This is a genomic window from Pseudomonas sp. 13159349, assembly GCF_013305685.1.
GTDB classification, from domain to species: Bacteria; Pseudomonadota; Gammaproteobacteria; order Pseudomonadales; family Pseudomonadaceae; genus Aquipseudomonas; species Aquipseudomonas asiatica.
The window spans coordinates 4340510-4398180 of the sequence record NZ_CP045553.1; the positions used below are offsets into that span (position 1 = coordinate 4340510).

The 57671-nt window shown below is 63.6% G+C and carries 48 protein-coding genes (2 of these 48 running past the window's edge); 20 read left to right on the plus strand and 28 right to left on the minus strand.

The window, feature by feature from the left end:
• Positions 1 to 744, plus strand: the 3' portion of a protein-coding gene (locus tag GEV38_RS20045) for a sodium:solute symporter (RefSeq protein WP_173895927.1). 636 nt of this gene lie to the left of the window's left edge; 744 of the gene's 1380 nt are visible here — the last part of the coding sequence; its start codon lies off the left edge, out of view; it ends in the stop codon at positions 742 to 744.
• Between the two features lie 189 nt (positions 745 to 933).
• On the opposite strand, the gene GEV38_RS27800 is transcribed toward GEV38_RS20045, so the two are convergent.
• Positions 934 to 1062, minus strand: a complete 129-nt coding sequence (locus GEV38_RS27800; protein WP_009683677.1) for a PA1414 family protein — start codon at positions 1060 to 1062, stop codon at positions 934 to 936.
• A gap of 124 nt (positions 1063 to 1186) precedes the next feature.
• A complete protein-coding gene (locus GEV38_RS20050; RefSeq protein ID WP_015271294.1) occupies positions 1187 to 2080 on the minus strand; it encodes a LysR family transcriptional regulator in 894 nt (297 codons plus the stop codon).
• 106 nt (positions 2081 to 2186) lie between these two features.
• On the opposite strand from GEV38_RS20050, the gene GEV38_RS20055 reads away from it, so the two are divergent.
• Positions 2187 to 3359: an MFS transporter gene (locus tag GEV38_RS20055; protein WP_054573794.1), complete on the plus strand. Its 1173-nt coding sequence runs from the start codon at positions 2187 to 2189 to the stop codon at positions 3357 to 3359.
• 127 nt (positions 3360 to 3486) lie between these two features.
• On the opposite strand, the gene GEV38_RS20060 is transcribed toward GEV38_RS20055, so the two are convergent.
• Together GEV38_RS20060 and GEV38_RS20065 are read right to left on the minus strand one after the other, a co-directional pair.
• Entirely contained in the window at positions 3487 to 4413 is a 927-nt protein-coding gene (locus tag GEV38_RS20060; protein ID WP_015271296.1) for a DMT family transporter, read from the minus strand.
• A 107-nt stretch (positions 4414 to 4520) separates the two neighbouring features.
• Positions 4521 to 4916, minus strand: coding sequence for a hypothetical protein (locus GEV38_RS20065; protein WP_013973698.1), 396 nt, complete (start codon positions 4914 to 4916; stop codon positions 4521 to 4523).
• A gap of 249 nt (positions 4917 to 5165) precedes the next feature.
• On the opposite strand from GEV38_RS20065, the gene GEV38_RS20070 reads away from it, so the two are divergent.
• Positions 5166 to 5438: a hypothetical protein gene (locus GEV38_RS20070; RefSeq protein ID WP_013973700.1), complete on the plus strand. Its 273-nt coding sequence runs from the start codon at positions 5166 to 5168 to the stop codon at positions 5436 to 5438.
• A 125-nt stretch (positions 5439 to 5563) separates the two neighbouring features.
• Here GEV38_RS20070 and GEV38_RS20075 read toward each other — a convergent pair whose 3' ends face one another.
• Positions 5564 to 6925, minus strand: coding sequence for a DEAD/DEAH box helicase (locus GEV38_RS20075; protein WP_039612590.1), 1362 nt, complete (start codon positions 6923 to 6925; stop codon positions 5564 to 5566).
• A 104-nt stretch (positions 6926 to 7029) separates the two neighbouring features.
• Here GEV38_RS20075 and GEV38_RS20080 point away from each other — a divergent pair, with 104 nt between their 5' ends.
• Entirely contained in the window at positions 7030 to 8331 is a 1302-nt protein-coding gene (locus GEV38_RS20080) for a mechanosensitive ion channel family protein (protein WP_015271298.1), read from the plus strand.
• Between the two features lie 144 nt (positions 8332 to 8475).
• Here the strand turns inward: GEV38_RS20080 and GEV38_RS20085 are convergent, their stop codons facing one another.
• From GEV38_RS20085 to GEV38_RS20100, 4 genes are all read right to left on the minus strand, one after another.
• On the minus strand, positions 8476 to 9852 hold the full coding sequence (locus GEV38_RS20085) for a cytosine permease (RefSeq protein ID WP_043935828.1): 1377 nt from the start codon (positions 9850 to 9852) through the stop codon (positions 8476 to 8478).
• Positions 9853 to 9924: 72 nt separating this feature from the next.
• Positions 9925 to 10806 (minus strand): carboxylate/amino acid/amine transporter, encoded by an 882-nt coding sequence (locus GEV38_RS20090; RefSeq protein WP_015271300.1) that lies wholly within the window; start codon positions 10804 to 10806, stop codon positions 9925 to 9927.
• 285 nt (positions 10807 to 11091) lie between these two features.
• A complete protein-coding gene (locus tag GEV38_RS20095; protein WP_013973705.1) occupies positions 11092 to 11691 on the minus strand; it encodes an FMN-dependent NADH-azoreductase in 600 nt (199 codons plus the stop codon).
• Positions 11692 to 11801: 110 nt separating this feature from the next.
• Positions 11802 to 12116, minus strand: a complete 315-nt coding sequence (locus GEV38_RS20100; protein WP_012051530.1) for a hypothetical protein — start codon at positions 12114 to 12116, stop codon at positions 11802 to 11804.
• 48 nt (positions 12117 to 12164) lie between these two features.
• Between GEV38_RS20100 and GEV38_RS20105 the strand changes: the two genes are divergently transcribed.
• From GEV38_RS20105 to GEV38_RS20120, 4 genes are all read left to right on the plus strand, one after another.
• Positions 12165 to 13088 (plus strand): LysR family transcriptional regulator, encoded by a 924-nt coding sequence (locus GEV38_RS20105; protein WP_012273620.1) that lies wholly within the window; start codon positions 12165 to 12167, stop codon positions 13086 to 13088.
• A 13-nt stretch (positions 13089 to 13101) separates the two neighbouring features.
• A complete protein-coding gene (locus GEV38_RS20110) occupies positions 13102 to 13914 on the plus strand; it encodes an alpha/beta fold hydrolase (protein ID WP_013973707.1) in 813 nt (270 codons plus the stop codon).
• Complete coding sequence (locus GEV38_RS20115; RefSeq protein WP_015271301.1) at positions 13908 to 14465, plus strand: peptidylprolyl isomerase A; 558 nt, start codon at positions 13908 to 13910, stop codon at positions 14463 to 14465. Before GEV38_RS20110 ends, GEV38_RS20115 begins: the two co-directional genes overlap by 7 nt.
• 63 nt (positions 14466 to 14528) lie before the next feature.
• Entirely contained in the window at positions 14529 to 16361 is a 1833-nt protein-coding gene (locus tag GEV38_RS20120) for an ABC transporter ATP-binding protein (protein ID WP_015271302.1), read from the plus strand.
• 126 nt (positions 16362 to 16487) lie between these two features.
• On the opposite strand, the gene GEV38_RS20125 is transcribed toward GEV38_RS20120, so the two are convergent.
• Positions 16488 to 17615: a GNAT family N-acetyltransferase gene (locus GEV38_RS20125; protein ID WP_043936234.1), complete on the minus strand. Its 1128-nt coding sequence runs from the start codon at positions 17613 to 17615 to the stop codon at positions 16488 to 16490.
• A gap of 262 nt (positions 17616 to 17877) precedes the next feature.
• Between GEV38_RS20125 and GEV38_RS20130 the strand changes: the two genes are divergently transcribed.
• Positions 17878 to 19122: a putative porin gene (locus GEV38_RS20130; protein ID WP_015271304.1), complete on the plus strand. Its 1245-nt coding sequence runs from the start codon at positions 17878 to 17880 to the stop codon at positions 19120 to 19122.
• A gap of 221 nt (positions 19123 to 19343) precedes the next feature.
• On the opposite strand, the gene GEV38_RS20135 is transcribed toward GEV38_RS20130, so the two are convergent.
• Both GEV38_RS20135 and hrpA read right to left on the minus strand, forming a co-directional pair.
• Positions 19344 to 20465 carry a beta-ketoacyl-ACP synthase III gene (locus GEV38_RS20135; RefSeq protein WP_173895929.1) on the minus strand — a complete coding sequence of 374 codons (1122 nt, stop codon included), beginning with the start codon at positions 20463 to 20465 and terminating at the stop codon, positions 19344 to 19346.
• Positions 20466 to 20622: 157 nt separating this feature from the next.
• Positions 20623 to 24528 carry an ATP-dependent RNA helicase HrpA gene (hrpA, locus tag GEV38_RS20140; protein ID WP_054573793.1) on the minus strand — a complete coding sequence of 1302 codons (3906 nt, stop codon included), beginning with the start codon at positions 24526 to 24528 and terminating at the stop codon, positions 20623 to 20625.
• 568 nt (positions 24529 to 25096) lie between these two features.
• Between hrpA and GEV38_RS20145 the strand changes: the two genes are divergently transcribed.
• Both GEV38_RS20145 and GEV38_RS20150 read left to right on the plus strand, forming a co-directional pair.
• Complete coding sequence (locus tag GEV38_RS20145; RefSeq protein WP_054573792.1) at positions 25097 to 26461, plus strand: glutamine synthetase family protein; 1365 nt, start codon at positions 25097 to 25099, stop codon at positions 26459 to 26461.
• A gap of 23 nt (positions 26462 to 26484) precedes the next feature.
• Entirely contained in the window at positions 26485 to 27792 is a 1308-nt protein-coding gene (locus GEV38_RS20150; RefSeq protein WP_054573791.1) for an FAD-binding oxidoreductase, read from the plus strand.
• 158 nt (positions 27793 to 27950) lie between these two features.
• On the opposite strand, the gene fadD1 is transcribed toward GEV38_RS20150, so the two are convergent.
• Positions 27951 to 29648 (minus strand): long-chain-fatty-acid--CoA ligase FadD1, encoded by a 1698-nt coding sequence (fadD1, locus tag GEV38_RS20155; protein ID WP_023663600.1) that lies wholly within the window; start codon positions 29646 to 29648, stop codon positions 27951 to 27953.
• A gap of 359 nt (positions 29649 to 30007) precedes the next feature.
• Positions 30008 to 31696, minus strand: coding sequence for a long-chain-fatty-acid--CoA ligase FadD2 (fadD2, locus tag GEV38_RS20160; protein ID WP_054573790.1), 1689 nt, complete (start codon positions 31694 to 31696; stop codon positions 30008 to 30010).
• Between the two features lie 219 nt (positions 31697 to 31915).
• Here fadD2 and GEV38_RS20165 point away from each other — a divergent pair, with 219 nt between their 5' ends.
• Both GEV38_RS20165 and GEV38_RS20170 read left to right on the plus strand, forming a co-directional pair.
• The gene (locus GEV38_RS20165) at positions 31916 to 32860 is read left to right on the plus strand and encodes an alpha/beta hydrolase (protein ID WP_054573789.1); all 945 of its coding nucleotides are present in this window, start codon (positions 31916 to 31918) and stop codon (positions 32858 to 32860) included.
• Between the two features lie 34 nt (positions 32861 to 32894).
• Positions 32895 to 33365 (plus strand): MaoC family dehydratase, encoded by a 471-nt coding sequence (locus tag GEV38_RS20170; RefSeq protein WP_012273633.1) that lies wholly within the window; start codon positions 32895 to 32897, stop codon positions 33363 to 33365.
• 126 nt (positions 33366 to 33491) lie between these two features.
• Here the strand turns inward: GEV38_RS20170 and GEV38_RS20175 are convergent, their stop codons facing one another.
• From GEV38_RS20175 to GEV38_RS20205, 7 genes are all read right to left on the minus strand, one after another.
• Complete coding sequence (locus GEV38_RS20175) at positions 33492 to 34730, minus strand: RNA polymerase sigma factor (RefSeq protein WP_054573788.1); 1239 nt, start codon at positions 34728 to 34730, stop codon at positions 33492 to 33494.
• Positions 34730 to 35215 carry an SRPBCC family protein gene (locus tag GEV38_RS20180; RefSeq protein ID WP_013973720.1) on the minus strand — a complete coding sequence of 162 codons (486 nt, stop codon included), beginning with the start codon at positions 35213 to 35215 and terminating at the stop codon, positions 34730 to 34732. The genes GEV38_RS20175 and GEV38_RS20180 overlap by 1 nt, the downstream gene beginning before the upstream one ends.
• A 21-nt stretch (positions 35216 to 35236) precedes the next feature.
• Positions 35237 to 35581 (minus strand): YciI family protein, encoded by a 345-nt coding sequence (locus tag GEV38_RS20185; RefSeq protein ID WP_013973721.1) that lies wholly within the window; start codon positions 35579 to 35581, stop codon positions 35237 to 35239.
• Between the two features lie 44 nt (positions 35582 to 35625).
• Positions 35626 to 36051, minus strand: coding sequence for a nuclear transport factor 2 family protein (locus tag GEV38_RS20190; protein ID WP_054573787.1), 426 nt, complete (start codon positions 36049 to 36051; stop codon positions 35626 to 35628).
• Between the two features lie 154 nt (positions 36052 to 36205).
• Positions 36206 to 36538: a type II toxin-antitoxin system HicB family antitoxin gene (locus GEV38_RS20195; RefSeq protein ID WP_015271315.1), complete on the minus strand. Its 333-nt coding sequence runs from the start codon at positions 36536 to 36538 to the stop codon at positions 36206 to 36208.
• On the minus strand, positions 36535 to 36789 hold the full coding sequence (locus GEV38_RS20200; RefSeq protein ID WP_054573786.1) for a type II toxin-antitoxin system HicA family toxin: 255 nt from the start codon (positions 36787 to 36789) through the stop codon (positions 36535 to 36537). The genes GEV38_RS20195 and GEV38_RS20200 overlap by 4 nt, the downstream gene beginning before the upstream one ends.
• Positions 36790 to 36929: 140 nt before the next feature.
• Positions 36930 to 37187, minus strand: a complete 258-nt coding sequence (locus GEV38_RS20205; RefSeq protein WP_004375752.1) for a DUF2790 domain-containing protein — start codon at positions 37185 to 37187, stop codon at positions 36930 to 36932.
• Positions 37188 to 37541: 354 nt separating this feature from the next.
• Here GEV38_RS20205 and GEV38_RS20210 point away from each other — a divergent pair, with 354 nt between their 5' ends.
• Entirely contained in the window at positions 37542 to 37910 is a 369-nt protein-coding gene (locus GEV38_RS20210; RefSeq protein WP_054573785.1) for a GNAT family N-acetyltransferase, read from the plus strand.
• On the opposite strand, the gene def is transcribed toward GEV38_RS20210, so the two are convergent.
• The 3 genes from def to GEV38_RS20225 form a co-directional block, all read right to left on the minus strand.
• On the minus strand, positions 37865 to 38401 hold the full coding sequence (def, locus tag GEV38_RS20215) for a peptide deformylase (protein ID WP_015271318.1): 537 nt from the start codon (positions 38399 to 38401) through the stop codon (positions 37865 to 37867). The two genes, GEV38_RS20210 and def, sit on opposite strands and share 46 nt — an antisense overlap.
• Entirely contained in the window at positions 38398 to 39357 is a 960-nt protein-coding gene (locus tag GEV38_RS20220; RefSeq protein ID WP_013973725.1) for a YihY/virulence factor BrkB family protein, read from the minus strand. Before GEV38_RS20220 ends, def begins: the two co-directional genes overlap by 4 nt.
• Positions 39358 to 39516: 159 nt before the next feature.
• A complete protein-coding gene (locus GEV38_RS20225) occupies positions 39517 to 39696 on the minus strand; it encodes a CsbD family protein (protein ID WP_015271319.1) in 180 nt (59 codons plus the stop codon).
• Positions 39697 to 39882: 186 nt separating this feature from the next.
• On the opposite strand from GEV38_RS20225, the gene GEV38_RS20230 reads away from it, so the two are divergent.
• Positions 39883 to 40263, plus strand: coding sequence for a hypothetical protein (locus GEV38_RS20230; RefSeq protein WP_013973727.1), 381 nt, complete (start codon positions 39883 to 39885; stop codon positions 40261 to 40263).
• Here the strand turns inward: GEV38_RS20230 and GEV38_RS20235 are convergent, their stop codons facing one another.
• On the minus strand, positions 40264 to 41100 hold the full coding sequence (locus tag GEV38_RS20235) for a S1 RNA-binding domain-containing protein (protein ID WP_054573784.1): 837 nt from the start codon (positions 41098 to 41100) through the stop codon (positions 40264 to 40266). It lies immediately after the preceding gene.
• Between the two features lie 131 nt (positions 41101 to 41231).
• On the opposite strand from GEV38_RS20235, the gene GEV38_RS20240 reads away from it, so the two are divergent.
• The gene (locus GEV38_RS20240; RefSeq protein ID WP_054573783.1) at positions 41232 to 42092 is read left to right on the plus strand and encodes a DUF6279 family lipoprotein; all 861 of its coding nucleotides are present in this window, start codon (positions 41232 to 41234) and stop codon (positions 42090 to 42092) included.
• A 128-nt stretch (positions 42093 to 42220) separates the two neighbouring features.
• On the opposite strand, the gene aceK is transcribed toward GEV38_RS20240, so the two are convergent.
• Positions 42221 to 43936 carry a bifunctional isocitrate dehydrogenase kinase/phosphatase gene (gene aceK, locus GEV38_RS20245; RefSeq protein ID WP_013973730.1) on the minus strand — a complete coding sequence of 572 codons (1716 nt, stop codon included), beginning with the start codon at positions 43934 to 43936 and terminating at the stop codon, positions 42221 to 42223.
• Between the two features lie 246 nt (positions 43937 to 44182).
• Between aceK and GEV38_RS20250 the strand changes: the two genes are divergently transcribed.
• Positions 44183 to 45058 (plus strand): DMT family transporter, encoded by an 876-nt coding sequence (locus GEV38_RS20250; protein ID WP_015271321.1) that lies wholly within the window; start codon positions 44183 to 44185, stop codon positions 45056 to 45058.
• A gap of 13 nt (positions 45059 to 45071) precedes the next feature.
• A complete protein-coding gene (locus tag GEV38_RS20255; protein ID WP_054573782.1) occupies positions 45072 to 45530 on the plus strand; it encodes a DUF4265 domain-containing protein in 459 nt (152 codons plus the stop codon).
• A 3-nt stretch (positions 45531 to 45533) separates the two neighbouring features.
• On the opposite strand, the gene GEV38_RS20260 is transcribed toward GEV38_RS20255, so the two are convergent.
• Positions 45534 to 46415: a DMT family transporter gene (locus GEV38_RS20260; protein ID WP_041505660.1), complete on the minus strand. Its 882-nt coding sequence runs from the start codon at positions 46413 to 46415 to the stop codon at positions 45534 to 45536.
• A gap of 669 nt (positions 46416 to 47084) precedes the next feature.
• Between GEV38_RS20260 and GEV38_RS20265 the strand changes: the two genes are divergently transcribed.
• Together GEV38_RS20265 and GEV38_RS20270 are read left to right on the plus strand one after the other, a co-directional pair.
• Positions 47085 to 47945 carry a formylglycine-generating enzyme family protein gene (locus GEV38_RS20265; protein WP_015271324.1) on the plus strand — a complete coding sequence of 287 codons (861 nt, stop codon included), beginning with the start codon at positions 47085 to 47087 and terminating at the stop codon, positions 47943 to 47945.
• A gap of 126 nt (positions 47946 to 48071) precedes the next feature.
• The gene (locus GEV38_RS20270; RefSeq protein ID WP_054573781.1) at positions 48072 to 50534 is read left to right on the plus strand and encodes a TonB-dependent siderophore receptor; all 2463 of its coding nucleotides are present in this window, start codon (positions 48072 to 48074) and stop codon (positions 50532 to 50534) included.
• A gap of 157 nt (positions 50535 to 50691) precedes the next feature.
• On the opposite strand, the gene GEV38_RS20275 is transcribed toward GEV38_RS20270, so the two are convergent.
• Positions 50692 to 57671, minus strand: partial view of a non-ribosomal peptide synthetase gene (locus tag GEV38_RS20275; protein WP_173895931.1) — the 3' portion only. It continues 1618 nt past the right edge of the window; the window shows 6980 of its 8598 coding nt (coding positions 1619–8598); its start codon lies off the right edge, out of view; its stop codon occupies positions 50692 to 50694.

Sequence of the window (57671 nt, forward strand, 5' to 3'; positions counted from 1 at the left end):
AGCTTCCAGCTGACCACCATTGGCTGGGACACCATCATCACCTACTTCCTGATCTACTTCTTCGGCATCCTCATCGGCCAGGACATCTGGCAGCGGGTGTTCACTGCCCGTGACGAGAAGGTCTGCCAGCGTGCCGGCACCACCGCCGGTGTGTACTGCATACTGTACGGCCTGGCCTGCGCCGCGATCGGCATGGCTGCGCATGTGCTGATGCCCGACCTGGCCAACCCGAACAATGCCTTTGCCGAGATGATCAAGACCACGCTGCCCGATGGCATCCGTGGCCTGCTGATGGCAGCGGCGCTAGCCGCCATGATGTCCACCGCCAGCGCCGGCCTGCTGGCTGCGTCCACCACCCTGACCGAAGACCTGCTGCCCAAACTGCGTGGCGGCAAGGCGTCGAGCCTGGGCGTCAGCCGCCTGTTCACCCTGCTCACCGGCCTGGTGGTGCTGGGCATTGCCCTGGTGGTGAACGATGTGATCAACGCCCTGACCCTGGCCTACAACCTGCTGGTCGGCGGTATGCTGATCCCGCTGATCGGGGCGATTTTCTGGAAGCGCGCTACCACCGCCGGGGCTATCGCCAGCATGTCGCTGGGCTTTGCCACCGCGCTGCTGTTCATGTTCAAGGATGGGCTGGAGGCCAATACGCCGATCTACTACAGCCTGGCGGTTGGTCTGGTGAGCTTTGTGGTGGTCAGCCTGATATCGCGTAAATCGGTGGCGGCGGTTAAGCTGGCCTGATAGGTCCCGGCTGCCTTTACTGGCCCTTTCGCGGGTAAACCCGCTCCTACAGGAATATCACAGGCCTCGAGTGCTGTGGGGTACCTGTGGGAGCGGGCAAGCCGGCGAAGAGGCCGGTACAGGCAACACACAACTGGCAGACACTAAAAGGCCGCTGCACCCACCCAGGTGCAGCGGCCTTTGTCTGTATCAGCGACGACGCGGTTGGCGTTTGCGCTGCTCTTCATCAGTCGGGATCGGCACCGGCTGCAAGGGTGGTGGAATCAGCCCCAAGGCGACAGCCAGGTCATGGAGCCAGTTGGACAGTGGTTTATTCATAATGCCCCCTTGACGGGTCAGCCTCACGGCAATTCAATCCTGCGATGTTTCATACAGATCATAGCCCTATGTCCTGTATTACGCATGCCTCTAAAGCTACAGATACGGGCCATTTTGATACGGATCAAGCCGTAACGGCGCATTCCGACGACTGGTTAATCGTTTCGCTTTGTTGCAGGTCGATCCAGGCCTGCAAATTTGCCCCGCGCATGCCCTGGCGCCACATCAACCAAGTGACCGCCTGATCGAACGGTGCCTGCAGCTGGTGCACCCGCACCCGGTCGCGCCCGGGCAGGCTGTCGAGCATCGACCTGGCCATCATCGCCACACCCGCGCCAGCGATCACGCAGGCCAGCATACTCTGGTACGACTCGATCTCCATCACCCTGCCCATGGGCGTATGGGCATGGGCATACCAGGCCTCCAGGCGCATACGGTACGAGCAGCCCTGGCGGAAGGTGAACACCGCCTTGCCGGCCACATCCTTGGCAGTGTGTACCGCAGGGTGCTCGGGGCTGGTGATCAGCACCAACTGCTCATCGCAAAGCGGCACGCCATCCAGCCCGGCCAGGCTCGGTGGCCCGTCCACCAGGGCCGCGTCCAAGGTGTGGTTGAGCAGGCCTTCCAGCAACTCGCCACTGGGCGCCGCACGCACCTGCAAGTTAACCGCCGGGTAGGCCTGGTGATAACGCGCCAGCAACCCCGGCAAATGGGTCGCCGCCGTGCTGTACATGGTCCCCAGCACGAAGTCCCCGGCCGGTTGGCCGCCCCGCACGGCGGCCAGCGCCTCGTCGCGCAAGGCTGACATGCGGTTGGCGTAATCCAGCAGCACCTTGCCCGCGGGCGACAGCTGCAGGCGCTGGCGCTCGCGCAGGAACAGCTCGACACCCAGTTGCTCTTCAAGCTGGCGCAAGCGCGTCGACAGGTTCGACGGCACCCGATGCAGGCGCTCTGCGGCGCGGGTGACCGAACCTTCCTCGGCCACGGCCTGGAAGATACGCAGTTGGCTGAATTCCACGGTATTCTCCAAAACAGAACAACTTGATCATCATTATTCAATTTTATTGAAAAAGAAACCGCCCTAACCTGCCAGCCATCGCTTACATCCGTGCAGGAGACTTGTCATGTCGCCACTCATTCAACTGCTGGCCAGCGCCGTGGCGCTGATGATGGCCATGGGCATCGGCCGTTTCGCCCTGACCCCGCAGCTGCCGCAACTGATCGCCGAAGGCCAGTTCGACCTGACGGTCGCCGGGCTGGTGGCCGCAGCCAACTACCTGGGTTACTTCATCGGCGCGGTAGATGCCATGTTCGCCCGCTCGCCGGGCCAGGTGCGCCTGCGCCTGCACGGCGGGCTGTGGCTTTGCGTACTGCTGACTCTGGCCTCATGGGCCGCAGACGGGTTCTGGAGCCACCTGCTGCTGCGCTTCGGCACCGGCGTGGCCAGCGCCTGGGGGCTGGTGATGATCACCAGCCTGAGCCAACAGGTGGCCAATGCCGACAACCGCCAGCGCCTGGGTGCCCTGGTGTTCGCGGGGCCCGGCCTGGGCATTGCGCTGACTGGTTTGCTGGCGCTGGTGGCGCATTTGTGGGGGCTCGGCTCGGCAGCACTGTGGCTGATCTATGCCGTGGCCGCGCTGGTGATGCTGCTGGCGGTGCGGCCTTGGCTGCCCAGGGCGCTGCAAGCCGCGCCGGTATCGCCCGCTGCACACCTAGGCCCGACCCGAAGTGTCGGCATCGGTCGCCTGGGGCTGGTATATGCGCTGTATGGCGTAGGTTACATCCTGCCGGCCACCTTCCTGTCGCAGATGGCCAACCAGCAGTTCCACGGGCAGTGGCTCGCAGACCTGTTCTGGCCGGCATTCGGCCTGGCGGCGGCGCTGGGGGTTCTGCTCGTGAGCCTGCGGCGTGGCGGCCGAACCGCGACCTGGCTCACCGCCACCCTGTGGCTGCAGGGGCTGGGTGTGCTGGCCTGCCTGATGGGCGGAGGTGTCGGGCTGGCGTTGGGCGTGGTGCTGTGTGGCGGGCCGTTCCTGGCCTGCATGCAACTGGTGATGCAACGTTCGCGGGAGCTGGCGCCGCATGCCACGCAGCGCAATGCCGGGCTGCTGACAGCCTGTTTTGCCCTGGGGCAGTTGAGTGGGCCGCTGCTGGCTGCGGTCAGCAGCCATTACAGCGGCGGGTTGCAGCCTGCGCTGATGGTGGCTGCGGGTGGGTTGGTGGTGGCTGGGGGGCTGGTGCTGTTTGGCAGCTCTGCACAGCAGGGCAACGCCTGTCAGGCCAAGGCTGCATCCTGAATCGTGACTGTCTGTGCCGGCCTCTTCGCGGGCTCGCCCGCTCCCACAGGGGCCGCAAAATCTTCAAGACCTGTGCAGTACCTGTGGGAGCGGGCAAGCCCGCGAAGAGGCCGGTACAGGTTATCGATCATCCCACAATCCGCCGCAATTGCTGCTTGACCCAAGGCTCGGCACTCACCAGCACCACCCCCAGCAGCACCATCAACGCACCAACCACAAAGTTCAGGCTAAGCGGCTCATCCAGCAACAAAACGCCAAAGGTCACCCCGAACAGCGGGGTGATGAACGAGAACACTGCCAGGTTCGACGCCAGGTATTTGCGCAGCAACCAGAACCAGGTCAGGTAGCTGATGAACGACACCACAATCCCCTGGAACAGCACGCTGCCCATCGCCAGCGGCGTCAGCGTCACCGCGCCGATCTGGCCGCTGAGCAAGGCAATCAGCAGCAACCCGGCAAAGCCCACCGCCAGCTGATAGAACAGGGTCAGGGTCGCTGGTGCTTCCGACAGCCGCGAGCAGCGCACCACCACCGTGGTCGCCCCCCAGGCCAGCCCGGCGATCACGCCAAAGGCATCCCCCAGCAGGGTGCGGCCATCCATGTGCTCGAACGACATGCCGCCGGCAAACGCCATGGCAATACCGCCGAAGGCCAACAGGATCCCAAGCCATTGCAGCAGCCGCAGGCGTTCGCTGGGCAGCCTGAAATGCAGGCCCAACGCGGTGAACACCGGCGCGGTATAGAGGAACACCGACATGTGCGCCGCCGAGGTCAGCTTCAGCCCCTCGGCAATGAACAGGAACTCCAGGCCGAACAACCCGCCCGCCACCACCCCGGCACGCCAGGTGCTGCCGACCTGCTCCCAGCCCCCGCGCCAGCACAGCATCAGGCCCACCAGGACGGCGGCGATGCCGTTGCGCAGGGCCGCCTGCATCACCGGCGCGATATCGATGGCAGCAGTCTTGATCAGGACCTGCTGGCAGCCCCAGATCAGGCACAGCCCCAGCATCACCTGAAAGGCAAAGGCATCAGGGTTCTTGCGGGCCGCGCTCATGAGCGGGCCTCTGCGGTGGTCATTGGCATGGGCGAGGGCTCGGCAGTTATTCAGGAACTACCGATTATCGGGTTTCCATGGCCGCCCTTGCCAGCCTCAAAACGACCTCAGGCGATCTGTGCCTTCGCCGACACCTGCTCGAAGGTGGTTTCATCCAGCGCATCCTCTTGCTCGTCCAGCACCTGGCGCGGGTGCTCGAAGCCGGGGATGCTGCTGTCGATCAGGCTCATCAACCGCGAGCCACGTTCGGTCAGCACGAAATTCTCGCCATTACCGCCATCTTCTTCGGGTCGGGTTTCGATGAAGCCACGCTCGAACAACAGCCTCTCGTACTCGCAGGCACGGGTTTTCAGGTGGTCCAGGTCGCCCACCGGCTCCCCCTTGGCAGCCAGTGCCGCAGCGTGTTGCTCGGCATAGGGGCGTGGCGTGAAGCTGTGACCGGCGCCGTTCTGCACCTCGTGCAGCAAACGCTCGATCAGGTCCCAGTCGTAGGCGATGCTCATGGCTACGGGCTCCTGCTGTGGACGGAAGGTGTACACAGGTTGGGACCTGCCGAGGTTGCCCGGCGTTCCGAAATATCTCAGCGCTGGCGTTGATGTGCTTGCATGTACTGGCGCAGCAACTGGCTCACAAGGCCAGGTCAGTTGCCCAACTGGGGACAGGCTGACCATGAAGTGCCACCGGTCGAAGGCGCTGAACTAACGGCCAGGCACATGCCTCCACCGGGCATCACCACCGCCGGAGGTAGAAGGATGAAACTGCTGCTGCCCATTGCCTGTGCCACTGCCCTGTCCTGCGCCCTGCCCGCCTGGGCCTGCACACCGGAAGAAGCAACGCAGAAACGCGAAGAGCTGGCCGGGTTGGTCACCCAGTTGACCGAGCAGAACCCGCAGAAGGCCAAGGAGATCAATGACGAGCTTCAAGGGATGGAGCTGGGCACGGCTAGCAAGGATTTGCCCGACAAGTGTCAGCTGATCGACAAGCGGATCAAGGAGTTGAAAGAGGCGGAGAAAAAGGCTGAATAGAGGTCGCCTGTGCTGGCCCCTTCGCGGGCACGCCCGCTCCCACAGGGATAACACAGCCTTCGATATCTGTGATTATCCTGTGGGAGCAGGCGTGCCCGCGAAGAAACCAACAGCGCTACTGAAGGTTACTCAGCCGCAGGCTTGCGCTTTTTCAGCGGCGCCAGGCCGTCGGCGCTGGCCAGCGGTGCATTGGCCTTCGGCTTTGCGGTTGGCTTGCGCTTGGCGGCCGCCTTCTTGTCACCGGTCTTCTTCTCGACCTTTTTCTTCTTGCTGCCAGCCGCCTTGCCCGAGGCCTTGACCTTCTTAGGCCCGTTGTAGGTGCCCTTCACTTCCTTGATCACCCGGCGCTCGAACTGCTGCTTGAGGTAGCGCTCGATGCTCGACATCAGGTTCCAGTCGTTGTGGGTGATCAGCGAGATCGCCAGGCCTTCGCCACCGGCACGGCCGGTACGGCCCACGCGGTGCACGTACTCGTCACCGCTGCGCGGCATGTCGAAGTTGATCACCAGGTCCAGGCCGTCGATGTCCAGGCCACGGGCCGCAACGTCGGTAGCCACCAGCACCTTGGAGCTGCCCTGCTTGAAGCGGTCCAGGGCCAGCTTGCGGTCCTTCTGGTCCTTCTCGCCGTGCAGCACGAAGGCCTTCACGTCCTTGGCCACCAGGTGGCCGTAGATGCGGTCGGCCAAGGCGCGGGTGTTGGTGAAGATGATCGCCTTGTCGAAGGTTTCGTTGGCCAGCAGCCACTGCACGATCTGCTCTTTGTGCTGGTCGTGGTCGGCGGTGATGATCTGCTGGCGGGTGCCTTCGGCCAGCTGCGAGACGCTGTTGAGCATCAGGTGCTCTGGGTCTTTCAGCACCTTGCCGATGATGTCGCGCAGGGCCGCACCACCGGTGGTGGCGGAGAACAGCAGGGTCTGCTGGCGGTTCTCGCACTCCTTGCACAGGCGCTCCATGTCCTCGGCGAAGCCCATGTCGAGCATGCGGTCGGCTTCGTCGAGGATCAGCACCTGTACGTGGGACAGGTCGAGGTTGCCGGCATTGAGCTGCTCGAGCAGGCGGCCCGGGGTGCCGATCAGCACGTCCGGCACCTTGCGCAGCATGGCGGCCTGTTCCTTGAAGTCTTCACCGCCGGTAACCAGGCCCGACTTGATGTAGGTGAACTGCGAGAACAGCTGTACCTGCTTGAGGGTCTGCTGGGCCAGCTCACGGGTCGGCAGCAGGATCAGCGCGCGGATCTCGACGCGGCGTTCGCGCAGGTCGACCAGGCGGTTGAGCAACGGCAGCACGAAGGCCGCGGTCTTGCCGCTGCCGGTCTGCGCGGTCACGCGCAGGTCACGCCCTTGCAGGGCCAGGGGGATGGCCGCGGCCTGCACCGGGGTTGGCTCGACAAAGTTAAGCTCGGCCACGGCTTTAAGCAGGCGTTCGTGCAGGGCGAATTGGGAGAACACGGAGGTAACCTCAGGCAAGTGCGGAAAATTCAGTTGCATAGGGTAACGTTTTCTGCCGCCTTAGCCGAATTTCTTTTGGCAACTTTGTCGCCATCCGCGCTCTAATGGCGCTTCGTTTGGCAACAAAGACTGTACGCAAGCCCATGGATATCCAACGAATCTGGCGCGACTCCCTCGACCTGTGGGGCACCCTTGACCAACATCCGATGCTGCACGCGGCCATCGGCCTGGCGGTGCTGCTGCTCATTTCCCTGGTCATCGGCCGCCTGGCACGCTTCCTGGTGTTGCACGGCGCCCGCCTGCTGGCCCGCCAGCCAGCGCTGAAGTGGCTGGACGACCTGCGCAACAACAAGGTTTTCCACCGCCTGGCACAGACCACGCCGTCACTGGTGCTGCAGTTCGGCCTGAAACTGGTGCCCGAGCTGTCCGACACTGCCCAGCACTTCCTCGGCAATGTCGCCCTGGCCTTTACCCTGCTGTTCATGACCATGGCGCTGTCGTGCCTGCTGGATGCCCTGCTCGACATCTACGCCCGCACCGAACACGCCCGCACCCGCTCGATCAAGGGTTACGTGCAACTGGCCAAGATGATGCTGTGGATCTTCGCCTCCATCGTCATCGTCGCCACCCTGATCGACCGCTCGCCGCTGTTGCTGCTGTCGGGCCTGGGCGCCATGTCGGCGGTGCTGCTGTTGGTGTACAAGGACACCCTGCTGTCGTTCGTCGCCAGTGTGCAGCTGACCAGCAACGACATGCTGCACGTGGGCGACTGGATCGAAATGCCCCAGGTGGGTGCCGATGGCGATGTGGTGGACATCACCCTGCACACGGTGAAGGTGCAGAACTTCGACAAGACCATTGTCTCCATCCCCACCTGGCGCCTGATGAGCGAGTCGTTCCGCAACTACCGCGGCATGCAGCAGTCCGGTGGCCGACGCATCAAGCGCAGCCTGTTCATCGACGCGGCTGGCGTGCGGTTCCTGACTCGCGAGGAAGAACAGCGCCTGAGCCAGGTCAGCCTTCTGCGCGACTATCTGGCGGGCAAGCGCCAGGAACTGCAAAGCTGGAACGAAGCCCTGGGGCCAGTGGCCGAGCTGTCGGCCAACCGCCGCAAGCTGACCAACATCGGCACCTTCCGGGCGTTCGCCCTGGCCTACCTGAAGAACCACCCCAACGTGCACCCGAACATGACCTGCATGGTGCGGCAGATGCAGACCACCGCCGAGGGCGTGCCGCTGGAGATCTACTGCTTTACCACCACCACCGTGTGGGCCGATTACGAGCGGATTCAGGGGGATATCTTCGATTATCTGCTGGCGGTGTTGCCGGAGTTTGGCTTGAGCCTGTATCAGCAGCCAAGTGGCAACGACATGCGGGTGGGGTTGAGCGGGCGTGTATCGCAAGAGCCTGTGCCGCGTCGGCTGGAAGACATGAGCGAGGCTTGAGATTGCCTGGGCTGCTTCGCAGCCCATCGCCGGCAAGCCAGCTCCCACAGGTACTGCACACGTCTCGAATTTTGCGCGGTGCCTGTGGGAGCTGGCTTGCCGGCGATGGGCCGCAAAGCGGCCCCTTTCCGTGTCAGGGCCGAGTCAGGGGTGCGCATTCATGGTTGTCGAAAGCCGGTTGCTCTCGCGCCCATGGACCATGCAGTACAGCGCACCGGCCAGGATCAACCCCATCGCCCAACTGATGTCCGCCCCCAGCCACTCGGCCACGAAGCCCGTGTAGAACGACAGCTTCATGAACGGGATGGTACCGATGATCGACACGGCGTACACCGCCAGGCTTCGACGATTGAAGCAGCCATAACGCCCCTTGGAGTCATACAGCGCCCCCACATCATAGTGGCCTCGGCATACCCAGTAGTAATCCACCAGGTTGATGGCGCTCCATGGGATCAACAGGTACAGCTGGCCGATCAGGATGTCGGCAAAGAACGTATCGAAATTGTATTGGGTGGCGATGGCGATCAGCGTTGCCGCTGCGGTCAGGCCAGCCATTACCAAGGCCTTGGCCGTCGCGGTCACGCGCCGGATGGTCTTGAAGGCACCAAAGATGGTGACCGACGACATGTAGGCGCTGTACAGACACAGCACGTTGTACTGGATCACCCCCAGCGCTATCACCGCCAGCGCCAACGGCGCCCACGGGCCGAACAACGCGGCAATGGCTGTGGCCGGGTCATGCCCCAGTGCCGACGGCAATGCCACTGCCACCAGCGCGCCCAGTGCCATCATGGCGAAGGAGCCCAGCGCACAACCGCAATAGGTGGCCCAGAACGTGGCGCGTGGGTTGACGTTGGCCGGCAGGTAGCGCGAGTAATCGGCTACATAGGGGCCATACCCCAGCGTCCAGGAGGCCGACTGGGCCACGATCAGGTTGAAGGCGGTGAACGAGAAGCCGGTACTCACTGCCGTCGTGGTTGCCATGTCGCCGGGGTGCAGCAGGATCAGCACCAGGGCGCCGGCAAAAACCAGTGTGGACAACAGGCTCATCCACGCGCCCAGGCGGTGGATCAGCTCGTAGCCGACAAAGCCGATGACAAAGGTCAGCAAGCCGACCACCACGATCGCCTGGTCATCGCTCATGGGCACCAGCGCCTGCAAGGCATTGCGCATCAGCACGCCGCTGGCGGCGAGGAACAGGACTGCGGCCATGACCATCACCAGCAGAGGGAGCGCGGCACCATGGACACCGAACTGGGCCCGGCTCTGGATCATCTGTGGCACGCCCAGGTGAGGCCCCTGGGCAGAGTGCGCGGCCATGAACACGGTACCGATGAGGTTGCCGACCAGCAGGCCCAACAAGGTCCAGCCAAGGCTTAGCCCCGATGCAATGCCCAGGGTGCCGACCATCAGCGCGGTTATCTGGAAGTTGGAGCTGAACCAGATAGTGAACAATCGTTTAGGCGTGCCATAACGCTCTGCGTGTGGGACAAATTCGATACTTCGCGTTTCTAGCTTCACGCCGGTCTCCCGATTTTGTTTCCCTGATTATCGGGTAGGGACCGGCGGAATTTGGGTTCAGTAACGAACGCGTCATAGCTGACTGCGCCATGGCTTGCTTGATAACGTCAGGGTACCCAGGCGGCTCATCCACACCGACGCCAGGATCACCGCCGCGCCGATGAACAGCCTGCCCAATGGCTCGTCCTGGTTCCAGATCAGCAGATTGAGCAGCAACCCTACCGGCACATGCAGGTTGTTCATCACCGCCAGCGTCCCGCCCGAAACCATGCATGCGCCCTTGTTCCACCAGTACAGCCCCAGCGCCGTCGGGCACAGGCCCAGGAACAGCAGCACCAGCCACTGCACATCGGTGGTCGGCAGGTGCTGGGCGTTGCCAAACAGCAGGAAGGCCGGCAATACCACGATCAACGCGCCCAGGTAGAAGTAGCCAAAGCGCTTGTAGTGCGGCAGGTCGCTGGGGTGGCGTGCGACCAGGTGGCGATAAAGCACCTGCCCGGCGGCATAGGTGAAGTTGGCCAGTTGCAGCAGCAGGAAGCCGATGAAGAACTCGCCGCTGATGGTATCGAAGCGGATCACTGCAGCACCGGCCACCGCCACTAGCGCTGCCACCAGGGCCCAGGGGTTGAAGCGCCGGTTCATGGCGTCTTCGATCAGCGTCACGTGCAACGGCGTGAGAATGGTGAACAGCAGCACCTCCGGCACGGTGAGCACGCGAAAGCTCAGGTACAGGCAGACGTAGGTGATGCCGTACTGCAGCGCGCCGATCAGCAGCATCGAGCGCATGAAGCGCGGCTCGACCTGGCGCCAGCGGGTCAGCGGCAGGAACACCAGGCCAGCCAGCACCACGCGCGCGAGCACGGCAAAGTAGCTGTCGACGTGCCCGGCCAGGTACTCGCCGATCAGGCTGAAGGAAAACGCCTGGATCAGCGCGACGATTATCAGGTAGCCCATGGTTGCCTCTCGTGGATCAAGGCCGCGACCTTAGCGGGTTGCGGCAAATGAGTTCAACCATGAGGAATGTAAGGGCTGTGCCGGCCTCTTCGCAGGCTTGCCCGCTCCCACAGGGATATCACAGTACCTGAGACCTGCGGTGTACATGTGGGAGCGGGCAAGCCCGCGAAGAGGCCGGCACAGGCACCTACAAAATTTCTGGCATAAAAAAGCCCGGCCATGCAGGCCGGGCAGGTACACCCAAAGGAGCAACAACAGGTGTCAGGGTTGGGAATTCGCTAAGCCTCAGGCCACCGCCGCCAGCTTGGCCTTGGCCTGGTTGACGCCCTTCTCGTGGAAGTCAGCGCTCATGTTCAGGCCTTCGGCATGGATGAAGTCGACATCGTGGATGCCGATGAAGGCCATTACCTGGCGCAGGTACGGTTCCTGGTGGTCGCTGGTGGCACCGGCGTGGATGCCGCCACGGGCAGTCAGGACGATGGCGCGCTTGCCGGTCAGCAAGCCCTGCGGGCCGGTGGGGGTGTACTTGAAGGTGATGCCGGCACGCAGCACATGGTCCAGCCAGGCCTTCAGGGTGCTGGGGATGGTGAAGTTGTACATCGGCGCGGCCATCACCAGCACGTCGGCGGCGAGCAGTTCATCGGTCAGTTCGTTGGAGCGGGCCAAGGCGTCCAGTTCCGCCGCACTGCGCTGTTCTTCGGGCTTCATCCAGCCACCCAGAAGGTTGGCGTCCAGGTGCGGCACCGGGTTCACGGCCAGGTCGCGCACACTGATCTGATCGGCCGGGTGGGCGGCCTGCCACTGCTGGATGAAATCACGGGTCAGCTGACGGGAAACGGAATCCTGCTGGCGGGCGCTGCTTTCGATGATCAGTACGCGGGACATTGGGGTGCCTCCATCGGCAAAAAGGGTTGCGATTCGATGGAGGTGAGATTACGGGTTGACCCATCGATAAAAAAGCGTAAAAAATGGGTTCAATCTATCGATTTATCAGTTTATTCTGCACTGCAGTTCAAGGCGATCCGAAGTTTGATGATCTGTCGGTTGAACTTGGCAGTGACATCGACGCTTTTACCGGCCGGTACGTTCACCCGGCGCACCCTTGGTGCCTCGGGGCCATTGCGGAAGGTCACCTTGCACGCGGCCGGTACCTGCCCATAGTTGTTGAGGGTGATGGCGCCAATGTCATAAGCCGTGTCATAGGCGGTGTAGTCGAGCTTTACCCCGGTCAGTTCCTTCTCAACGTCGATGGGATAAGCCATGGCCCCGAGGGGCAGGCACATCAGTATTGCCGCACAACATTTCTTCATGGGCCGCTCTCCTTGAAAGAGCGCAGCTTAGGACAACAGGAGCGAAAGATGAAAGCGCCGCGCGTAACCCTTGACCAGTGGCGAACCCTGCAGGCAGTGGTCGATCACGGCGGGTTTGCCCAGGCCGCCGAGGCACTGCACCGCTCGCAGTCATCGGTCAGTTACACCGTGGCCCGCATGCAGGAGCAACTGGGCGTGCCGCTGCTGCGTATCGACGGCCGCAAGGCGGTGCTCACCGAGGCCGGCAATGTGCTGCTGCGCCGTTCGCGCCACCTGGTCAAACAGGCCAGCCAGCTCGAAGACCTTGCCCACCACATGGAGCAGGGCTGGGAAGCCGAGGTACGCCTGGTGGTCGATGCCGCCTACCCCAGTGCCCGCCTGGTCCGCGCCCTGGCCGCGTTCATGCCGCAGAGCCGTGGCTGCCGGGTGCGCCTGCGTGAAGAAGTGCTGTCTGGCGTCGAGGAAGTGATGCACGAAGGCATCGCCGACCTGGCCATCAGCAGCTACAGCATCGGCGGCTACCTGGGCGCCGAACTGAGCGCGGTAGAGTTCGTCGCTGTCGCCCACCCCGAACACAGCCTGCACCGCCTGGGCCGCGAACTTACCTTCCAGGACCTGGAAAGCCAGTTGCAGGTGGTAATCCGCGACTCCGGCCGCGCCCAGCCGCGCGATGTCGGCTGGCTGGGTGCCGAGCAACGCTGGACCGTCGGTAGCCTGGGCACTGCTGCTACCTTCGTCAGCAGCGGCCTGGGCTTTGCCTGGCTGCCCCGCCACATGATCGAGCGTGAGCTACGCGAAGGCGTGCTCAAGCCGTTGCCGCTGGATCAGGGTGGCAGCCGCCACCCACTGTTCTACCTTTATTCGAGCAAAGAGAAGACCTTGGGCCCGGCTACGCAGATTCTCATCGACCTGCTGCGCAATTTCGACACCGCGCCACTGGACGTGCCCTTCGCTGCCCCCCCGCAAGCCTGAGAGGACCGCGCCCATGGCCTATTTCGAACACGAAGGATGCACACTGCATTACGAGGAATACGGCCAGGGCGAACCCCTGGTATTGCTCCATGGCCTGGGCTCCAGCTGCCAGGACTGGGAGCTGCAGGTGCCGGTGCTCAGCCGCCACTACCGGGTAATCCTCATGGACATCCGCGGCCACGGCCGCTCCGACAAGCCACGCGACGGCTACCAGATCGCCACCTTCAGTGCCGACCTGCTGGCCCTGCTCGAACACCTGCACACCGGCCCCGTGCACATCGTCGGCCTGTCCATGGGTGGCATGGTCGCCTTCCAGTTCGCTGTCGACCACCCGCAGTGGCTGCGCAGCCTTTGCATCGTCAACAGCGCCCCCGAGGTCAAGCGCCGCACTCGCAGTGACTGGGTATGGTGGCTCAAGCGCTGGGGCCTGGCGCGCCTGCTCAGTGTCGAAACGGTCGGCAAGGGCCTGGCCGAGCGGCTGTTTCCCAAACCGCAGCAGGCCGAACTGCGGCACAAGATGGCCCAGCGCTGGGCACGCAACGACAAGCGTGCGTACCTCAAGAGTTTCGACGCCATCGTCGACTGGGGCGTGCAGGAACGCATCGGCCAGGTTCACTGTCCTACCCTGGTGATCGCCGCCGACCAGGATTACACCCCGATACAACTGAAAGAACGCTACGTCGCCCTGATGCCTCACGCCAGGCTGGTGGTCATCGACGATTCCCGGCACGCTACACCCCTCGACCAACCCGAGGTCTTCAACCAGACCCTGCTGCAGTTCCTTGCAGCCGCTTCCACCTCTCAAGGATCTTTGAGCCCATGCTGAAAAAACTCCTGCTCACCGCCTGCTCGGTCGCCTTCGCCACCAGCGTCATGGCCTCCGACAAGACCCCGCACGTACTGCTGGACACCAGCTTCGGCCAGGTCGAAATCGAGCTGAATGCCGAGAAGGCACCGATCAGTACCAAGAACTTCCTCGAATACGTCGACAGCGGCTTCTACAACAACACCATCTTCCACCGTGTAATCCCGGGCTTCATGGTCCAGGGCGGCGGCTTCACCGACCAGATGGTGCAGAAGAACACCCGAGCCCCGATCACCAACGAAGCCGGCAACGGCCTGCAGAACACCCGTGGCACGCTGTCCATGGCCCGTACCCAGGACCCGGACTCGGCCACCAGCCAGTTCTTCATCAACGTGGCCGACAACGACTTCCTCAACCCTGGGCGTGACCGTGGCTATGCCGTATTCGGCAAGGTGACCAAGGGCATGGAAGTGGTCGACCAGATCGTCAATTCGCCGACCACCATCAAGAAAGGCATGCGCGATGTACCGGCCGATCCGGTCTACATCAAGTCGGCCAAACGCATCGACTGACCGCAGGCTTCACAGGGACGTGAAACCGCCTGAGGGTCGGATGAAACAGGAGTGTCGTCACCCATGCTGTACCGCCGTTTCGAGCAGTTGATCGATATCTTCCGCGACGCGCCCAGCGAGTCGCCACCCGGCCAGGTCTGGCCGTTCTACCTGTACTACCTGCGCCAGGTGTGGCCAAGTTTTGTCGCCCTGCTGGTGGTGGGCCTGGTCGCCTCGCTGATCGAGGTGGCGATGTTCAGCTACCTCAGCCGCATCATCGACCTGGCACAGGGCACGCCCAATGCCAGTTTCTTCAGCGAACACAGCGGCGAACTGATCTGGATGCTGGTGGTGATCCTGCTGCTGCGCCCGGTGTTCTTCGGCCTGCACGACCTGCTGGTGCACCAGACCATCAACCCCGGCATGACCAGCCTGATCCGCTGGCAGAACCACACCTATGTACTCAAGCAGAGCCTGAACTTCTTCCAGAGCGACTTCGCCGGGCGCATCGCCCAGCGCATCATGCAGACCGGCAACTCACTGCGAGACTCTGCGGTGCAGGCGGTGGATGCGCTATGGCACGTGCTGATCTACGCCATCACCTCGCTGGTGCTGTTCGCCGAGGCCGACTGGCGCCTGATGCTGCCGCTGCTGCTATGGATCGCCGGCTACATCGCCGCGCTGTTCTACTTCGTCCCCCGGGTGAAGGAGCGTTCGGTGATTTCCTCCGATGCCCGCTCCAAGCTGATGGGCCGCATCGTCGACGGCTACACCAACATCGCCACCCTCAAGCTGTTCGCCCACACCGACTTCGAGCAGCAGTACGCGCGCGAAGCGATCCGCGAACAGACAGAGAAAACCCAGCTGGCCGCGCGCGTGGTCACCAGCATGGACGTGGTCATCACCACCCTAAATGGCCTGCTGGTGGTCGCCACCACAGGCCTGGCGCTGTGGCTGTGGAGCCAGTCGCTGATCACCGTCGGCGCCATCGCCCTGGCCACCGGCCTGGTGATCCGCATCGTCAACATGTCGGGCTGGATCATGTGGGTGGTCAACGGCATCTTCGAGAACATCGGCATGGTCCAGGACGGCCTGCAGACCATCGCCCAGCCGGTCACCGTCACCGACCGGCCCAACGCACCGGCGCTCAAGGTCAGCCGCGGTGCGGTGCGTTTCGATGATGTGGACTTCCATTACGGCAAGGCCGCCAACGTGATCGAAGGGCTCAGCCTGGACATACGCCCGGGCGAGAAGATCGGCCTGATCGGCCCGTCGGGGGCAGGCAAGTCGACCCTGGTCAACCTGCTGCTGCGGCTGTATGACGTGCAGGGTGGGCGCATTCTCATCGACGGCCAGGACATTGCCGAGGTAAGCCAGGCCAGCCTGCGCGCGCAGATCGGCATGATCACCCAGGACACCTCGCTGCTGCACCGCTCGATCCGTGACAACCTGCTGTATGGCCGCCCCGATGCCAGCGAGGCCGCGCTTCATGAAGCGGTGCGCCGGGCCCGCGCCGACGAGTTCATCCCGCAGCTGTCGGACGCTCAGGGGCGCACCGGTTTCGATGCCCATGTGGGCGAGCGCGGGGTCAAGCTGTCGGGCGGCCAGCGCCAGCGCATCGCCATTGCCCGGGTGCTGCTGAAGAATGCACCGATCCTGATCATGGACGAGGCCACTTCGGCGCTGGACTCGGAGGTAGAGGCAGCAATCCAGGAAAGCCTGGAGACGCTGATGCAGGGCAAGACGGTGATCGCGATTGCCCACCGGCTTTCCACCATCGCCCGGATGGACCGGCTGGTGGTGCTGGACAAGGGGCGGATTGTCGAGAGTGGCAGCCACAGTGAACTGCTGGAGCAGCAAGGCTTGTATGCCCGGTTGTGGCATCACCAGACCGGGGGGTTTGTCGGGGTCGACTGATTTCCTGTGCCGGCCTCTTCGCGGGCTCGCCCGCTCCCACAGGATCACCACATGCCTTGAAAACTGTGCCGTACCTGTGGGAGCGGGCAAGCCCGCGAAGAGGCCGGCACAGGCAATATGAATGGATCAGTCCCGACGATAGGGCAACATCCCCCTGGCTTCCTCGGCATACGCCCGCACCCCTTCCCGTTCCTGCGCCAGAAAATCCTCCACCGCCCGCCGCAGCCCCGGGTGCAGCAGGTAGTGCCACGACCGCGTCAGCACCGGCTCGAACCCTCGAATCAGCTTGTGCTCCCCCTGTGCCCCGGCATCGAAACGCTGCAGCCCTTCGGCAATGGCAAAGTCCATGCCCTGGTAGAAACAGGTTTCGAAGTGCAGCCGGTCGAACTCGTCCAGGCACCCCCAATAACGGCCAAACAGGCTGTCGCCCCCCACCAGGCTCAGGGCCATGGCCACATCACGGCCACCCTGCCGCGCCATCACCACGCGCAACGCTTCGGGCATGCGCTCGGCAAGCAGGCTGAAGAACTCGCGTGTCAGGTAGGGCGCACGGCGGCGCACCGCGTAGGTATTGGCGTAGCAGCGATAGACGAAATCCCACTGCGCCTCATCCAGTTCATCTCCACGGTACCAGCGGAACTCGATACCGTGCCCGGCCACCTGTTCACGCTCCTTGCGCATCTGCTTGCGCTTGCGCGAACTCAGGCTGTCGAGAAAATCCTGAAAGTCACGATAGCCATGGTTGCGCCAATGAAACTGGCAGCCCAGGCGCTCCATCCAGCCCGGCAGGCCGGCCAGCTGCTCGTCCAGCGCCGGCTCGGTGAAATTGATGTGCGCGCCAGACAGCCCGCCCTTGGCCAGGTACTCCGGCAAAGCCTGCAGCACCAGCAGGCCATCGGCTGGGTCGGCGGCGAGCAGGCGCGGGCCGCTGACCGGGCTGAACGGCACGGCACCGAGCAGCTTGGGGTAGTAGGCAATGCCGGCCCGCTCACAGGCATCGGCCCAGCCATGGTCGAACACGTACTCGCCAAACGAGTGCCATTTGCGGTACGCCGGCAGCAGCGCCCGTACCCGCCCGTCACGTTCCAGCACCAGGTGCTCGGCGGCCCAGCCGGTGTTGCGCGCCACGCTGCCGCTGTCCTCCATGGCGCTGAGAAACGCATGGCGTAAAAACGGTTGGCCAGCGGGCACCAGGGCATCCCAGGTGGCCGCCGGAAGATCACGCAAATGAGCAAGGCTGTACAGGCTGGTCACGGTTTCGGCTCGCTGTTTCAAGGTACCCAGTATCCCCAAGGAAGGCCCGCCACTCAAATCACGATAGCCGGGACAGATCCTTTTATTCTCAATTACTTAACCGCAGTGCCACCAATTCGACATTAATCTGTCATTCGCCCCCGCAATACTTGCGCCTGTTTTCCGGAACCCCAGAACCTGTCTATTCAGGCCCTTTCCGAAGACATGCCAACACAGGGGCGGGCGCTTGAGCCTCCCCATCTTATTCAACAGGGAGAACCTTATGCGTCTTGTTTCTACACTTACCGGAGTGAGCCTCACCGGCATGATGCTGGCTCTGAGTACTCCGGCCAGTGCAGCTGTCGACGCCAAGCTGCTCGAAATGCTCCGCGCCAATGGCTCGATCAACCAGGCGCAGTACAACGAACTGCAGGCGGACCTGGCTCAAGAAACCAAGGAAAAGGCCGCTCAGAAAGCTCAGTCCGAACGGATGAGCTCCTTTGAACAGAAAGTGGCATGGGCCGCCAAGACCCAGGTCAAGGGTGATGTGCGCCTGCGTTACGAAGACGTCAACGTCGACGACCCGAACAGCAGCAGCGGCAACCAGGACCGCCAGCGCGTGCGTGCCCGTGTCGGCTTCTACAGCGAAATCAACCCGCAGGTCGACGCGGGCATCCGTATCGCCACCGGCAGCAGTGCCGACCGCCGTTCGACCAACCAGAGCTTCGACAACTACTTCGACAAGAAGTCGCTGTGGGTCGACCAGGCCTACCTCGACTGGCACCCGACTGCAGTTCCCAACCTGCACCTGATTGGCGGCAAGATGGCGCAGCCATGGGTGAGCATGGGCGACATCATCTGGGACAGCGACATCAACCCGGAAGGCGTGGCAGCCACCTACAAGACCGACCTGGGCGGGGCCGAGGTGTTCGCCAGCGCCGGTCAGTACACCCTCAAGGACAACGTCGATGGCGACGGCGTGCAATACAAGCATGACGCACAGGTCTATCACGGCCAGTTGGGCGCCAAATTCGCCCCGGCAGACGTGCTCAAGCTGACCGTAGGTGCCAGTATCTATGGCTACGACAACGACAAGGAAGCCACCATCCTGCAGTCGTTCGGCAACACCACCAACGAGTTCAACCTCGTGGAAGGCTTCGGCCAGCTGGACTTCACCGGCTTTGCCATCCCGCTCTCTGCTTACGGTCAGTATGTGAAAAACACCGAGAGCACCGATGGCGAAGACCAGGCCTGGTTGGCGGGCCTGAAAACCAAGGTCGGCGCCTGGAGCCTGGACTACAACTACCGCGACGTGCAGCGTAACGCCGTGGTCAGCCTGTTCACCGACTCTGACTTTGGCAACGGCTTTACCGGTTCGCGCGGGCACAAGTTCAAGGTCGGATATGAAATCGACAAGAACTTCTCCCTGGGCGCTGCCTACCTGATGGCCAAGACCGACCTGTCGCAGTTGCCCAACAGCGATGCCGATGTAGATACCCTGCAGGTAGACCTGGAAGCCAAGTTCTAAGCGAAACCCTGCACTGCTTCACCTGAAGCGGGAAATGCCGACCCCATCCGGCGTTTCCCGCTTTTTTTGTCTGTGAAATTGCAGGGGGCTGCCATGCAGCCCATTCGCAGCACAAGGCTGCTCCTACAGGGGAATGCGAACCCTGCAACCGGCGCGTTCTCCTGTAGGAGCAGCCTTGTGCTGCGAATGGGCCGCAAAGCGGCCCCGATATTTCGAAGCAATCAGCGCTTGCGCAGGATCACGCTACCAATCGAATACCCCGCACCAAACGAGCTCAACACCCCCAGCGAGCCCTTGGCCAAGTCGTCCTGGTACAGGTGGAAGGCAATCACCGACCCCGCCGAACTGGTGTTGGCATAGCGATCGAGAATCACCGGTGCATCCTCTTCGGCCACTTCACGCCCCAGCAGCTTCTTGACGATCAGGTGGTTCATGCTGAGGTTGGCCTGGTGCAGCCAGAAGCGTTTCACATCGCTTGGTTGCAGCCCGTTTTCCTGCAGGTGCTCACCGATCAGCTCGGCCACCTTCGGGCACACCTCGCGGAACACCTTGCGGCCTTCCTGGATGAACAGCTTGTCCGTCGCGCCCTCGCCCTCTTCCGCCGCGCGGTTGAGGAAGCCGAAGTTGTTACGGATGTTGTTGGAGAACTCGGTCCACAGCTTGCTGCTGACGATGTCGAACTGGTGCGCCGAGGTGGCCTTGTCGGCACGCTCGAGCAATACCGCAGTGGCAGCATCACCAAAGATGAAATGGCTGTCGCGGTCACGGAAGTTCAGGTGGCCAGTGCACACCTCCGGGTTGACCATCAGCACCGCGCGCGCCTGGCCCAGGGCCACGCTGTTGGCGGCGGTCTGGATGCCGAAAGTGGCCGACGAGCAGGCCACGTTCATGTCGAAGGCAAAGCCCTGGATGCCCAGCGCCTGCTGCACTTCGATGGCAATGGCCGGGTACGGGCGCTGCAGGTTGGAGCAGGCGACGATCACCCCGTCGACATCGGCCGCCGTGCGACCGGCGCGCTCCAGGGCCTGGCGGGCGGCGGCCACGGCCATTTCGCAGAGCACCGAAGGTTCGTCGTTGGAGCGCTCGGGCAGACGCGGTTTCATGCGCTGCGGGTCGAGAATGCCGGCCTTGTCCATGACGAAGCGGCTCTTGATGCCCGAGGCCTTTTCGATGAACGCCGCATCGGACAGCGGCGCCGCCTCGACTTCACCGCGCTCGATGGCGGCGGCGTTGTCCTGGTTGAACTGCTGCGACCAGGTGTTGAAGGACGCCACCAGTTCTTCGTTGGAAATGCTCTGGGCCGGGGTGTACAGGCCGGTGCCGCTGATCACGACGTTATGCACGGTCGTTCCTCTGGTCAAAGGCCATCGCCACGGGGCGCTGGCTGGGAAACATGACAGGTTAATGGCACTTTAGTGCCAATTTAAAGGCGAGGGCTGCGCCCGCGAAGGGCCGCAAAGCGGCCCCAAATTGCATCAATATTGCCACAACTGTGGAAGTTTAGCCCTCCACCTGGCTCCATTGCTTGCTCAATCGCTTGTCGGAAATCGGCACCTTGGTCCCCAACTGCTGGGCAAACAGCGAAACCCGATATTCCTCCAGCCACCAGCGGTACACCGTCAGTTGCTCATCACGCTTGCCTTCCTGGGCATGCTTGTCGGCACGTGCCTTGTACTGCGCCCACAGGTTGGCCAGTTCACCGCTCCACACCCGGTCCTTCTGCACCTGCGAACCCAGCTTCTCCAGGCGCAGCTCCACCGCCTTGAGGTAACGCGGCAGCTCCTTGAACCAGGCCCCGGGGGTTTCACGCACGAAGCCTGGGTACACCAGGTTGCCGAGCTGTTGCTTGATGTCGTTAAGCGCCACTGCCTGGCTCAGGTCGATCTTGCCCTTGAAGCGCTTCTGCAGCCCATGCCACAGCTTCAGCACTTCCAGGGTCTGCCGTGCCAGGCGCTCGGCATGCTCGGCCCAGCTGCCGCGCTTGCGCTCGGCCAGGCCAGCCAGGGCCGCACCATCGCGTGGCAGCGGCTGTTCGCCTTCAAGGATGCAGCTGTCCAGGCTGGCCAGCAGAATGTCCTCGACCAGCGCCTCGACCCGGCCCATTTCACGGTACAGCAGGCCCAGCTCGGTCAGCCCCGGCAGCTTGCCGCGCAGGTACTTGGCCGGCTCGGCCAACTGCTGCAGCAACAGGCGCTGCAAAGCGCGGCGGTGCTGGAACTCGGCCTCGGCCTGGGTCGAGAAACGCCCTTCGCGCACGGTGCCGCCCTCTTCCACCAGTGCCGGGTACACGGTCATCGACAGGCCGGCAATTTTCTGCTGCGCGGTCTGCTTAACCTCGCTGAAAGCCTTGGCCTGCACCGGCTGCTCGCTCTTGGCGTCACGCGGCACGGCCAACGCTGCCTGGCTGGCTGCAGCAAAGCGTGCGGTCAGCTCGGCCAGGTCGCGGCCTTCACCCAGAAACTTGCCCTGGCCATCGACAACCTCGATGTTCATGCGCAGGTGGCCTTCGACCAGGTTGACCGACTCGTCCCATGCCTCGTCGGGCACACGGGCGCCGGTCATGCGCAGCAGTTCCTGGCCCAGGGCCTGCGGCAATGCGCCCTGGCCGAAGGTCATGCGCGCCAGAGAGGCCTTGACGAAGTCCGGCACCGGCACAAAGTTCTTGCGCAGCGCCTTGGGCAGGTTGCGCACCAGCGCCACGCACTTGGCTTCCAGCAGGCCGGGCACAAGCCATTCCAGGCGCTCGCCCGGCAAGCTCGGCAGCAGCGGCGCTGGTACCCGCACGGTCACGCCATCGCGGGGGTGCCCGGGCTCGAAGTGGTAACTCAGCGGCAGGCGCAGCTCGCCCACCTGCAAGCTGTCGGGGTACTGCGCGGCGGTGACTTCGCTGGCCTCGCGGGCCAGCACGTCTTCCTCGCGCATGATCAGCAGGTTGGCGTCCTTCTGGCTGCCCATGCGGTACCAGCTGTCGAAGGTCGCCGTCTGGTGGATTTCCGCCGGCAGACGCGCTTCGTAGAAGGCATACAGCGTCTCTTCGTCGGCCAGGATGTCACGGCGGCGGGCCTTGGCCTCCAGCTCGTCGAGCTCCTCCAGCAGGCGCTTGTTGGCCGCCAGGCACTTGGCCCGCGACTGGATTTCGCCACCCACCAGGCCTTCGCGGATGAACAGCTCGCGCGATGTGACCGGGTCGATCGGGCCGAAATGCACCGGCCGACGGCCGACCAGGATCAGGCCGTACAGAGTGATCTGCTCGTAGGCCACCACCTGCCCGCGCTTCTTCTCCCAATGCGGTTCGAAGTGGTTCTTCTTGACCAGGTGGCCGGCCAACGGCTCGATCCAGTCCGGCTCGATCCTGGCCACCATGCGTGCGTACAGCTTGGTGGTTTCGACCAGTTCGGCCGCCATCACCCACTGCGGGCGCTTGCGCCCCAGGCCCGACGACGGGTGCACCCAGAAGCGCCGCTGACGGGCGCCCTGGTAGTCGCCCTCTTCGGTCTTCTGGCCGATCTGGCTGAGCAGGCCACTGAGAATGGCCTTGTGCATTTTCGGGTAGTCGGACGGGTCCTTGTTTACCGTCAACTGCAGGTCACGGCAGATCAGCGCCAGCTGGCGATGGGCATCGCGCCATTCGCGCAGGCGCAGGTAGTTCAGGAAGTTCTTGCGGCACCAGTTGCGCAGCGGGTTGGCGGTCAGCGCCTGGCGCTGTTCCTCGAAGCCACGCCACAGGTTGACCAACGCGGCGAAGTCGGAATCCACGTCCTTCCATTGTGCGTGCGCCTGATCGGCGGCCTGTTGGCGCTCTGGCGGGCGTTCGCGCGGGTCTTGCACCGACAGCGCACTGGTGACGATCAGCACTTCCTGCAGGCTGCCCAGGCGGGCGCCTTCGAGCAGCATGCGGCCCAGCCGCGGGTCGATCGGCAGGCGCGCCAGTTGGCGACCGATCGGCGTCAGCTGGTTTTCGCGGTTGACCGCCGACAGCTCCTGCAGCAGGTTGAAACCATCGCTGATGGCCTTGCCATCCGGCGGCTCGATGAACGGGAAGGCGTCGATTGCGCCCAGGCGCAGGTGCAGCATCTGCAGGATCACTGCCGCCAGGTTGGTGCGCAGGATCTCCGGGTCGGTGAACGCCGGCCGGCTGTTGAAATCCTCTTCGCTGTACAGGCGCACGCAGATACCCGGCTCGACCCGGCCACAGCGACCCTTGCGCTGGTTGGCACTGGCCTGCGACACAGCCTCGATGGGCAGGCGCTGCACCTTGGCGCGGTAGCTGTAGCGGCTGATGCGCGCGGTACCGGTGTCGATCACGTAGCGGATGCCCGGCACGGTCAGCGAGGTTTCCGCAACGTTGGTGGCCAGCACCACACGGCGCCCGGTGTGTGGCTGGAAGATGCGCTGCTGCTCGGCCGGCGACAGGCGCGCGTACAACGGCAGGATCTCGGTATGGCGCAGTTGCGCCTTGCGCAAGATCTCGGCGGCATCACGGATCTCGCGCTCGCCCGGCAGGAAGATCAGCACATCGCCGGGGCCCTTGCCCTCACTACGCTCGTGGTGCGCCAACTCATCCAGCGTGGCGAGGATGGCCTGGTCGACGGTGAGGTCGTCCTCGATCTGGTTGCCCTCCTCGTCCTGCTCGCTGGTCAGCGGGCGGTACCAGGTTTCCACCGGGAAGGTACGCCCGGACACCTCGATGATCGGCGCGCCGTCGAAGTGTTTGGAGAAGCGCTCCAGGTCGATGGTCGCCGAGGTGATGATCAGCTTCAGGTCCGGGCGGCGGTGCAGCAGGGTCTTCAGGTAGCCGAGCAGGAAGTCGATGTTCAGGCTGCGCTCGTGGGCCTCGTCGACGATGATCGTGTCGTAGCGCTCGAGGAAACGGTCGTGCTGGGTTTCGGCCAGCAGAATGCCGTCGGTCATCAGCTTGACCAGGGTGTTGGCGTCGCTCTGGTCCTCGAAGCGCACCTGGTAGCCGACCAGCCCGCCCAGCGGCGTGCCCAGCTCTTCGGCGACCCGCGCGGCAACGCTGCGGGCGGCGATCCGGCGAGGCTGGGTATGGGCGATCAGGCCATGGCTGCCACGGCCCAGTTCGAGACAGATCTTCGGCAACTGGGTGGTCTTGCCCGAGCCGGTTTCGCCGGCGATCACCAGCACCTGGTGCTCGGCCAGGGCCTTCTTGATTTCGTCACGCTTGGCAGCGATTGGCAGGCTGTCGTCGTAGCGCACGGTCGGCACGCTCTGCTGGCGCGCGGTGACCTGGGCGCAGGACGCCTGGACCTTTTCCACCCACTGCGCCAGCTTCGCCTCGTCGGGGCACTTGCGCAGTTCGTGCAATTGCCGGCGCAGGCGATGGCGGTCGGCGATCATGGCGTGGTCGAGGTTTTGCAGCAGTTTGTCGATGGCGTGGTCAGTCATGGGGCTTTTTAGTGATGCAGGTGGGCCTGCTTTCATGATCGGCATTCGAAGGATGCGCGATTGTCGCAGATTTGGGCCTGCTTTGCTGTCCAGGCTGGCGCTGCCCCTGTAGGAGCGGCCTTGTGTCGCGATGGGCTGCGGCAGCAGCCCCGGCAATTTGTGCTGGAGCGAAGATCCTGGGGCTGCTGCCGCAGCCCATCGCGACACAAGGCCGCTCCTACAGGGATCGCACGGCGGCGGAAAGTTTAGCAAGGGCTTATGTAAAGGTTGCCATTCACTGCTTTAATCAACCTTACGCCGCATGTGAGTATCAAAGGCATGACTCCCGTCCAGCCCATCGCCCCACCGTCGTCCCGCCCTTCGCAAGCGAAGGCCCGGCGCCGTGCCGGTGAGAATCCGCTGGTCCACATCATCCTCGCCTTCTGGGCCCTGTGGCACTGCCGTCACGCACGCCCACCGGATTTCTCGCTCACGCCTTTGTGACCAAACCCGGCCGTCGTCTGGCCGTTTGACTCAGCCGGGCCGCCTGCATGCGCGGCGGCCTGTGCGCCCCGTGAGCGAATCCATCATGCACTTTGCACCTGTAGAGCAGGCCAGCCGTTTTCTGGCCGACAACCCCGATATCGAACTGTTCGAACTGTTCATCCTCGACGCCAATGGCGTGCCGCGCGGCAAGCTGCTGCACCGCGACGAACTGCTGGCCGTGTACCAGGCCGGCCGGCCGCTGCCCAGCACCATTCTCGGCCTGACCCTGAACGGCGACGACGTGGAAAACTCCGGCCTGGTGTGGGACGTGGGCGATATCGACTGCCGCGCCTACCCGCTTGAAGGCAGCCTGGTGCGCCTGCCCTGGCGCCGGGTGCCGACCGCCGCGGTGCAGGTGAGCATGCACCCGAACGAGGGCCTGCCGGCCAGCATCGCCGACCCGCGCCATGTGCTGCTGCGTACCATCGAGGCGTTGAAGGCCGACGGCTACCACCCGGTGATGGCCTGCGAGCTGGAGTTCTACCTGCTGGACCAGCAACCTGATGCCCAGGGCCGCCCGCAACCGGCACTGGACAATGACGGCGGCCGCCCACGCACCACCCAGGTGTATGGCCTGCGCGAACTGGAGCAGATCGAGCCGTTCCTTGCCGACCTTTACGCCGCCTGCAAGGCCCAGGGCATCCCGGCACGCACGGCGATTTCGGAATACGCCCCCGGCCAGGTGGAGATCACCCTCGAGCACGGCGACGCCTTGCAGGCGATGGACCAGGCCGTGCGCTACAAGCGCCTGGTCAAAGGCATTGCCCACGCCCATGGCATGCAGGCCTGTTTCATGGCCAAGCCGTTCGCGCAACTGGCCGGCACCGGCATGCACATGCACCTGAGCCTGGCCGACAGCGCCGGCAACAACCTGTTCGCCAGTGAGGACAAGGCCGGTACCCCGCTGCTGCGCCAGGCCGTGGCAGGCATGTTGCGACACCTGCGCGACTCGCTGCTGCTGTTCTGCCCCAACGCCAACTCGTTCCGCCGCTTCCAGGCCAACAGCTATGCCCCGCTGGCGCCAACCTGGGGCGTCGACAACCGCACCGTGAGCCTGCGCATACCGGGCGGTCCGGCCAACAGCCGGCACGTGGAGCACCGCATCTGCGGCGCCGATGCCAACCCCTACCTGGCCGCTGCGGCGATCCTTGCCGCCAGCCACTGGGGCATTCGCCAACAGCTGGACCCGGGGGCACCGGTGGAAGGCAATGGCTATGCCCAGGCCACCGAACACCTGCCCACCGACTGGCTGACTGCCCTCGACGCGCTGCAGCATTCGAGCTGGGCTCGCGAAGCACTGGGCGAGGACTTCCTTGGCGTATACCTGAAGGTCAAGCGCGCCGAGTACCGCCAGTTCATGGCCGAAGTCAGTGAGCAGGACTGGCGCTGGTACCTGCACCAGGCCTGATCCCCGGATAACAAGGAACACCCATGAATGCAGCATTGAACAAAGGGCCGGCGCAACGCGCGCCGTCCTACTACAGCGCCACTCTCAACGATTACACCGAGTACCCGCAGCTCAAGGGCACGGTACAGGTGGATGTGGCGATCATCGGCGGCGGCTTCACCGGCGTGGCCACGGCGGTGGAGCTGGCCGAGCGTGGCCTGAAGGTGGCCATCGTCGAAACCAACCGCATCGGCTGGGGTGCCAGCGGGCGCAACGGCGGCCAGGTCACCGGCAGCCTGTCGGGCGACGAAGCCATGCGCTCGCAGATGCGCAACCGCCTCGGTACCGAGGTCGATGACTTCATCTGGCACTTGCGCTGGCGCGGGCACCAGGTGATCGAGCAGCGCGTGGCACGCTACAACATCGACTGCGACCTCAAGCGCGGCCACCTGCACGCGGCCATGAAGCCCTCGCACATGGACGAGCTGCGCGCATTCGAAGCCGAGGCCCGGCGGCGCGGCATGGGCGAGCAGGTACAACTGCTGGACCGCGATGGCATGGCCGAGCACCTGCAAAGCCCGCTGTACCTGGGCGCGCTGAAAAACCTGCGCAACCTGCACCTGCACCCGCTCAACCTGTGCCTGGGCGAGGCCCGTGCTGCCCATGGCCTGGGGGCGCTGATTTTCGAAAACTCCGAAGTGCTGGACATCGTCCACGGCCCGCGCCCGGCGGTAGTCACCGCCCACGGGCGGGTCGAGGCGCGCCAGGTGATGCTGGCCGGCGATGTGTACCACAAACTGGAAAAGCGCCAGCTCAAGGGCAAGATCTTCCCGGCCATGGGCGGCATCGTCACCACCGCACCGCTGGGGGAGCTGGCCGAACAGATCAACCCGCAGGACCTGGCGGTGTACGACTGCCGCTTCGTCCTCGATTACTACCGCCTGACCGCCGACAAGCGCCTGCTGTTCGGCGGTGGCGCCAACTATTCCGGCCGTGATTCACGGGATATCGAAGGCGAACTGCGCCCGTGCATCGAGCGCACCTTCCCGGCGTTGAAAGGCGTGCCGATCGAGTTCCAGTGGAGCTGCGCCATGGGCATCGTGGTCAACCGCATCCCGCAGCTGGGCAAGCTGTCGGACAACGTGTGGTATTGCCAGGGTTATTCGGGGCACGGCATTGCCACCAGCCACATCATGGGCGAGATCATGGCCGAGGCGTTGACCGGGACGCTGGAGAAGTTCGACACCTTTGCCCAGTGCAAGCATGTGCGGGTGCCGATGGGGGATTTGCTGGGCAATCCGCTGCTGGCGGCGGGGATGTGGTACTACCAGATGCTGGAGAAACTGCGCTGAACCTGAGGCCTGCGCAACCTCTGTAGGAGCGGCCTCGTGTCGCGATCGGGCCGCGAAGCGGCCCCAGCAATTTCAGCATCACGGCTGAAAACCTGGGGCCGCTTCGCGACCCGATCGCGACACAAGGCCGCTCCTACACAGACCGCGCTGGCTGGGCGTCAGGCGATCTTCTTCAAGCCCTGTTTCTTCAGCTCTTCATCGCGCAGTTCGCGGCGCAGGATCTTGCCAACGTTGGTGGTCGGCAGCGCGTCGCGGAACTCGATCTGGCGCGGGACCTTGTAGCCGGTGACGTTGGCGCGCATGTGCTCCATCACCTGTTCCTTGGTCAGGGTCATGCCCGGCTTGACCACGATGAACACCTTGATCACTTCACCGGACTTCTCGTCCGGCACGCCGATGGCCGCGCACTGCAGCACGCCCGGCAGGGCCGCCAGCACATCTTCCAGCTCGTTGGGGTAAACGTTGAAGCCCGAGACCAGGATCATGTCCTTCTTGCGGTCGACGATGCGCATGTAACCATCTGGCTGGATCACGGCGATGTCGCCGGTCTTCAGCCAGCCATCGCTGTCGAGAATCTCGGCAGTGGCCTCCTCACGCTGCCAGTAGCCCTTCATCACCTGCGGGCCCTTGACGCACAACTCGCCCACCTCGCCCAGCGGCAGCTCGTTGCCGTTGTCGTCGATGACCTTGCACAGGGTGGACGGCACCGGAATACCGATGGTGCCGACCTGGTTGGCCTCCGCCGGGTTCACCGCAGCCACCGGGCTGGTCTCGGTCATGCCATAGCCTTCGCAGATGGCGCAGCCGGTCACGGCCTTCCAGCGCTCGGCCACGCTCAGTTGCAGGGCCATGCCACCGGAGAGGGTGATCTTCAGCGCCGAGAAGTCCAGGGCACGGAACGCCTCGTTGTTGCACAAGGCAACGAACAGAGTGTTGAGGCCGACGAAGCCGCTGAACTTCCACTTGCCCAGTTCCTTGACCATGGCTGGCAGGTCACGCGGGTTGCTGATCAGCACGTTGTGGTTGCCGATCAGCATCATTGCCATGCAATGGAAGGTAAAGGCGTAGATGTGGTACAGCGGCAGCGGGGTGATGAGGATTTCGCAGCCTTCGTGCAGGTTGGAGCCCATCAGCGCCCGGCACTGCAGCATGTTGGCCACAAGGTTGCGGTGGGTAAGCATCGCGCCCTTGGCCACGCCGGTGGTGCCACCGGTGTACTGCAGCACCGCCACGTCGTTAGCCTGCGGGTTGGCCTCGGTCACCGGCTGGCCCTTGCCCTGCGCCAGAGCGTCGTTGAAGCGTACGGCACGCGGCAGGTTGTAGGCCGGCACCATCTTCTTCACGTACTTGATCACGCTGTTGATCAGCAGGCGCTTGAGCGGCGGCAGCAGGTCGGCCACTTCGGTGACGATGACGTGCCTGACCTGGGTCTTGGGCACCACCTTCTCGGCCAGGTGGGCCATGTTGGCCAGGCACACCAAAGCCTTGGCGCCGGAGTCGTTGAACTGGTGTTCCATTTCCCGTGCGGTGTACAGCGGGTTGGTGTTGACCACGATCAGCCCGGCACGCATGGCACCGAATACCGCCACCGGGTATTGCAGTACGTTGGGCAGCTGCACGGCAATGCGGTCACCCGGCTTGAGGTCGGTATGCTGCTGCAACCAGGCGGCAAACGCTCCCGACAGCGCATACAGCTCGCCATAAGTGATAGTCTTGCCCAGGTTGCTAAAGGCCGGTTTGTCGGCAAAGCGTTGGCAGGATTGCTTGAGTACCGCCTGGATATTGGGGAATTCGTCAGGATTGATTTCCGCCGTAATCCCGGCTGGGTACTTATCCTTCCAAAAATTTTCGATCATGGAAGCCCACTCCTTCAGCAACAGCGAAGTTCGATTCACGCGTCGATGCGCTTATTATTGATATGGGATGACGGCTCGTTGCAAACCGGATCATCTGAAAGCGGGCCGAGAGTAACAGCTTTGCCTGGGGTCGCCTAGAGGCCAAAACAGGCCTCACGGTCACAAAAATGACTCAATGAACAATACAGGTCATTTTTAGAGTAATTATCCAAAATGTCGCACATCGGGCTATAAATAGCCTGTTAGAGCGGTTTCACGGCATTCGCGGGCTTGCCCGCTCCCACAGGGACCTCACAGTTCTCGAATGCTGTGCAGTACCTGTGGGAGCGGGCAAGCCCGCGAAGAAGCCAACCCCGGTATCAAGCTATGTCGCGCAGCTCCCGCCGCAGGATCTTGCCCACCGGCGTCATCGGCAACGACTCGCGCAGCACGATGTGCTTGGGCACCTTGTAGCCGGTGAAGTTGGCCTTGCAGTAGGCCTTCAGCTCATCCACGCTCAGCCCGCCCTCGCGCGGCACAACGAACAGCTTCACCGCCTCGCCGGAGCGCTCGTCCGGTACGCCGATGGCCGCGCAGTTGGCGACCTTGGGATGGCCCATCACCACATCCTCGATCTCGTTGGGGTACACGTTGAAACCCGATACGATGATCATGTCCTTCTTGCGGTCGACGATTCGGGTGAAGCCGTCCGGGTCGATCACCGCGATGTCGCCGGTCTTGAACCAGCCCTCCGCATCCAGGGCCTGGGCCGTGGCCTCGGGCTGCTGCCAGTAGCCTTTCATCACCTGCGGGCCCTTGATGCACAGCTCGCCCCGCTCGCCCAGCGGCAGCTCGTTGCCGTCATCGTCGATCACCTTGAAGGCGGTGCCCGCCACCGGGATGCCCACCGTACCCAGACGCGCCAGCTGGCCATAGGGGTTGGTGCTGGCCACCGGCGAGGTTTCGGTCAGGCCGTAGCCTTCGACGATGCGGCAACCGGTAAGCGCCTCCCAGCGCTCGGCGGTGGCCTTCACCAGTGCGGTACCGCCGGAGTTGGTGACCTTCAGCGCCGAAAAGTCGAGCTGGCGGAAGCCCGGGTGGTCCATCAGTGCGACGAACAGCGTGTTCAGGCCCAGCAAGGCGGAGAAACGCCATTTGCCCAGCTCCTTGATGAAGCCGGAAATATCCCGCGGGTTGGTGATCAGCACGTTGTGGTTGCCGGTGACCATCATGCACATGCAGTTCGCGGTAAAGGCATAGATGTGGTACAGCGGCAGCGGCGCGATCATCACTTCCTGGCCGTCCTTGATCAGCTTCTGCCCGTCCGGCCCGTGCTGCGAGAAGCAGGCCAGCACCTGCAGCATGTTGGCCACCAGGTTGCCGTGGGTGAGCATGGCGCCCTTGGCCAGGCCGGTGGTGCCACCGGTGTATTGCAGCACGGCAGTGTCGTCCAGGCTGAGCGGCACCGGCTTGTGAGGCAGCTCGCGGCCCTGGCGCAGCACCTGCTTGAACGACACCGCCTGGGGCAGCTGGTAGGCCGGCACCATCTTCTTGACCTTGTCGACCACGGTGTTGACCAGCCAGCCCTTGGCGGTGGGCAGCAGGTCGCCCATCCTCGCCTCGATCAGGTACTCGATGCCGGTATCGGGCAACACCTCCTGTACGCGCTTGCCGAACATGTTCAGGTACACCAGCGCACGCGCGCCGCTGTCCTTGAACTGATGGCGCATCTCGCGCTCGGTGTACAGCGGGTTGGTGTTGACCACGATCAGGCCAGCGCGCAGAGCACCGAACACAGCGATGGGGTATTGCAGCACATTGGGCATCTGCACCGCGATGCGGTCGCCCGGCTTGAGGTCGGTGTGCTGCTGCAGCCAGGCGGCGAAGGCCGCCGAATGGCGTTCCAGGTCCGCGTAGGTCAGGGTCACGCCCAAATTGCTGAAGGCCGGGCGGTCGGCGAAGCGTTTGCAGGAGCGCTCGAACACCTCGACGACCGAGGTGTAGGCATTGATGTCGATGGTGGAAGGCACGCCCGCCGGGCGCTTGTCATTCCAGAAGTCGGCTTGCATTTATTATTGTTCCTCTGCCTGGACCTGCTGTGAGTCCTGTAATCCTTTCACCTGCCCGCCCGAAAGCGAAAAGGCGTTGATCCGACGTTAGCAGGTAAGCCCAAGGTGGCATATACGCCAAGTGCCGCCATTAACATTGTGAATCTTATTTGTGCCCTTCCTGCAATCCGGTCGATTGTGCATACACTGTTCGGGTACCTGTGCGCACAAGGACCCGCCATGCCTCACGACGCCTTCTGGTTACCCGCCAGCGAGCACTGCAGCCTGTATGTGCACCAATGGTTGCCGGCCACACCGGTAAAAGCCGTGGTGCTGCTGGCCCACGGCATGGCCGAGCACGCCGGGCGCTACCAGCACCTGGGCCATGCCTTGAGCGAGGCCGGTTTCGCCCTGTTCGCCCCCGACCAGCGCGGCCATGGACGCACGGCCGAGCTGGGCAGCCTCGGCCTGTTCGCCCGCCATCATGGCTGGAATGCCGTGGTCAACGACATCGGGCTGCTGGCCCAGCACATCGGTCAGCAATTCCCGTGCACACCGCTGTTCCTGTTCGGCCACAGCATGGGCAGCTACATCGCCCAGGCCTACCTGCTGCACCACAGTGGCAGCCTGCATGGGGCGATCCTCAGTGGCTCCAACTACCAGCCGGCAGCGCTCTACCGTGTGGCGCGCCTGATTGCCCGGCTGGAGGCCTGGCGCCAAGGGCCGCTGGGAAAGAGCGCGCTCATAGAATGGTTGTCGTTCGGCTCGTTCAACAAGGCCTTCAAGCCCAACCGCACGGCGTTCGACTGGCTCAGCCGCGACCCGGCGCAGGTCGACCTGTATGTCAACGACCCGCTCTGCGGCTTTCGCTGCAGCAACCAATTGTGGCTTGACCTGCTGCAAGGCTTGGCGCAGATCAGCCAGCCGAGTAACCTCGCGCAGATCGATCCGAACCTGCCGCTGCTGGTGATCGGTGGTGAATGTGATCCGGTCAGTGCCGGCAAGCGTCTCACCCATCTGGCCGACGCCCTGCGCGCGACCGGCAATCGACATGTACAGCTGCGCGTCTATCCTGAGGCGCGGCACGAAGTACTCAACGAAACCAACCGTAACGAGGTCACCGCCGATATTCTCGTCTGGCTTGAACAGGCGCTGGCTCTTGGCCGCCCTGTGCGCAGTGAATGATAGCCGCCCTCGCCTACCGCTTAAGGAAGCCCCGATGTCCCAGGTCACCAACACGCCTTACGAAGCCCTCGAAGTCGGCCAGAAGGCCGAGTACAAGAAGTCCGTCGAAGAACGCGACATCCAGTTGTTCGCCGCGATGTCCGGTGACCACAACCCGGTACACCTGGACGCCGAGTTCGCTGCCAAGAGCATGTTCCGCGAGCGCATTGCCCACGGCATGTTCAGCGGCGCGCTGATCAGTGCTGCCGTGGCCTGCACCCTGCCTGGCCCTGGCACCATCTACCTGGGCCAGCAGATGAGCTTCCAGAAGCCGGTGAAAATTGGCGATACCCTGACCGTGCGCCTGGAAATCCTGGAGAAGCTGCCCAAGTTCAAGGTACGTATCGCCACCAATGTCTACAACCAGAACGATGAGCTGGTGGTTCAGGGCGAGGCCGAGATCCTGGCACCGCGCAAGCAGCAGACCGTCGAGCTGGTGTCGCCGCCGAATTTTGTGGCTAGCTGAAAAGTGATGTAGGCAGTACCGGCCTCTTCGCGGGCACGCCCGCTCCCACAGGGATTGCATAGCCTTCAACCCAGTGGAAAACCTGTGGGAGCGGGCGTGCCCGCGAAGAGGCCAGTCCAGCCAACATCATTCAATCGCTTGCAACCGCCGCTCGATATGCCTGCGCTCCGGCTCCTGCCGGGTCAACGCCAGCGCCTGCAGCCAGGCCGCCCGGGCCTCTTCTACATGCCCCAGCTGGTAATGCAGCTCACCCCGCGTCGCATGCGCCAGGTGATAGTCCAGCAACTCTCCCCGCGCCAGAATCCCTTCGACCTCCCGCAGGCCAACCTCAGGCCCATCCCGCTTCGCCAGCGCCACGGCCCTGTTCAGTTCAACCACAGCTGACGGCCAATGCCGCTGCAGCACGTCATACAGCCCGACGATCTCCGCCCAGTCGGTCGCTTCGGCTGTCGCCGCTTCGGCATGCACCGCGGCAATCGCCGCCTGCACGGTATAAGCACCGAACGCCCGGCTTTGCAGGGCCTGGCGCACCAGTTCGCAACCTTCGGCAATGCGTTGCCGGTCCCACAGGCTACGATCCTGCTGCTCGAGCAATACCAGATTGCCCCGGCCATCGGTACGCGCCCGCTGCCGGGATGCCTGCAGCAACATCAAGGCCAGCAGGCCGACCGCCTCCGGGTCGGGCAGCAACTGCACCAGCAGCCGCGCCAGGCGTATGGCTTCATCGCTCAGCTCCTGCTGCAACAGCGCCTCGCCCGACGACGCCGAATAGCCCTCGTTGAACACCAGGTAGATCACCCGCAGCACACTCTCCAGGCGCTCGGGCAGTTCGTTCAGCTCCGGCACCTGATAAGGGATGCCGGCATCGCGGATCTTGGCCTTGGCGCGCACGATACGCTGGGCGATGGTGGCCGGGCTCTGCAGGAAAGCACGGGCGATCTGCTCGGTGGTCAGGTCGCAGACTTCACGCAGGGTCAGCGGCACCTGGGCATCGGCGGACAAGGCCGGGTGGCAGCAGGTGAAGATCAGCCGCAAGCGGTCGTCGGCCAGCAGCTCTTCTTCGCTGGGGTCCTGCGCCTGGCCGTCGAGCAGCATGCTCAGGTCCGCCTGGGAACGGTCGAACCGGGCGCGCCGACGCAGCACATCGATGGCCTTGAAGCGGCCAGTGGACACCAGCCACGCCCGCGGGTTATCGGGAATACCGTCGCGCTGCCAGCGTTCGACTGCGATGAAGAAGGCATCGTGCATGGCCTCCTCGGCCAGGTCGAAATCACCCAACAGGCGGATCAGCGTCGCCAGGATGCGCCGTGACTCGTTTCGGTAGACCGCCTCGACCTCGGCGCGCACCTGCGCCAGTGCCGTCATCAGTCGGGCATCCGCTGGGTCACTACCTCCACCAGGCGGTCCAGGCTTTCTCCCCAGCCCTGGTGGAAGCCCATTTCCTCATGGGCGCGGCAGTCGGCGGCATTCCAGTGCCAGGCGCGGGCGGTGTAGCGGGTTTTGCCTTGCTCCTCGTCAAAACTGATCACGGCAGTCATGAACGCCTTGTCCGAAGGCACCCAGCCTGGGCCGAAGGCATCGGTGAACACCAGCCGTCGCGGAGCAGCAATCTCCAGGAATACGCCCTGGTTCGGGTAATCGCTGCCATCCGGCGCCCGCATCACGGTGCGGAACAGGCCACCGATCCACAACTGCATCTCACATTCCGGGGTGGTCATGCCGTGCGGCCCCCACCATTGCATCAGCCACTGAGGGTCGGTCCAGGCGCGGAACACCTTGGACGGCGGTGCGTCGATCAGGCGACTGATGGACAGCTCGTGCTGCACTTGCGCGGGGTGTGCCAGGCTCATGCTGGGAAGTCTCCATTGCTGTCAGGGTTGCAGTTCGCGCACCGGTCGCACCTCGACACTGCCGACCCGCGCGGCGGGGATGCCCTTGGCGATGTTCAGCGCCTCGTTCAGGTCGCGGGCTTCCACCAGGTAGAAGCCCGCCAACTGCTCCTTGGTCTCGGCGAACGGGCCGTCGGTCAGGCTCATGTGCCCGTTGCGCATGCGCACTGTGGTGGCGGTCTGCACCGGCTTCAGCGCCTCGGCCGCCAGCATTCGCCCGGAGCCTTGGATGGATTCGGCATACGCCATGCATTCGGCGTCTTCCGGGCTGTCGGGCAGGCTGTGCAGCAGCCCCTCGTCACAATAGACCAGGCACAGGTATTTCATGGTCGCCTCCAGGGCATTGGCAAAGTGCGTTTGGCGATAACGGCTCAGGGCTTGAGATCGAACAGGGCTTTCTGGGTTTCCATGTCGAATGGCGCCGACCAGTGTTCGTGGATTACCTGCCACTGGCCACCTTGACGACGATAGCCCACGGTGGCGCGCATGAAGCCGCACTGGCTTTCGTTGTCCGCGGGGCCGCAGCGGTTAAGCCAGTGGGCCAGGGCCAGGTCGCCAGCGGCATGCACGGTGAGTTCGGCGTATTCGAAAACCATGGGGCCGGGGCACATGCCCATGCACATTTCCCAGTGCGCCTGGTAGGTTGCCTTGCCCTTGAACTGCAGGGCCTGGATGGCATCGAAGGCGACGATGTCGTCGGCATAGGGAGCGATGATGTTGGGGATGTCGCGATCGCGCACGGCCTGCATCCAGCGCTCGATCAATTGGCGTATCTCGGTTTCGGCTGCGGTGCTCATCGGGGGTTCCTCCGACAGGTCATGGGTGATTGGGCACGGGGGGCAACGTGCTCTCACCTATTGGTCGAACGGGAACTGGAGGAATCGACAGGCAACGGAAACTATTCTGCATGAGTAATTGCAGAATACCCGCGAGTAACGAAAGCAGGCTTGGTCAGGCCATTGCGGCTTGTTCGAAGACCTCGTCGGCCCACTGGTTGAGGCTTTTGCCGGCGGCACGGGCAGCAACACTCGCGGCAGCATGAACTTCGGGCCGGATACGCAGCATTACTTTGCCCGAGGCAGGCTTTTCCGGCGCAATGCCCTGCTCTGCACAATCGGCCAGGTAATCTTCCAGCGCATCGCGAAACGCCTCATGCAGCTCGGGCACCGAGCTTGCGTGAAAACTGATGATGTCACGCATACCAAGCACACGGCCGACGAAGATATCGTCACGCGCGTCGTACTCTATACGGGCGGCGTAGCCTTTGTAGCGCATGCAACTCATATCCTGACTCCTGCCCGCGAGAGGAATTCACGGGCTTCTTCAATCTGATACCGCTTGGCTTCCTTGCCTGGATGAGGCCGATGGCATCTCCAGCATTGGCCACCCAGCACCAGCTTGACCCTGGAGCCTTGCCGCTCCAGCACCTCACCGCCCAGATGGAGTACCAATGCCTCGATCTCGGAGAAAGCCAACGACGCCGTGGTCGGCGTTCGGAAAATTGCGTCGAGGATTTTGCGGTATCGAGTGTTCATCAAAAAATGCTATCAAATTAAGATAGCACTTTTTCCTCGATATTCATTCAGGATTTTTCTGTTGCCCGAACTGCAAGACGGTTGATGGCCCCGTCACCCGCAGGCCAGCGAAAGGGCCATCAACACAGGCAAGAGCCTGATCAACCCTGCTGGCACCCCTCACCCATGGCTCGGTACTGGATGGTGTGCACCTGGCCCTGGTGGTCTTCGTAGGTCATGGTCGCAGGTACCACTTCGCAGACGTTGGGGATGGTCGACAGGTTGATCACCCGCTTGATGTCCAGGTTCATGGAGTAGTCGTACTGCTGGGCGACGGGCTCGCTGGAGACGGGTCTGGCCTCATCGGCGAGGGCGAACGAGGACATACCGACCAATGCAAGAATCAGTAATGGTTTCATGTGAGTTTGCCTTTTGAGCATTCAAGCTGATCGATTGACTTCTATTGCCGTGCCCGGCGCGGAGAAGTTGCCATCTGCGGTGAAGATGGCACGAAGTACCGATCCCGCTTCGTACTGCCAGTGGGGATGGCTAAAAGTCTACTCCCGGCCTGGAATAGTTGAACCCCGAACTCGGACATTCACCCTTGCCAGATATGCAACAATCTGCGACAAGTTCACCGCAAAACATCAGGCCAGAGCCTCTGGCCACCTTTCAGGGCAGGGCGCGCAATTTCTGAAAATTTGTACTGTTCGAAACTTTCGGCCCCGGAACGCCGGCTGCTGGACCACTTTTACCGCCAGCACGGCTCACGCATGCGTGCTGCGGGCGATGCTGAGCTGTGGGTGGCGCGGGGCCCCGGCATCATCGCAGGCTTGAGCCTGAGCCCGGTGGGCGATGGCTTGTGGCTGACCGGGTTGTTCGTCGACCCGCAGCGGCGCAGCCAGGGCGTGGCCGGGCGGTTGGTCGAGGCGGCGCTGGCGCAGGCTGGCGGGCCCACTTGGCTGTTCTGCCACCCGGACCTTGCGCCCTTCTACCAGCGCCTGGGCTTCGACATCGCTCTGCAACTGCCGGAAACCCTGGCTGGCCGCCTGCAGCGCTACCAGCGCAGCAAGCGGCTGGTGGCACTTCAACGGGGTCAGTCGTCGCTGGCGTCGAGCCCGGGGAACAGCACCTCGGTGTAGCCGAACCGGGAAAAGTCCTGGATGCGTGACGGGTAAAGCCGGCCGATCAGGTGGTCGCATTCATGCTGCACCACCCGCGCATGGAAGCCGTCGGCAAAACGGTTGATCGGGTTGCCCTGGGGGTCGATGCCTTCATAGCAGATGTGCTTGAAACGCGGTACCACACCGCGCAGGCCGGGCACCGACAGGCAGCCTTCCCAACCGTCCTCGATCTCGCTGGATGTGGGCGTGATGACCGGGTTGAGCAGTATAGTCTGCGGCACCGGTTCGGCATCCGGGTAACGCTCGCTGCGCTCGAAGCCGAAGATCACCAGTTGCAGGTCTATGCCGATCTGCGGTGCGGCCAGGCCGACACCGCCCACATGGCGCATGGTTTCGAACATGTCGTCGATCAGTTGCTGCAGTTCGGCGCTGCCGATCATGTGCTCGGGCACTGGCGGGGCGATGCGCAGCAGGCGTTCGTCGCCCATCTTGAGAATGTCACGGATCATCTGGGGTTCGGCTCTGAAGATTGGTGCTCGCTCGGAACGGGGTGCTCATGGCCCAGCACGGTAATGGTTTCGCGGGGCTTGTGCTCATCGACGTCCTTTTCGCCAGGGTTCTTGCCCTCGCTCGACATGTGCTCGATCACTGCGTTCATCTCCGCGCCCAGCAGCAAAACGGCAGCGGAGATATAGAAATACAGCAATAGCACGATGATTGCACCGATACTGCCGTACATGGCGTTGTAGTCGGCAAAAGTCTTCACGTAGTAGGCAAAGCCCAGCGACGCCAAGATCCACACCACCACCGCCAGCACCGAACCCGGGGTGATGAAGCGGAACTGCTGCTTGACATCGGGCATCACGTAGTAGATCAGCGCCACCGCCACCATCATCAGGATGATGATCGCCGGCCAGCGCAGGATGGTCCACACCGTGACGATCACCTCCTGCATGCCTACCTGGGCGGCAATCCACTCCATCACCTGCGGGCCCAGCACCATCAGCGCCGCTGCCACCAGCAACATGCCGGCAATGCCCACGGTATAGATGATCGACAACGGAATGCGCTTCCACACCGGGCGGCCCTCGGGCACATCGTAGGCGGCGTTCATCGCGCTCATCATCAGGCGCACACCGGCCGATGCGGTCCACAAGGCAATCACGATACCTACTGACAGCAGCCCGCCCTTGGACTGCTGCAACTGGTCGATCACCGGGTTGACCTGCTCCAGCGCCTGGGGTGGCAGCACCAGTTCCGATTGCAGGCGCAGCCAGGAGAAGAAGTCCGGCAGGTGCAGGAAACCGATCAGGGCGATCAGGAACAGCAGGAACGGGAACAACGAGAACAGCATCTGGTAGGCCAATGCGGAAGCGTAGGTCGACATCTCGTCGTCGAGGAATTCCTTGACGGTGCGTACCAACACGCGGTGCAGGGGCAGGCCGCGCAGGTCGGGGAAAATCATAGCGTCTCCTTTCGCCGCTTGATTCGTGGGTACCACGGGTAAGTCTAATAGACCATGCCGCTGCTGTGCTGATCCCGGCCATGCTGCAAGAATTTGCTTACGCCAGTAGCGGCCTCTTCGCGGGCACGCCCGCGAAAAGGCCGGGACAGGCCAGTCACATCAAGGTTTTTTCACCGCGTCCTTCACATTGCCCTTGATCTGTTGCCCCTCGCCCTTGAGCTCCTGCGCTTCACCCTCGGCCCGCAGCCGCTCGTTGTCGGTCACTTTGCCGACACCCTGCTTGACGTTGCCGATCGCTTCGTTGGCCAAGCCTTTCGCTTTGTCTTTGGTACCGCTCATGGCAAAACTCCTGCAATTGGGGGCACGTGGACCGTGCCGACAGTCGGTGGACCCGACGCCTTCGCCAAGCGTTCCAACAGTTTTTTCGCCTTCGAACCGAGCGGCAAGGCGGTTGGCAAACCTTGCTCCGCTACCCGCCACCCCTCACAATGCAGGCCTTCATAGCGTCAACCCGCAGGAACCTGCATGAAACTCGACAAACCCGCCGCCATCGCCCGGCGTAACGAAGCACTGGCCCGCCCGGTGCTGACCAGCAGCAACACCCTGTTCGCCATCCTCGACCGCAAGCGCAACCTGTGGTGGTTCGAGGTGCCGGTGGCGCTGCTGCGCAAGGGCCAGCCCGACTGGGTCAACCTGCTGCTGCACACCCCGGAAAGCGACGAGCTGCAGCACCTGAAGGTGCCGACCAACTTCCTGCGCGCTCACCAGGAACAGATGGAAGTGCGCAACCCCGGCAAGCGCCGCTCGACCATCAGCCTGGCCCTCAGCGCCGACCGCGACTCGCTGCTGCGCGACACCCGCCCGGGTGGCGAGCAGCTGGACTTCCGTACCTTCGTGCAGGCCTGATCAGGCCTTTTCGATGCGATCGTCATGGATGACGATGCGGCCCTGCTTGAACAACCCGCCAATGGCCTTCTTGAAGTTGCCCTTGCTGACGTTGAACAGCTTGCTGATCAGCGCCGGGTCGCTCTTGTCGCACACCCCCAGCACCCCACCTTCGGCCTCCAGGCGCGCCATGATCTGCTCCTGCAGGTTGTCGGCCAGGGCAGCACCCACCGGTTGCAGGCTCAAGGCGATCTTGCCGTCCGCGCGCACTTCCTTGATGAAGCCCTTCTCGTGCATGCCCGAGCGCAGGAACTTGAACACCTCGTTCTTGTGGATCAGGCCCCAGTGGCGGTTGTTGATGATCGCCTTGAAGCCCATCGGTGTCTCGCCGGCCACCAGCAGCTCGACCGGCTGGCCCACCTGGTAGTCCGCCGGGGTACGGTCCAGGTAGCGGTCCAGGCGTGAGGTGGCGGTGATGCGGCGGGTGCGCTTGTCGAGGTACACGTGCACCACGCAGTAGTCGCCGATTTTCAGCGGCCGCGCCTCTTCCGAGTACGGCATCAGCAGGTCCTTGGACAGGCCCCAGTCGAGGAAGATGCCGGCACCGTTGATATCCTTGACCTTGAGGCTGGCGAACTCGCCAACCTGCACCTTGGGCTTCTCGGTGGTGGCGATCAGCTGGTCTTCGCTGTCCAGGTAGATGAACACGTTCAGCCAGTCATCCACTTCGGTTTCGGCGTTTTTCGGGATGTAGCGCCCGGGCAGCAGGATCTCGCCGTCGGCGCCGCCGTCCAGGTACAGGCCGAAGTCCACGTGTTTCACGATTTGCAAACTGTTGTAACGCCCAAGCAGAGCCATTTCCGATGTTCCTCAAGACAAGGCGGCTATTCTACACCTGAAGCCAGCGCGCCGCCCGACCGCTGATGCAGTGGAACCGTCAGCGTCCCTCTTGCGTCTACCGACGGGCAAGCACCCGCAAGGAGCAGCCCATGCCGCTACGCCTGTCCAAAGCCCTGCTCGTCGCCATCGGCTGCGCCCTGGCCCTGGCCGCCTGCAGCCGTATCGACCTGGCCTACCGCAACCTCGACCGCCTGGTGCCGTGGTCGCTGGGCGACTACCTGGCCATGAACAGCGAGCAGAAGGCCATGCTTGACGACCGCCTGCGGGAGCACCTGGCCTGGCATTGCAAGACCCAACTGCCTGGTTACCTCGACTGGCTGGACCGGGTACGCGGCATGGTCGCCGACGACCAGGTGACCGACCAGGCCCTGCAGCAGCGTACCCGCGAAGCCCGCGAGGCGATTGGCCGGGTAGCCGAGGAAATCACCCCTTCGGCCACCGAGCTGCTGCGCGGCATGAGCGATGCCCAGGTGGCGGAGATGCGCGAGGCGTTCCGCGAGGACATCAGCGAACGGCAGAAGAAGTATGTGGATACGCCGCTGGACAAGCAGATCGCCCGCCGTACCGAACGCATGGAGAAACGCCTGACGCCGTGGTTTGGCGAGCTGACCGCGGTGCAGAAGCAGCGCGTGCAGGCCTGGTCCCAGGCGCTGGGCGACCAGAACCGCGAATGGATCGCCAACCGCGCGCACTGGCAGCAGCAATTGCTGCTGGCGATGAACCAGCGCAACGACGCCAGCTTCGAGCCGCGCCTGGCAACGCTGTTGCAGCGCAAGGAGAGTTTGTGGACGCCGGAGTACCGGGCGGCGTATCAGAATACCGAGCAGCAGGCGCGCAGCTTGCTGGTGGACCTGGTGCACCAGAGTACCCCGCAGCAGCGGCGGTACCTGCTGGAACGGTTGAGCAAGGTGCGTACCGATTTCAGTGAATTGAAGTGTTTGAAGGGGTAATTGGGAAAAGCAGGCCCGGCCTCTTCGCGGGCTTGCCCGCTCCCACAGGAACCCACTGCCCTCGAGAGCTGTGATGTACCTGTGGGAGCGGGCAAGCCCGCGAAGAGGCCGGGCCTGCTAAAGCACAGTCACCGCCCCTTGCGCCTATACGGAAACACATCGATCACCTTCCCGTCACGAATCGCCGCCTGCAGCCCCTTCCAGTAATCCGCGTCGTACAACTCCCCATGCAGGCGGCTGAACAAGCGCCGCTGGCCGATATCGGCAAACAGGAACGGCGGAAACTCCTCGGGGAACACGTCATGCGGCCCGATCGAGTACCACGGCTCGCCCGACATCTCGTCCTCCGGGTAACGCGGCGGCGGGATATGGCGGAAGTTCACCTCGGTCAGGAAGCTGATCTCGTCATAGTCATAGAACACCACCCGGCCATGGCGGGTTACGCCAAAGTTCTTCAGCAGCATGTCGCCAGGGAAGATATTCGCCGCCGCCAGCTGCTTGATGGCCAGGCCGTAATCCTCCAGGGCCTCCAGCACCTGGCCCTCGCTGGCGTGTTCCAGGTACAGGTTCAGCGGCGTCATGCGCCGCTCGGTCCAGCAGTGGCGGATCAGCACCGTGTCACCCTCCAGCGCCACGGTCGATGGCGCCACCTCCAGCAGTTCGGCCAGGCACTCCGGCTCGAACTTGCTACGCGGGAATCGAAAATCGGCGAACTCCTGGGTATCGGCCATGCGCCCGACGCGGTCGACGCTTTTCACCAGCCGGTACTTGTCTATCACCGTGGCACGGTCGACCGTCTTCGACGGTGAAAAACGGTCCTTGATGATCTTGAACACGGTGTTGAAGCCCGGCAGGGTGAACACGCTCATGACCATGCCGCGCACCCCGGGCGCCATGACGAAGCGGTCGTCGCTGCTGGCCAGGTGGTTGATCAGCGCCCGGTAGAACTCCGACTTGCCATGCTTGTAGAAACCGATGGAGGTATACAGCTCGGCAATGTGCTTGCCCGGCAAGATGCGTTTGAGGAAGTTGACGAACTCCGCAGGCACCGGCACATCGACCATGAAGTACGAGCGGGTGAAGGAAAAGATGATCGACACCTCGGCCTCGTCGGTGATCAGCGCATCGGCCTCGATACCGTGCCCTTCGCGGTGCAGCAGCGGGATTACCAGCGGCCATTGCTCATCGCTGTTGAACAGACGGCCGACCAGGTATGCACCCTTGTTGCGGTAAAGCACCGGCACAAACAGCTCCAACGCCAAGGTCGGATCCTTGCATACCCAGTCCGGCAGGCAGTCGCGCAACTGATCCTCCAGGCGCACCAGGTCGCCCTCCAGGTCGCCGTACGGCACATCGAACGGGTAATCGCTGAACACCGCCCGCAGCAGGCCCTTGAGCCCACCGTCAGGCCGATAGGTACGGGTTTGCGCGGCGCGCTCACGGCTGCGCATGGACGGTCGGGTGGTGTGGATGAACATGCAGCCGTCGCTGATCAGGTCGTGGCTGAACAGGCTGCAGAACAGCGAGTTGTACCAGGTCTCGGACAGCTCGTCGTCCAGCCTTGGGTCGATCAGGTGGATATAGGCGTTCTTCACCAACGGCCATTGCTCCACATCCAGCAGCACGTCCTCGGCAAAGCTCTGGCGCAGCCAGCCGTTGACCTCGGCGACCTTCTCTTCATAGAGATTGATACGGGCGGCGGCGGCACGCTGGATATCCTGCCAGCGCGCCTGCTCGAAGCGCTGGCGGGCACCGAGGGTGATGCGCTGGAAGTGGTCGCGGTAGTCGTCGAAGCCGGCAAGGATCGTCCGGGCGATTTCGACAGCGGGCCAGGGCTGGGGCATGCGAGGACCTCGGTGCGGTGTTGAGTTACAGAGCTTAGTCGCCTCTTGGTTTTTGCGGAGCCTGTGCCGGCCTCTTCGCGGGCTCGCCCGCTCCCACAGGATTACCACAGGGCCGAGCATTGCAGAGAACCTGTGTGCGGGCGTGCCCGCGAAGAGGCCGGCACAGGTTTACACCGCAAAAAAGCACAAGAATCCCCAACCCCCCTGGCGTACACTCGCGCCCCTGCCCTGCCTCCGGAGACCGTTGTGAGCCCCATCGCCCTAGCCCGCCTGCTGACCCTTGCCGCCGTCTGGGGGGCGAGCTTCCTGTTCATGCGCATCATCGCCCCCGAACTGGGCACGGTGCCGACGGCGTTCTTCCGCGTGTCCATCGCCTGCCTGGGCCTGGTTGCACTGCTCGCTGCCGCCCGCGTGCGCTGGGACTTCCAGGGCAAGCTCGGGGCCTGCCTGGTGCTGGGCATGATCAATTCCGGTATTCCCGCCACGTTCTACTCCGTGGCCGCCCAGGTGCTGCCCGCCGGCTACTCGGCAATCTTCAACGCCACCACGCCGCTGATGGGTGTGCTGGTCGGCGTGCTGTTCTTCCGCGAACCGATGACCCTGGCCAAGCTCTGCGGCATCTTCCTCGGCCTGTTCGGCGTCGGCATCCTCAGCGGTGCCGGCCCGGTGGCCCTGGACCTGGCCCTGCTGCAAGGCGCCCTCGCCTGCCTGGCGGCCACCACCTGCTACGGCTTTGCCGGCTTCCTCGCCCGCCGCTGGGTCAGCGGCCTGGACAGCCGCCTGTCGGCACTGGGCAGCATGCTCGGCGCCACCCTGATGCTGAGCCCGCTGTTCGCCTGGAGCGCGCTGAGCCAGCCACCCGCCAGCTGGGGCGGCTGGCAGGTGTGGCTGTCGCTGCTCGGCCTGGGCCTGCTGTGCACAGCGTTCGCCTACATCCTGTACTTCCGCCTGCTGGAGGAGATCGGCCCGGTCAAGGCCAGTACCGTGACCTTCCTGATCCCGGTATTCGGCGTATTGTGGGGGGCATGGCTGCTGGACGAGCCGCTGTCGATGGCGCACCTGTACGGTGGCCTGCTGATTGGCGTGGCATTGTGGCTGGTGCTGCGTCCGGCGCGCAGCTGAAGCGGGGTACACGATGAACGACGCGTACAAGAAGGTCCTGTTCCGCCTGGAGCAGGACGAAAACGGCTACCCGCCCGCCTCGGTCGAGGGCCTGTGGGCCAAGGCCGTGGAAGGCGGCTATGCCGTCGACAACATTCCCTTCCATGTCTACGGCATCGCCCCGGGCGACGTGATCGGCACCCGTGAGGAAGCCGGCGAAACCTGGTTCGCCGAACTGCGCCGCAGCAGCGGCAGCTCGGTGTTCCGGGTGATCGTCAAGCCCCCGGAAACCCTGGGCCAGGTACGCGCGGCCTTGCTCGATTTCGGCTGCAACTGCGAAACCGAGCAGGCGGTGAAGATGCTGGCGGTCGAGGTCCCGTCGCAGCGCTCGCTCGACACCTTGCTCTACTACCTGCTCACCCAGCGCGAAGCCGGCCTGCTGGACTTCGAGGAAGGCGTACTGCGCCACGCCATCCCCGAAGAGTTCCGCTAGGGCCTACGCCTCGGCCAGGCGCGCGGCGGGCTTGCGGAATACGAACAGCAGGCCCACCACGATCAGCCCCATGCCCAGCAGGCTGAGCGGCGCCAGGCGGTTACCGAAGATCAGCAGGTCCATCACCGCGGTCACCGCCGGCACCAGGTAGAACAGGCTGGTGACATTGACCAGGTTACCCTTGGCGATCAGCCGGTAAAGCAGCAGGGTCGCCAGCAGCGAGACCACCAGCCCCATCCACAGCAGCGCGCCGACGAAACCGCCAGTCCACTCCACATGCAGCGGCTGCAGCGGCGCGAACAGCGCGCACATGGCAAAGCCGGCCAGGTACTGCAGCGGCAGCGTGCCCATGGGGTTGTCGGTGATGCGCTTCTGCAGGATCGAGCCGAAGGTCATGCTGGCCAGCGCCAGCAAGGCGAACAACATCCCCGCCAACGATACCCCGCCCAGGTTGATGCCCTGGTAGACCACCATGATCAACCCGCCAAGCCCCAACCCGAGGCCGAACAAGCGGCTCCAGGAGCGCTGGCGCTCCATCAGCACCACGGTCAGGATCGGTTGTACCCCCATCACCGTGGCCATGATGCCGGGGGTGACATGGGTATCGAGCGCCAGCAGGTAGAAGATCTGGTAGGCGCCGAGCAGCACACAGCCGGTGCCCAGGGCCCGCAGGATGGCCCCGCGACTACGCGGCCAGCGCAGCCCCAGCAACGGGCCGATCAGCAGCAGCCCGGCCAGGGCCAGCGCCGAGCGCAACAGCAGGAAGGCAAACGGGCTGGCATGCGCCAGGCCGAGCTTGGAGACGATCGCCCCGCTGCTCCACAGCAGGACGAACAGGCTGGTAGTGGCCGCCGAGGCCACGGATGCTTTGCTAAAGACAGACATGTATTGCCACCTGATTCAAGGCGAATAAGCCAGACGGACGGCGTGCGCTTCAGCGTGGGAAGTCGCCGACCGTGTTCAGTAGGTTGCGTGTGCGAAGGGATGCGGCCAGAAGCCGATCAGCCCAGCACGACCACGCAAGGAGGCGGAGCTACGCCGCCTACAACGCCACTGACAGGTGGTGGTGGATAGTGACTGATCATCGCCGGCTGCTGGCAGCCACGCACGACCATGCCCGCGACTGGCGCGATGGCAAAGCTTGTGGTGGATGGGCTGGCTGGCATGAACAGGTCTTCGGGAAAAGAACAGTGGGCTGGACTATAGCCCGGTGTTTCCTGGCTGGCAACTACCCCGCCGGCCACAATCCCGTGTAGGAGCGGCCTTGTGTCGCGAGGGGGCGCGAAGCGGCCCCAGTTCTTTGCATCCACGCCGATATTGCCGGGGCCGCTTTGCGGCCCATCGCCGGCAAGCCGGGCTCCCACAAGTACGACGCAGAACTCAAGATTTTCGCAGTCCTTGTGGGAGCCTGGCTTGCCGGCGATGGGCTGCGCAGCAGCCCCAGTGACGTTAACTGGCTGGTAAGGGGGCGCGTGTGTATTGGTTAATTTCTCACCACCCCGATTCGTCTGAATGCGAAACGCAGCCCGCATTCACCCGTTTCGAGGACCACCGATGAACGTATCCGCCTGGCTCTACCGGCCAGCCCAGATCACCTGCCTGCTGCTGGTCAGCGCCTACGCCCACGCCGCCAAGCCCGGCGACGTGTTCAAAGACTGCAAGGACTGCCCCGAAATGGTCGTGCTGCCCGCCGGCAGCTACGTGATGGGGGCCCCTGACGACGAAGTCGGCCGCCAGCCCGACGAGGGCCCGCTGCACACCGTGACCTTCGCCAAGCCCTTCGCGATGAGCCGCTATCAGGTCACCGCCGGCGAACTGGACGCCTATATCAAGGCCACCGGCACCGTCATCAAGAGCGGCGACGACCGCCCCGACCGCTGGTGCGAAGCCAGCAAGCCTAGCTACAAGCAAGGTCCCCGCCAGCCGGCGGTATGCATCGACTACGACGAAGTACAGGCCTACACCCGATGGCTGGCTGAAACCACCGGCAAGCCATACCGCATGGTCAGCGAAGCCGAACGCGAATATGCCGCCCGTGCCGGTTCCAGCGGCCCGTTCCCCTTCCCCTTCGACGAACCGGGCAAATACGAGATCAGCAAACACGCCAATACCTATGGACCCAAGGACGGTTACACCTTCACCGCCCCGGTGGGCAGCTACCCGCCCAATGCCTTCGGCCTGTACGACATGCACGGCAACGTCTACGAATGGGTCGCCGACTGCTACCACGACAGCTATGAAGGCGCTCCCACCGACGGCAGCGCCTGGATCCAGGACCCCAAGTGCATCCGCGCGCACATGCGCGGCAACGACTGGGGCGAGCCGCCGATCTTCTCCCGCTCGGCCAACCGCAACGACCGCCTCAAGACCACCCGCGGTGACTTCCTCGGCTTTCGCGTAGCACGCGAACTGTGAAGTTGTGACGCGGTTAACGCAGCACCGGCCAAAAAAATCGCCAATAAGAATCGTTCCGGTTTTTAACAGGTGCTGCGTCCTATAGCTGACATAGAAAAAAACCCTCTGCCAACGAGACCGCAATAGATGTCCAAGTCCCTCCCCGGCCCGCTCAACCCGCTTGCCAAAGCATTACTGATCCGTCATTCCCTTCGTCCCCAGCGCGCGCTCACACGCATCAGCCTGGGCCTGGCGATATCCGCTGCGATGGTTACCCAGGTGCAGGCACAGGAGTGGACCCTGGATATTCCTGCGCAGTCGATGAACTCGGCGTTGCAGGCACTGGCCAGGCAGACCGATACCCAGTTGCTGTACAGCCCGGAGGACATCAGTGGGCTGCGCTCCACGGCCCTCAAGGGCCGGCATGACCTGCAGTCTTCGTTGCGGACATTGCTGCAAGGCACCGGGCTGCGTTACCAGATCGATGGCAACACCGTGACGGTGACGGCCAGTTCGGGCGCACAGGCCGGCCAGGTCGAGCTTTCGGCGACCAACGTCAATAGCGTGGGCCTTGGTGCCACTACCGAAGGCACGGGCTCCTACACCACCGGTGTGACCAACACCGCCACCAAGATGAACCTGTCGATCCGTGAAACGCCCCAGTCGATCAGCGTGATCACCCGCCAGCGCATGGACGACCAGCAGCTCAACAGCGTGACCCAGGTGCTCAACCAGACCCCCGGCATCACCATGTCCCAGGACGGTGGCCTGCGCTACAACATCTATTCCCGCGGCAGTGCCATCAACACCTACCAGCTTGACGGCGTGACCACCACCCAGGAAAACCAGACCCGCAACATGCCCAGCACGTTGCTGGACATGACCCTTTACGACCGCGTCGAAATCGTCCGCGGCGCCACCGGCCTGATGACCGGCGCGGGTGAACCCGGCGGCGTGGTCAACCTCATTCGCAAACGCCCGACCCGCGAATTCCAGTCGCATATCCAGGGCACTGTCGGCTCCTGGGACTCCTACCGCAGCGAAGTCGATGTTTCCGGCCCCTTGACCGAGGGTGGCAACCTGCGCGGGCGCATGGTGGCGGCCAAGCAGAAAAGCGGCAGCTTTCGCGACTGGTACAAGGAAGACAAAGACATCCTCTACGGCGTTCTCGAAGCGGACCTGAACGACGACACCTTGGTACGTTTCGGCGTCGACTACCAGAAGTTCAAAGCCACCGGTTCACCGGGTGTACCGCTGTTGTTCACCAACGGCAAGCAGACCAACTTTTCCCGCTCTACCAGTTCCGGCGCCCGCTGGATGTACGACGAGCTGGAAACCACCAACTATTTCATGGCCGCCGAGCATACCTTCGCCAATGACTGGCAAATCAAGCTGGCCGCGAACTACATGGATTCCAATCGCGATAACTACAACGGCTCTTATCAGACCTCTTCGGGCCGAGCGTGGATCAATGAAGAAACCGGCGCTGCGCGAATGCTGCGTTACAACGCTGAAGCCGACCAGACCCAGCGTGGCCTGGACCTGACACTGCAAGGGCCTTTTTCCCTGTTCGGGCGTACTCACGAGTTCATCACCGGCTTCAACTACCAGGATTACAAGAACGATCACACCGGTTATGACGTCGGCACCACAACCGTCAACTTCTATGACTGGGACAACTACCTGCCTCGGCCAACCGAGACTGGCGCACTTGGGGAAATTCTCAACATCAAGAGCAGCCAGCGCGGCACCTACGCGGCATTCAAGTTCAACCTGATGGATGACCTGAACGTAATCGTAGGCGCGCGCACCTCCGACTATGACTACGACTATTACTACTGGCCTACCTCGTTCGGATCGCCGGACGTGAAGATGCACGAGCGGGGTGAAGTAACACCGTACGCGGGCATCATCTATGACCTGACCCCAGAGCAATCGGTGTATGCCAGCTATACCGATATCTTCAAGCCACAATCCAACCTCGATCGTAACGGTTCGGTCATTGGCCCTGTCATAGGCAGCAACTACGAAGTGGGCTGGAAAGGGGCGTTCTACGACGGGCGTCTGAACGCCAGTACGGCACTGTTCCTGGTCAAGCGTGACAACCTGGCGGTGGAGGACAGCGGTGAGATCGTGCAAGGCACGCTCGACCAACAAGCCTACAAGGGCGCAAAGGGTACCGAGACCAAGGGTATCGACCTGGAGTTGTCGGGTGAGGTCTTGCCTGGTTGGCAAGTCATGACCAGTTACAGCCATGCCCGCACGGAAGACGCCGATGGCGTGCGCCAGCTGACGCAATATTCCATGGACACCTTCCGCTTCTGGAACACCTATCGCTTCCAGGGTGACTGGAACAGGCTGACCGTGGGTGGCGGGGTGTCCTGGAACTCCAGCATGTCGCTCTACTACAACAGCCTCAAAGCCCGAGCCACCCAGGATGACTACACGGTTGCCAGCCTGATGGCGCGCTATCAGGTCACCGACCATCTGGCCGCCACCTTGAACCTGAACAATATCTTCGACGAGAAGTACTACTCGGGTATCGGCGGCAGTGTTGGCCATTACGGTGACCCGCGTAATGCCACCATGAGCCTGCGCTACGACTTCTAGGCCGACAGCCACCTGTACCGTTGTAATCGAAGCGGCGTCATCCACACAGGATGACGCCGCTTTTTTTCGTCTCGGTGGCGACACTGCCGACATGAAAAAACCTGTGGGGCCCACGTTGAACGTGGGCCCCACAGGTCATTCAGCCGGCCCTGCCGGGTCAACCCATGACCGGCTCCGCCACCAGCCTGGCCGCGAGCCCCTCGATCACTTCCCGATGCTTGAGGATGTCATAGTGACCCGCTGCAACCGCGTGGTTCTCACCGCTCCCGTGAACCGCGAAGCGTTGGCCATGGTCACCTGCCCACCAGCACAAGGCAGCGGCGCGGGTTGCCGGCAATGCCGGCAACCGTTCCGACAACGCCTTGAGCCGCATCGCCACGGCAAAGGTGTGGGCCAGTTCAGCGCTTTCGACACTGGCGAAGGCCGACGCTACCTGCAGCCCCGAGCGTGCCTCTTCGATCAGCCGCTCAAGCAGCGGCACACCACTGCCCGCCGCAACCGCAGGCAGTACCAACTGCTCCTTTGCCAGCCCCAGCAGCACACTCAGGAAGCTGCCAAGGTCGGCACTCCAGTCCGCTGCCGGCGTCGCCGGCGCACCGGTTGGGATAAAACTGTCGACCAGGCCAAGCAACGATACTTGCTGGCCCTGGGCTTCCAGCTCCTGGGCCACCAGCACCGCCAGCGTGCCACCCAGCGACCAGCCGGCAAGCTGGTATGGCCCTTCGGGCTGCTTCTGGCGAATGTACTGGGCATAGTCGATCGCCATGGCCTGCAACGAATCATCCTGCCAGTTGCGATCGAGCAGCATGCGGCATTGCACGCCGTAGACGCTGCAATGCCCTTCCAGCCGGCGCGCCAGCGGCTCGTAGTCGAACACCGTGCCAAAGCCTGCATGCAGGCAGAACAGAGGCTTGGCCCCGGCTACTCGGCTGTTGAGCAGCAGCAGCGGATCAAGGGCGACGTCGCCATCGGTATAGCCGGAAAGCTCGCCAATGGTGGGCCTGGCCATGACATCGCGCAGTTTCAGCTCGATCGACAGGTCGGGCCGTGCTCGTACCTTCGACAGCATCTTCAGCACGCGCAGCGAATCGCCCCCCAACTCGAAGAAGTTGTCATCGACACCAACTTCATCCACCTCCAGCACTTCCCGCCAGATGGCCGCCAGCGCCTTCTCCGTGTCATCGCGCGGAGCCACCCGCACCGGGCGCCCGGCCAACTCCGGGGCCGGCAGCGCATTGCGATCGATCTTGCCATTGGGCGTGAGTGGAAACGCCGGCAGCAATACCCACTGGGTCGGCACCATGTAGTCCGGCAGGTCGGCACGCAAGGCGTCACGCAATGGCGTAGCGGAAGTCACCCCATTGCCGGTGACCAGATACGCCACCAATTGCTTGCCGGTAGCGCCCTCCCTGGCCACCACCACAGCATCCCGCACATCCGCCAGATTACGCAGCCGTGCTTCGACTTCCCCAGGTTCGATACGGAAACCGCGAACCTTCAACTGGTTGTCCAGGCGGCCGATGAAATCGATCACGCCATCCGCCCGACGACGCACCCGGTCACCGGTGCGGTACAGCCGCCCGCCCTGGGCAAACGGGTCGGCGACAAAGCGCTCGGCGGTCAGGGACGGACGCTGGTGATACCCGCGCGCCACACCCTCGCCACCAATGTAGAGCTCCCCGGCCACGCCATCGGGCACCGGGTTCAGGCCCTGGTCCAGCACATGCAGCGTGCGCTGGCCAACCCGCTCACCGATCGGCGCATACACCGCCTGGCATGACTGCTGTGCCGATACTTTCCACAACAGGGGGGTCACGACCGTTTCGGTAGGCCCGTAGCCATTGGTCAGGAACTGCGGGCGCAAGGTCCGCTTGACCAGTTCGAACAGTGCATCGGGCACCGCGTCACCGCCAAAGCAATAGATGCGCACCGGCGGTGCGGCTTCCTGCCGGGATTGCGCGAACTCGGCCAGTTGCTGCTGATACGCCGGTGGGAAGCAGGCAATGTCGATGCGCTCGGCATGCAGTACCTGCCAGGTTTGCTCGGCAGTCCACAGCTGGCTACCGCGCACCACCAGGCAGCCGCCTGACGACAAGGTCGACAGCCAACGCTCCTGGGCACCGTCGAAAGCGAACGACATGAACAACAGCTCGCGAGTGCTTTCATCCATTTCGTAAAGGCGGGCGATTGCCTGGCAGTGCATGCCGATCTGCCCGTGGCTGACCGCCACGCCCTTGGGCTTGCCGGTAGAGCCAGAGGTATAGATCAGGTACGCCAGGTTGGTGTCGTGCACCATCACCTGAGGGGCATCGGACGGCAAGCTGGCGATAGCCAGAAGGTCCAGCTCCACGCAGTGCTCCACCCCGGCAAACCGCTGGCGCAAGCCGCTGCTGGTCACCAGCAGGTGCATGGCCGAATCCTCGACAATCCACTGCAAGCGATCCTGCGGGTAGTCGATATCCAGCGGCACATAGGCGGCGCCGGTTTTCATCACCGCCAGGAATGCCACGATCACCTCCACCGAGCGTTCCAGGGCGATGCCGACCGTAACCTCCGGGCGCGCCCCCAAGGCAATCAGGTGGTGTGCCAGGCGGTTGGCACGCTCATCCAGTTGGGCATAGCTCAACTGTCGCTCGCCACAGGCCACCGCAATTGCCTCTGGCCGCGCCTGGGCATGCCGGGCAATCAGCTCGGCCAGCCTTGGCATGGCCTGCTCGCATGGCTGCAAGCCGTTGCGAGCCTGGGCCTGCTGCGCTTGCGCCGGGGTCAGCATGTCCAGGCTGCCCACGGTGGCGTGAGGGTTGTCGAGCATGCCCTCGAGCAGCCGTTCGAAACTGCCACGAATGCTGTCGGTGGCTTGCTCCGTGAAGCGGTTGCGCAAGTAGAGGAACTCGACAGAGAGCGTCTCGCCCAGATGCACCGCCAGGTCCATGGCGTAGTTGGTCACGTCGCGGTTGCTCACCTCACCGAACTGCAGCGAGCCACCACCACCTTCCTGCAGGCGCTCGTCCACCGGGTAGTTCTCGAACACCACGATGCTGTCGAACAACGCTTGCCCTGCCTGCCCTGCCCAGCGTTGCACATCGGCCAAGGCTGCATGTTCGTGGTCGCGCAGTTCCAGGTTGCAGGCCTGCAGTTGCTGCAGCCAGTCGACAATCCGCTGCTGCGGTTGGGGCGTCTGCACCACCGGCAAGGTGTTGATGAACAAACCCAGCATTTCGTCGGCACCGGGCAAGCCGGCTGGCCGGCCCGCCACGGTGGCGCCGAAGCACACCGTGGCTTGCCCGGTATAGCGCTGAAGCAGCAGCAGCCAGGTCGCTTGGATCAAGGTGTTTGGGGTGATGCGCAAGCGCTGGGCCTGCTCGCGCAGTTGCCGGGTACGCGAGGCATCCCAACGCAGGTACAGCGCGGCGTGCCCCTGCAGGTCTGCCGCGGGGCGAGCCGCCAGGCTGTCCGCCAGCCAGGTGGGGCTTTCCAGCTCTTGCAGCTTGCCGCGCCAGAACTGCTCCAGCGCCGCCTTGGGCTGCCCGGCAAGCCAGCGGATGTAATCGCCAAACCGCCCTGCCGGCGCTCGCGCAGGGTGGCCATGGTAAGTCTGCAACACCTCGCCAAGCAGCCGCGAGGTACTCCAGCCGTCCATCAGTATGTGATGACGGGTCCACAGCAGGTGCAAACGTTCGTCGTCCAGCCGCACCAGGGTCAGGCGCATCAACGGTGCGACACTCAGGTCCAGGCCTTGTGCGGCATCGGCCTCGGCCAGCGCCTGCAGCATCTGCGCACTTACCGGACGATCGCGCCAGTCATGCACGACCACCGGCAATTCGACCTTGCGGTAGACAAGCTGCAAAGGTTCGGCCAAGTGGGGCGCCGACCAGAAGGCACTGCGCAGGATATCGTGGCAGTCGATCACCTGCTGCCAGGCTGCCACGAACCGTTCGATTTCCAGGCCTTTGACTTCCACCGAAGTCTGGTTGATGTAAAGCGCGCCTTCAGGCCCCTGCAGCGAATGGAACAGCATGCCCTGCTGCATCGGCGACAGCGGGTAGATATCGGCCACCTGCAGTGCAACTGCCGGCAGCTCATCCAGCTGTTGTTGGCGCAGCGCGGCCAGTGGGAAGTCCGAAGGCGTAACACCACGGTTGCCCGGCTCGCAGCAATGAGCGATCAGCGCGCCAAGCTCTGCGGCATAGTCATCTGCCAACTTTTGCATGACCGCTGTGTCGTAGCGCTGCGCACTGAAGGTCCAGCCAAGTTTCAGCTCGCCGCCGTATACCTGGCCGTTCAGGGCGATCTGGCTATCGAGTGGCGCATCGGCTGGTTTGGCCGCACCGCCGTATTCGCGCGCGGGTGCGAACAAGCCCGACTGCTCGTCGAAGCTACCGTCGAACTGCCCGAGGTAGTTGAACACGATCTCGCCCTGAGGCAACGCAGCCAGGGCCTCACGCGCACCAGCCAGCCCCATGTACTTCAGCGCGCCATAGCCAAGGCCTTTGTTCGGCACAGCCCGCAGCTGCTCCTTGACCGCCTTGATCGATTCGGCGATCCCGCCCAGCGGGCTCAGCTTCACTGGGTACATGCTGGTGAACCAGCCCACCGTGCGGCTCAGGTCAATGTCATCGAACAGGTCTTCCCGCCCATGGCCTTCCAGCCTGACCAGCACCTCCGGCCGCTCGGTCCAGCGGGCGATCACCCGAGCCAGGGCTGTCAGCAACAGGTCATTGATCTGCGTGCGATAGGCCGCAGGGGCATCGTGCAACAACTGCCAGGTGGCTTCGCGGCCCAGCCTCGTACTGACCGACGCAGCGTGCTGCTGCTGGTTGCCGCCCAGCGCATTGGCGCACGGCAGGTGGTCGCTGGTGCTTTGCAACTGCGCTTGCCAGTAGGCAAGTTCCGCTTGCAGCGCCTCGCTCTGGGCATAGGCCTGCAGGTGCTGCGCCCAGGTCTTGTAGGCGCTGGTCTTGGCTGGCAATTGCAGCGGCTGTCGGTTGCCCAGGGCCTGATAGGCCTGTTGCAGGTCCTCCAGCAACAGGCGCCACGACACGCCATCTACCGCCAGGTGATGAATGACCAGCAGCAGACGCTGGCTGCCATCGGGCAGGCTGGCCAGCAGCGCACGGACCAGCAAGCCTTGCTGCAGGTTCAGGCTGCGTTGGGCCTGTTCAGCAAGTGCGGCCAACGCCTCCTCGTCCGCGCACGCATGCTCCCAGAGTATCCGCGCCTGCCGCTGTGGCTTGTACTCGGCTTGCCAGACCCCCTCCTGCTGCTCGAAGCCCAGGCGCAGTGCATCATGATGGGCGACCAGTGCCAGCAACGCATCGTGCAGGCGGTCCGCTTGCAGGGGTTCGCTGGGTGTCAGCAGAATCGACTGGTTCCAATGCCCACGCTCGCCAATGTCGGCCTCGAAGAACCATTGCTGAATCGGTGTCAGCGGTGTGCTGCCCGTGATCGGCCCTTGCTCGCCAATACCTTCGACAACACGCCGCGCCACCGTGGCCAGGCCTTGTACGGTCTGATGCTGGAACAGTTGCTTGGGGGTGAACTGCACGCCGGCCTGGCGGGCCTTGCCCACGACCTGCAGGGAAACGATGGAATCGCCACCCAGTTCGAAGAAGTTGTCGTCCAGGCCTACGCGCTCCAGTTTCAGCACATCGGCCCAGATCGCCGCGATCTGTTGTTCCAGTTCGCTCTGCGGGGCCACATATGCCGCTTGCAGCAGGCTGGCGTCCGGTTGCGGCAGCGCACGGCGGTCCAGCTTGCCGTTGGCGGTCAAGGGCAGTTTGGCCAGGAATAGCAGGTGGGCCGGCACCATGTAGTCCGGCAGGCTCGCCTTCAGCGCAGTGCGCAGCGCCTCGCGCTCGGCAGCCTGGGCCTCGGTGCTGGCCATCACGACCGCATCGGCAGGCACCACATAACCCACCAGCTGCTTGCCGCCCGGGCCGTCCTGGGCCAGTACCACGCCCTGGGCCACGCTGGCCTGCGCCTGCAGCCGCGCCTCGATTTCGCCCAGTTCGATGCGAAAACCTCGAATCTTCACTTGATGGTCGATCCGCCCCAGGTACTCCACCGCCCCCGCGCCGCCGTAGCGGGCCAGGTCGCCCGAGCGGTACAGGCGGCCACCCTGGCTGTCGAACGGGTTGGGCACGAAGCGCTCGGCGGTCAGCCCCGGGCGCCCGTGATACCCCCGCGCCAGGCCCGCCTGGCCGATCACCAGCTCGCCGTGGCTGCCCGGGACCACCGGGTTCAGCGCGGCATCCAGCAGGTACCACGACAGGTCCGGGATCACCTCGCCGATCGGGCTGCTCGCGCCCTTGGCCAGGTCGGCCTGGGTGATCGGCCGGTAGGTCACGTGCACCGTGGTTTCGGTGATGCCGTACATGTTGATCAGCCGTGGCTGCTGGTCGCCGAACACCTCGAACCAGGGCTCGAGGCTGCTCACATCCAGCGCTTCGCCGCCGAACACCACATGCCGCAGGGCCAGGCCCTGCCCCTGACGCGCTGCCGCGCAGGCCACCGGGATCAACTGGCGGAACGCCGACGGCGTCTGGTTCAGCACCGTTACCCGCTCGCGCTGCAGCAGCGCATGGAAGTCCTCGGTGGAACGTGCCACGTCCTTGGCCACCATCACCGCCCGGCCGCCATACAACAGCGCGCCGAACAGCTCCCATACCGAGAAGTCGAAGGCATAGGAGTGGAACACCGTCCACACGTCACTGGCATCGAAACGGAACCAGTCCTGGGTCGCCGCGAACAGCCGGACCACGTTCTGGTGCGGCAGCAGCGTACCCTTGGGCTTGCCGGTGGAGCCGGAGGTGTAGATCACGTAGGCCAGGTTCTGCGGGGCTACTTCGATATTCGGGTTGGCATCGCTGTAGCCGGTCAGGTCTTCGACATCCAGATCCAGGCTGTGCAGGCCAACCGGGATCGGCAGGGCTTTGCGCAGGTGCGACTGGGTCAGCAGCAAGGCGATGCCACTGTCGGCAAACATGTAGCTGAGGCGGTCTTCCGGGTACTCCGGGTCCAGCGGCACATAGGCACCACCGGCCTTGAGAATGCCCAGCAGGCCGACCACCATGTCCAGGCTGCGCTCCATGGCGATGCCTACCAGCACATCAGGGCCAACGCCGCGCTCGATCAGCT

Bases quoted from the DNA above. Each gene is read 5' to 3' on its own strand.
- GEV38_RS20105 (WP_012273620.1), top strand. From the start codon at position 12,165: ATGAAAGCGCCGCGCGTAACCCTTGACCAGTGGCGAACCCTGCAGGCA.
- GEV38_RS20185 (WP_013973721.1), bottom strand. From the start codon at position 35,581: ATGAAATACCTGTGCCTGGTCTATTGTGACGAGGGGCTGCTGCACAGC.
- def (WP_015271318.1), bottom strand. From the start codon at position 38,401: ATGATCCGTGACATTCTCAAGATGGGCGACGAACGCCTGCTGCGCATC.
- GEV38_RS20065 (WP_013973698.1), bottom strand. From the start codon at position 4,916: ATGAGCATCGCCTACGACTGGGACCTGATCGAGCGTTTGCTGCACGAG.
- GEV38_RS20075 (WP_039612590.1), bottom strand. From the start codon at position 6,925: ATGCAACTGAATTTTCCGCACTTGCCTGAGGTTACCTCCGTGTTCTCC.
- GEV38_RS20220 (WP_013973725.1), bottom strand. From the start codon at position 39,357: ATGATTTTCCCCGACCTGCGCGGCCTGCCCCTGCACCGCGTGTTGGTA.
- GEV38_RS20165 (WP_054573789.1), top strand. From the start codon at position 31,916: ATGCCTCACGACGCCTTCTGGTTACCCGCCAGCGAGCACTGCAGCCTG.
- GEV38_RS20145 (WP_054573792.1), top strand. From the start codon at position 25,097: ATGCACTTTGCACCTGTAGAGCAGGCCAGCCGTTTTCTGGCCGACAAC.
- GEV38_RS20110 (WP_013973707.1), top strand. From the start codon at position 13,102: ATGGCCTATTTCGAACACGAAGGATGCACACTGCATTACGAGGAATAC.
- GEV38_RS20115 (WP_015271301.1), top strand. From the start codon at position 13,908: ATGCTGAAAAAACTCCTGCTCACCGCCTGCTCGGTCGCCTTCGCCACC.
- GEV38_RS20130 (WP_015271304.1), top strand. From the start codon at position 17,878: ATGCGTCTTGTTTCTACACTTACCGGAGTGAGCCTCACCGGCATGATG.
- GEV38_RS20195 (WP_015271315.1), bottom strand. From the start codon at position 36,538: ATGAGTTGCATGCGCTACAAAGGCTACGCCGCCCGTATAGAGTACGAC.
- GEV38_RS20240 (WP_054573783.1), top strand. From the start codon at position 41,232: ATGCCGCTACGCCTGTCCAAAGCCCTGCTCGTCGCCATCGGCTGCGCC.
- GEV38_RS20235 (WP_054573784.1), bottom strand. From the start codon at position 41,100: ATGGCTCTGCTTGGGCGTTACAACAGTTTGCAAATCGTGAAACACGTG.
- GEV38_RS20205 (WP_004375752.1), bottom strand. From the start codon at position 37,187: ATGAAACCATTACTGATTCTTGCATTGGTCGGTATGTCCTCGTTCGCC.
- fadD2 (WP_054573790.1), bottom strand. From the start codon at position 31,696: ATGCAAGCCGACTTCTGGAATGACAAGCGCCCGGCGGGCGTGCCTTCC.
- GEV38_RS20120 (WP_015271302.1), top strand. From the start codon at position 14,529: ATGCTGTACCGCCGTTTCGAGCAGTTGATCGATATCTTCCGCGACGCG.
- GEV38_RS20055 (WP_054573794.1), top strand. From the start codon at position 2,187: ATGTCGCCACTCATTCAACTGCTGGCCAGCGCCGTGGCGCTGATGATG.
- GEV38_RS20095 (WP_013973705.1), bottom strand. From the start codon at position 11,691: ATGTCCCGCGTACTGATCATCGAAAGCAGCGCCCGCCAGCAGGATTCC.
- GEV38_RS20090 (WP_015271300.1), bottom strand. From the start codon at position 10,806: ATGGGCTACCTGATAATCGTCGCGCTGATCCAGGCGTTTTCCTTCAGC.
- GEV38_RS20150 (WP_054573791.1), top strand. From the start codon at position 26,485: ATGAATGCAGCATTGAACAAAGGGCCGGCGCAACGCGCGCCGTCCTAC.
- GEV38_RS20260 (WP_041505660.1), bottom strand. From the start codon at position 46,415: ATGTCTGTCTTTAGCAAAGCATCCGTGGCCTCGGCGGCCACTACCAGC.
- GEV38_RS20230 (WP_013973727.1), top strand. From the start codon at position 39,883: ATGAAACTCGACAAACCCGCCGCCATCGCCCGGCGTAACGAAGCACTG.
- GEV38_RS20175 (WP_054573788.1), bottom strand. From the start codon at position 34,730: ATGACGGCACTGGCGCAGGTGCGCGCCGAGGTCGAGGCGGTCTACCGA.
- fadD1 (WP_023663600.1), bottom strand. From the start codon at position 29,648: ATGATCGAAAATTTTTGGAAGGATAAGTACCCAGCCGGGATTACGGCG.
- GEV38_RS20225 (WP_015271319.1), bottom strand. From the start codon at position 39,696: ATGAGCGGTACCAAAGACAAAGCGAAAGGCTTGGCCAACGAAGCGATC.
- GEV38_RS27800 (WP_009683677.1), bottom strand. From the start codon at position 1,062: ATGAATAAACCACTGTCCAACTGGCTCCATGACCTGGCTGTCGCCTTG.
- GEV38_RS20210 (WP_054573785.1), top strand. From the start codon at position 37,542: ATGCGTGCTGCGGGCGATGCTGAGCTGTGGGTGGCGCGGGGCCCCGGC.
- hrpA (WP_054573793.1), bottom strand. From the start codon at position 24,528: ATGACTGACCACGCCATCGACAAACTGCTGCAAAACCTCGACCACGCC.
- GEV38_RS20270 (WP_054573781.1), top strand. From the start codon at position 48,072: ATGTCCAAGTCCCTCCCCGGCCCGCTCAACCCGCTTGCCAAAGCATTA.
- GEV38_RS20080 (WP_015271298.1), top strand. From the start codon at position 7,030: ATGGATATCCAACGAATCTGGCGCGACTCCCTCGACCTGTGGGGCACC.
- GEV38_RS20170 (WP_012273633.1), top strand. From the start codon at position 32,895: ATGTCCCAGGTCACCAACACGCCTTACGAAGCCCTCGAAGTCGGCCAG.
- aceK (WP_013973730.1), bottom strand. From the start codon at position 43,936: ATGCCCCAGCCCTGGCCCGCTGTCGAAATCGCCCGGACGATCCTTGCC.
- GEV38_RS20100 (WP_012051530.1), bottom strand. From the start codon at position 12,116: ATGAAGAAATGTTGTGCGGCAATACTGATGTGCCTGCCCCTCGGGGCC.
- GEV38_RS20060 (WP_015271296.1), bottom strand. From the start codon at position 4,413: ATGAGCGCGGCCCGCAAGAACCCTGATGCCTTTGCCTTTCAGGTGATG.
- GEV38_RS20190 (WP_054573787.1), bottom strand. From the start codon at position 36,051: ATGAGCACCGCAGCCGAAACCGAGATACGCCAATTGATCGAGCGCTGG.
- GEV38_RS20265 (WP_015271324.1), top strand. From the start codon at position 47,085: ATGAACGTATCCGCCTGGCTCTACCGGCCAGCCCAGATCACCTGCCTG.
- GEV38_RS20070 (WP_013973700.1), top strand. From the start codon at position 5,166: ATGAAACTGCTGCTGCCCATTGCCTGTGCCACTGCCCTGTCCTGCGCC.
- GEV38_RS20200 (WP_054573786.1), bottom strand. From the start codon at position 36,789: ATGAACACTCGATACCGCAAAATCCTCGACGCAATTTTCCGAACGCCG.
- GEV38_RS20255 (WP_054573782.1), top strand. From the start codon at position 45,072: ATGAACGACGCGTACAAGAAGGTCCTGTTCCGCCTGGAGCAGGACGAA.
- GEV38_RS20180 (WP_013973720.1), bottom strand. From the start codon at position 35,215: ATGAGCCTGGCACACCCCGCGCAAGTGCAGCACGAGCTGTCCATCAGT.